Source organism: Pseudomonas sp. DE0010 (assembly GCF_007680745.1).
GTDB classification, from domain to species: domain Bacteria; phylum Pseudomonadota; class Gammaproteobacteria; order Pseudomonadales; family Pseudomonadaceae; genus Aquipseudomonas; species Aquipseudomonas parafulva_B.
Genome location: NZ_VEJQ01000021.1, coordinates 1 through 57127 on the forward strand (window position 1 = coordinate 1; position 57127 = coordinate 57127).

The following is a 57127-nucleotide window of genomic DNA, read 5'->3' on the forward strand; positions in this document are numbered from 1 at the left end:
CTGTCACCTCCCTCCGCAAGACCTGCGTTCGGCCTTCTGAAGTCGCGAAGATCAAAAGCAAGATCAAAAGCCAAAGCCAAAGCCAAAGCCAAAGCAAGATCAAGATCAAGATCAAGATCAAGATCAAGATCAAGATCAAGATCAAGATCAAGATCAAGAGCAATTGGCGTTAGTTATAGCGGGGGTTTATTGGCTAGAGTGCCCTGGGTAGTAATTGCTGATGATCAATCTATCTATCCACAATGGCAGCTGCATCACGAGTCAACCCGCATGCACGGTCATCGCAACCAGCTTTCCCACAATTGGTCTTACAATCAACACGCAAACAAAGGCTACCGGCATCGCCAATCGATAGGCTTTCAGCACGTTGCTTATATAATCCTGATCAATTCCGGCGTTGGCTGCCGTAATCACGAAACACATCAGCAACGCCATGATGGCCGACATGTAAAAGGCAAACACATACGGCGTGGCATTCACATGCAACCTGCGGCGACGGCTTTGAGTGGCATCAGTCATGCGACCTCCTGGAGTACGATTGAGGCGTTACCCTATCAACCCACGGCGCTCCCCCAGTAGACCGCTGCGCCTTAGTCCTTTATAAAGCAACACTTACGAATCCCAAGGGCATAGCATGGACCTGCTCAACGCCATCCGCAGCTTCATCAAGGTTGTCGAAGCGGGAAGTATTGCTGCGGGCGCCCGCAGCCTGGGCATCAGCCCAGCCGCCGTGAGTCAGAACCTGGCGCGTCTTGAAGGACACCTGCAGGTCCGCCTGCTGACCCGCACAACGCGGCGCATGACGCTGACTCCCGCCGGCACCCAGTACTACAAGCATGTCAGGCTGATAGAGCGTGACCTGGCGCGCGCTGAGCAAGCGGTGATGACGCCTGAAACCGAGCCCCAAGGTCGTCTGTGCATCGCTTCGACCTCCGCGTTCGGTCGTCACGTCCTGGCGCCACTGATACCTGGGTTCAGCGAGCTGTACCCGCGTATCTCGATCGAGCTGGTCATGAGTGACAGAAAGGTTGACCACGCCCGTGAAGGTATCGATGTCAGCCTACGCATCACGCCCCAGTTGGACGAGCACCTGGTCGCCAAGCACATCGCCCGCATTCCTTTCGTCTGCTGTGCAGCGCCAGGGTATCTGGCCAGTGCCGGTATACCGCAAACGCCAGAGGCCCTGTGCAACCACCGTTGTCTGGTGTTTCGCTACCCGGTCGATGGCCGTCTGTTGCGTTGGGGGTTCATGCGTGATGGGCAGCGCCTGGAGCCCGAATTCGGCGACGTGCTCATCTGCGACGACATCGATGCGCTCACGCAGATGGCGGTGCATGACGGCGGTATCACTCGCCTGGCAGCGTTCATTGCACGTCCGCACCTGGCTTGCGGTGCCCTGGTGCCGCTGTTCGAATACAGCCCTGACGGACAGGCGTACGCGCAGACAGAACCCATGGACGTTTATCTCTGCGTGGCCGATCGCTTCGCACTCACGAGCAAGGTACACGCCTTCATGCATTACCTGCGCGACCGTCTTGGCGAAGATTGGCAAGTGCCAACATGAAAAAACCGCCACGAGGGCGGTTTTCCAGTAGCGGGAACGATCAGAAGCGGTAAGTGAGGGATGCCCCTACACCGTGCGCGCTGTTCTCGTACTTGGCACGGTAGGCGCCCTTGGTGGCGCTGACCTGATTGACCTTGGTGTCTTCTTCCCACAGGTAGGAATACGCCACGTCGATGGTCATGTCCTCGCTCGGGCTCCAGCCGGCGCCCAGGCTGAAGATCTTGCGATCGCCTGTGGGGATGCGCGGCGAGCGGTCCTGGTTGTTGGTCGGCGACTGGTCGACGGTGAAGCCAGTGCGCAGCACCCACTCCTTGTTGACCTTGTACGACGCACCCACGGCGTGGGCCCAGGTGTCATGCCAGTTCTGTTCTTCCGAAATGGTCTGGAAGGCTGAGCCGATCAATGGGCGCGGCACATCGTTCTGTACAGTGATGTCCTTCAGACGGCTCCAGCGCGTCCAGGTGCTGCCGGCGTACAGCGTCCACTGATCGTCGAGCTCATGAGTGACCGAAAGGTCCACCGACTCCGGCGTCTTGATCTTGAGCGAGGCATCGAACTTGCTGCCGCTGAAAGGTCCGATCAGCGGGGTGTTGACCTTGGTCTTGCCCTCGAGCTTGTAATCGACCATGGAGTGATAGGTCAGGCCGATGCGCGTGCGGTCGGTGGCTTGCACCATCAGGCCGATGTTGTAGCCGACCGCCGTGTCGTCGCCCTTGATCTTGACTTCACCGTCGTTGCGCCCGGGAGTGGCCGGGTTGATCAGGTTGGAACCCAGTTCGCCCTTGATCCGGTTGAAGGTCGGGCCGAAGCCGATCGACACCTTGTCATTGAAGGCGTAGCTGATGGTAGGCTGGAACGTCACCACTTCCACGTGGCTTTTCTTGCCCCAATAACGCGCCGCGTCGTCACTGCCGTAGTCGGTGACCAGACCGAATGGCACGTAGACACCGAAGCCGACGGTCCAGTGATCGTCGATGGGCTTGACGTAGTAACCCATGGGTACGCCGACGACCGGTACCATGTCACCGTCAGTTTCCCCCCCAAGGTTGCTGCCAGGCCCCGAGATATCGGTTTTGGCGATGACCGCTGCGCCACCGACGGTGACCTGCTGGCGCTTGAGGCGGGACATGCCGGCCGGGTTGCCGTATACGGTGCTGGCATCCTCGGCAGAAGAGGAACGTCCCGCGAAACCTGTCCCCATGCTGCTGACGCTTTGTTCGTTCAACGCGAAGCCGCTGGCGAACAGTTGGCTCGAAGCGAGCGCAACAGCAACGCCAAGGGAGGTTTTGAGCATTACTTTTTTCATTATTAGAACTCCTTGGGATCTCCGAGGCGAAAAGCTACCAACAAATCACGCGCCGCGCTATAGGCGCAATCGCAGGAGATAGAGCGGTTTTGTAGGACAATCCGACTAAAATTCCTTTTCTCAGTTGAGTCTGTAAGAACCGTCTCAAGAAGCCACTGGCAGTTTCTGATCCACGCAGGCTTGCCAGGCTTCTGTGAAGTCTCGCAAGCGACCTTGGGGGTTGAAAATCTGACGCCAGATGCGCGCCTGGCCTATGCGGTCGTCCACTGCAGGCAAGGTCACAACCTGGGCTTCGACAAGTAGCCAGGCAATGGCGGTGGCGTAGCGCAGGTTCACGGTAAGTTCCAGGTCGGGTCCGCCCAGGAAGGCATGCTGGCTGGCCAGGCCGCGTACACGGCTGGCCAAGTCGGGATCGCGTGCCAGGTAATCGTCCCAGAGCGTCCGATGACGCTGGTCATCTATGCGAAACAGACCATGCCCACGTCTACCGTGCAGCGCCGATCCCAATGCCGACTGGCAGGCAGCAATGCCGAGTAACAACATTTCGGCGCTGACGCAGTGGCGATCAAGGTAGATCAGTGTGGGCCTGATGACATGCTGACGTAATTCTTTGGCCGCAATACCCATGGTGCCCCCGAGCAGTAAGAGACCGACGGGCGCAGGCGCTTGGCAGCTGGATGAACGGTCAGGCCCGCCGGAAGCGGCGTGCACCGCTCGAGTTGAAGTGTAGTGTGATAAGGATGATGTAAAGGGCTGTTTTTAAATCGATTGCTGCCTGACAACCCGAGCGATATACCCGAAGGCAATTACGCTGGATTTGTACAGGCAAGCGGGGAGGGGGTGTATCTGACGGGTGAATGCCGCAGCATTCACCGCTCACGCGGTGAGTGACTGGCGGGTACGGGCGATAACGGCCTGCAGCGGTTCGCTGCGGCTGTACTGCTCGTGGTACAGACGTTCGGTGTGGCAGGCGATACCGTGTTCGTCCACCAGCGTGAAGCTGAAGCTGCCCTTGCGCGGTGCAACGAGCAAGCATTTCAGCGGCGAGAACGCTTGGGAAAGGGTACCGATTGCAGCCTGGATTTGATGTTGAGTTTGCATATTATTGGAGGTTCCTGCATTAAACACGGGGAGTAGATCCGTGCATCATAGAAACGTTCCAGTGACGTCTTTATTAAGGGACGAGAGAACCTGCTGGAACAAAGCAGCCAGAAGGAGCGCAATCAAAAGTGGGCGCTTGGGCTGACTGGTAGGTACTTCAGAGGACAGGCAGCACACGGGGCCAAGGTTCTGGGCCTTCGTGCGGGATCCTGATCAATTAGTCTCGTGATGGATGTCGCGGCAGCATATCGGCTGCGGGCGAGTCATCGAAAGGGCCGGTCCTGGTTTCAGCAGCGCGCTTTTGGGAAAGCGGATCTGCAAGGACATTGTTGGCCAGAATTGACTTTCAGCTTGGTACTAACGAGGCGCATCCTACCTGAACCTTTTAATGAAGGCAAGCCCTGGAAGCGCTTGGGTAGCCGAGCAGTATGGCCCTTAATTTTGCCGGTGGGAAGGGGGTAGAGCACGCTTAGAGGGTGCCCAGAACGCCTGCCTGACACACGAACGGATGCCCGGCCGAAGCTTGTTCACACCGAAAGGATGATTTGTATCAAACGTGTCCTACCTTCTGCTCCAGTCGCCAATGACTTGACTGGCCAGTTAAGTCAATGAAAAAAAACACTATTTTTGGTTGGTGAAAAAATCGTCAGTTTGACAGAAGCCCCCGTAATTCGGGGCTTGGCGGGGGGGAATAGGGTGTTGTCCACCGACTTATCCACAGGAACTGTGGATTGTCGTCGCCACTTGCTCTAGTGCGGGCTTGGCGCCAGGCTGCCTCGGGGCTCGCCAAAAATCAGACCAGTTCGGATGACCATCCATCGTCTTGCAAACGTCAAGAAACAATCACATGAAATTTTTATAAAAAAAATCTTCAGCGTTAGGCCAGCACGTTGAAAACCGGTAGAGTGGCGCGCTTTTCGATTTGCCTGACCTGCCGCTCATGAAGTCTCGCAGTAAACAAGTTGCCAGCCCCATGCCCTCGTCTGCACAGCGTCCCGGACGGTTCACGCTAAAGGTTGCCCTGTGGCTACTCGACAGTTCGCGTTTGGGTGACAAACCACAGGTCAAGCACCTGGCTGGGCGGTTGCTCAAGCGCCCAGCGCGCGAGGGTGTGGTGGTGGCTCAAAGCCGCCTGGGACAGATGCTTTGCCGCGATTGCGGCAGCGCCCGTGATCGGCGAATCGGCCATGACCTGCTCCGTCAGGCCGCACGCGCAGGCGATTGTCGCGCCCAGGTGGAGTATGCCCGAGCGTGCCGGGCGTCTGCGCCCGAGCAGGCCCGCAGCTGGCTGGAGTTGGCGGCCGGGAAGGGATCCCAGGAGGCCCGCCGTTTGCTGCGTCAGTGGTTCGGGCACTGATCACCCCTGCATGTGACAGCGCCGCGGGCAACCTGCCGGTCAGGCTGTTAAGCTTCAGCGAATTTGCCAGACAGTGACCGGGGTAGGCATGACAGTGGATCTGGCCAGCATTCTGCTGGGCTTGGTGGCGGGCGCGGTGCCGTGCCTGGTGTGGGTCATGCAGCTTCAGCGTCGGCATGCGGCACGGCATGGCGAGCGTGCCTTGCTTGAAGAGCGTCTGAACGCAGCACAGCTGGCCCAGGCCGGTTTGCAGGCGCAACTCGATGCCAGCCGTGATGAAGTCAGTGACCTGAGCGAAGCCAATACCCTCAAGCAGACGCAGCTGGCAGCCCAGGGCCGAGAGCTGGAGCTGCTGCAGATCGAGCGGGACAATGCCCGCGACGCCGCCCATGCCTGGAACCTGGAGCGCGCTACCCGCGAGGCAGAGCAGCGCCGCCTGGAGTCTCAGGCCGCACGCCTGGAAGCCGAGCTGCGAGAGCAGCAGGAAAGCCACCAGCAGCGTCTCGAGGACCTGCAGGAGGCCCGCGATACCCTGCGTGCCCAGTTTGCCGACATGGCCACCAAGATCTTCGATGAGCGCGAGCAGCGCTTTGCCCAGACCAGCCAGCAGCACCTTGGCCAACTGCTCGATCCGTTGAAGGAGCGCATCCAGGCGTTCGAAAAACGTGTCGAGGAAAGCTACCAGCAGGAAGCCCGCGAGCGCTTTTCGCTGGGCAAGGAGCTCGAGCGCCTGCAGCAACTGAACCTGCGCCTGTCCGATGAAGCGACCAACCTCACCCAGGCGCTCAAGGGGCAGAAAACCCAGGGTAACTGGGGCGAGCTGATCCTGGAGCGCGTGCTCGAACACGCAGGGCTCGAAAAGGGCAGGGAGTACCAGACGCAGGTAAGCCTCAAGAGCGCTGACGGTGAGCGCTTCCAGCCCGATGTGCTGATCATGTTGCCGGGCAACAAACAGGTGGTGGTCGATGCCAAGGTGAGCCTGACGGCCTATCAGCAGTTCGTGTCAGGCAACGACGAGGCGGCGCTCAAACAGCACGTCCAGTCCTTGCGCAGTCACGTCAAGGGGCTGTCAAGCAAGGACTACAGCCGTCTCGAAGGCCTGCACAGCCTGGACTTCGTGCTGCTGTTCGTGCCCATCGAGGCCGCGTTCTCGGCGGCGTTGCAGGCCGAGCCCAACCTGTTCCAAGAGGCCTTCGACCGGCAAATCGTCATCGTCAGCCCCACCACCTTGCTGGCCACGCTGCGGGTGATAGACAGTTTGTGGAAGCAGGAACGCCAAGGCCAGAACGCCCGGGAAATCGCCGAACGTGCCGGGTGGCTGTACGACAAGTTCGTGCTGTTTATCCAGGACCTGGATGAACTGGGCAGCCGCCTGCAACAGGTGGACAAGGCCTACGCGGCAGCGCGTAACAAACTGTGCGAAGGGCGCGGCAACCTGGTCAGTCGCAGCGAGCAGCTCAAGCTGCTCGGCGCCCGGGCCAGCAAAAGCCTGGCGCCCGACTTGCTCGAACGCGCCTTCGCCGATGAAGTGCCCGACCAGGCGCTTACTGCACCAGGCTCAGATGACGGTTGAGCAGGGCCCGCAAGGCAGCGGGCTTCACCGGCTTGGGCAGATAGTCCAGGCCTGCGGCATGCACCAGTGCGACGGTTTCCTTGCTGCCGTCGGCGCTGATGACCACCCCAGGCACCGGTTCGCCCAACCGAGTGCGTAGCCAGCCCATCAAGCGCGTGCCGGTGTCGCCTTCATCCAGGTGGTAGTCCACCAGGGCCAGGTGCGGGCGCATGCCCTCGGCCAGCAGCGCCTCGCACTCGCTGCGGCTGCGTGCGGTCCACACCTGGCAGCCCCAGCGGCTGAGCAGGCTGTTCATGCCAATCAGGATGCTGTCTTCGTTGTCAACGCACAGCACCTGCAGGCCGGCCAGCGGCTCGCTGCGCTGCTCTACCGCCGAAGTGACGGGGGCTGGTTGTTGAGAGATCGGCACGCTTACACGGAACACAGTCCCCTTGCCTGGCCAGGAACGTACCTCCAGTGTGTGGCCCAGGACCCGGCACAGTCCGTCAGCGATCGCCAGGCCCAGGCCCAGGCCTTTTTCGGCGCGGGTCTGATGGCTGTCCAGGCGTTTGAACTCCTGGAAGATCACGTGCAGCTTGTCGTCGGCAATGCCGGGCCCCCTGTCCCAGACTTCCAGCCACAGGCGCTCGCCCTGGCGGCGAGCCCCCAGCAGGATCGGGCTCTTGCCATAGCGCAGGGCGTTGGTGAGGAAGTTCTGCAGCACACGGCGCAGCAGTTTGATGTCACTGTTGACCCGCAGGCGGCTACTGCGCAGGCGAAACGCCAGGCCTTTCTCGGCAGCCAATACCTTGAATTCCGCCCCAAGGGTGTCGAACAGCTCGTTCAGGGCAAACGGCTTGGCGTCGGGGGTGATCTTGCCGTTTTCCAGGCGCGAGATGTCCAGCAGGTCGCTGATCAGCTCCTCGGCCGAGCGCAGTGAACTGTCCATGTGCTGGACCAGTTGCCGGGCTTCCTCGGTCATGCCTTCGGCTTGCTGCGACAAGGCCGCAGAAAACAGCCTGGCGGCGTTGAGCGGCTGCATCAGGTCGTGGCTGACCGCAGCCAGGAAACGGGTCTTGGACTGGCTGACCGCTTCGGCATGGCTCTTGGCTTCGGTCAGCGCCTGGTTCAGTTGCGACAGCTCGTAGGTGCGCTCTGCCACGCGTTGCTCAAGGCTCTCGTTGGCGTGGCGCAGCGCTTGCTCGGCTTCGCGAAACGGCGTGATGTCGGTAAAGCTCATGACGAAACCGCCACCTGGCATCGGGTTGCCGATCAACTCGATCACGCGCCCATTGGGGAACAGCCGCTCGGACGAGTGAGCCCGGCCCTGGCGCATCCAGTGCAGGCGCCGGGCCACGTGCACCTGGGCTTCCCCTGGGCCGCACAGGCCGCGCTCAGCGTTATAGCGAATGATGTCGGCAATGGGCCGTCCCACGCTGATCAGCCCGTCCGGGTAATTGAACAGCTCAAGGTAACGCCGGTTCCAGGCCACCAGGTGCAGGTTCTGGTCGACCACACTGATGCCCTGGTTGATGTTCTCGATGGCGCCCTGCAGCAATGCCCGGTTGAACTGCAGCACCTCGCTCGCTTCATCGGCAATGCGCACCACGTCTTCGAGCTGCATGTCGCGGCCCTCGATGGCTGCCTTGACCACTGCACGGGTAGACGAACTGCCCAGGACACCGGCCAACAACCGCTCGGTGTGCTCGATCCAGTCACCGTCGGCGTTCTGGTTGGGGTTGAAACCCTTGCCCTGGCGATAGGCGAACCGAATGAAGCTCTGCCGCGCGCGCTCCTCACCCACGAAACGCGACGCCAGGGTCAGCAGGTCGTCGATCTGCACCGCCAGCAACGGCTTGCTGCTGGGGCGGGCGCTGGTCTGCTGGCCAATGAAGCGGCCCGCTTGCCAATGCTCCGAGACGCGGGTACGCGACAGCAGCGAGACCCAGGCAAACAGGGTGAAGTTGCCGGCAAGCGACAGTACTACGCCTTGGGTCAGCGGGCTGATCGGCAGATTCAACGGGTTGCCATGCAACCACGCCAACCCTGGGAACACCTGCAGCGACCAGCCCAGGCTGTGGGCGGCGATGGGCAGCACCAGGGTGTAGAACCACAGGAAGATGCCCGCCGCCAGGCCTGCAAACACGCCCCGGCGGTTAGCCTGTTTCCAGTACAGCGCCCCGAGCATGGCAGGCGTCAATTGGGTCACGGCGGCGAACGCGATCTGACCGATGGTCGCCAGGCTGGCCGTGGAGCCCAGCAGGCGGTAACTGACGTACGCCAGCAGCAGGATGACCACGATGGTGACCCGCCGAACCGAAAGCATCCAGTGCCGGAACACCTCGAAGGGTCGCTCGGCGTTGTTGCGACGCAGCAACCAGGGCAGCAGCATGTCGTTGGAAACCATGGTCGACAGCGCTACCGCTTCGACGATGACCATGCCGGTAGCAGCTGACGCGCCACCGATGAATGCCAGCAGCGCCAGGCTGGGGTGTGCCTCGGCCAGGGGCAGGCTGATCACGAATGAGTCCGATATCACCGTACCCGGCAGCAGCATCTGCCCCGCCAGGGCGATGGGCACCACGAACAGGGCGGCCAGGGCCAGGTAAATCGGGAACACCCAGCGTGCCAGGCGCATGTCCTGCGGCTCGATGTTTTCCACAACGGTCACATGAAACTGCCGTGGCAGGCAGATGATGGCCATCATGGCAACGGCCGTCTGGACCACCATCGACGGCCAGTTGATGGTCTCCGTCCAGTAATCGTGCAGTTCGATGGACTGGCGCGCCTGGGTGAACAGATCATCGAACCCATCGTAGAGGTTGAAGACGACGAAGATCCCCACGGCCAGAAACGCCAGCAGCTTGATCAACGACTCGAACGCGATCGCCAGCACCATGCCCCGGTGGTGCTCGGTGACGTCCAGGCTGCGCGTGCCGAATACGATGGCGAACAGCGCCAGCACCAGCGACACCACCAGCGCTGTGTCCTGTACGCGTGTGCCGGTGGCGTCTGCACTGGCGCCGATCAACAGGTTGACGCCCAGTACGATGCCCTTGAGCTGCAAGGCGATGTAGGGCAGCACGCCCACCAGGCAGATCAGGGCCACCACCACGGCCAGCGTCTGGGACTTGCCGTAGCGGGCGGCGATGAAGTCGGCGATGGAAGTGATGTTCTGCTGTTTGCTGATCAGCACCATCTTCTGCACCACCCAGGGTGCGAAGACCAGGAGCAATACCGGCCCCAGGTAGATCGGCAGGAATGCCCACAGCTGCTCGGCCGCTTGTCCGACCGCGCCGAAGAACGTCCAGCTGGTGCAATACACCGCCAGCGACAGGCTGTACACCCAGGCACGCAATTTGGGCGGCAATGGGGTGCTGCGCCGGTCGCCATAGAAGGCGATGGCGAACATGACGGCCATATAGGCCAGGGCGACCGCGGCGATCAGCCCGCTGGACAACGACATGGTGACTCCGACGCTTAATGGATAACGAGGCCCGGTCAGCCAGTCTGGCACGACAGGTGGCGCGCCGTCAGCGCAGACGATGGTCGCAGTGGCAGGTGGTCGCAGCATGACGCCTCCAATTGCAGGCTCGGGCGAGGCCAGTTGACCGATGGAGGATTGACAGGTGATGCCGCGAAGCAAATACTTCCGAAAAATTCATATAGATGTCTATATAACAAGACGAGAACACGCCCATGCTTCCACTCGCCAGCGACACACGACTGCCACGCTACCAACAGCTACGCGACCATCTGGTAGCCCAGATTGCCAACAATCGCTGGCACCCTGGTGAAGCGATTCCCACCGAGGCTGCGCTGGCGACCGAATTCGACCTGTCGGTAGGCACCGTGCGCAAGGCCATCGATGCGCTGGTGGCCGAAGGCGTGCTTGAGCGCCAGCAGGGGCGAGGCACCTTCATCCGCCGTCCACAGTTCCAATCCTCGCTGTTTCGCTTCTTCCGCTTCGAGGCGGTCAACGGCGAGCGTGTCGTGCCGATGAGTCGCATCCTGAGCATGAACGTCGTGGCGGCGCCGTCTGCCGTGGCCCAGGCCTTGGGCCTGGCCCCCGCAGCCGATGTGATCCACTTGCAGCGCCTTCGTCTGCTCGACGCCCAGCCCGTGCTGGCCGAGGACATCTGGCTGCCCCGCCAGCCGTTTAAGTTGCTGCTGGAGACCGATCTGGATAGCAAGGGCCCGTTGCTTTACCCGATCTACGAACAGGTGTGTGGGCAAGTGGTCGCAGCTGCCGAAGAGACCCTGACTGCCGAGGCCGTGGATCAAGTGCATGGGCGCCTTCTGCAGGTACCGGCTGGCAGCCCGATCGTGGTGATCGAGCGGCTGGCCCGTGACTACGCCGGCAAACCCCTGGAGTGGCGCCGGTCGCGAGGGCACGCGCAGCACTTCCGTTACCGCATCGATATTCGCTGACCGCGCCGTTTCAACTTTTTTACCTGCCTGCGCCCCATCACCCGGGCGCAGTGGCTTCGCCTGCTCGGTTGCCTGCGCTGCATGCAACCCAGCGTACCCCTCACCATTAAAAGGATAAAAATCATGTTCAGCTGGTACCGCCAAATAACATCGCGCGAACGCAAGACCTTCTGGGCCTGTTTTGGGGGCTGGTCGCTCGATGCGCTGGAAGTGCAGATGTTCGGGCTGGCCATTCCCGCGCTGATCGCGGCTTTCTCGCTGTCCAAAGGCGATGCGGGCCTGATCAGCGGCCTGACCCTGGTGACCTCCGCGATCGGCGGTTGGCTTGGCGGAACCCTGTCGGATCGGTACGGCCGTGTGCGCACGTTGCAATGGATGATCCTGTGGTTCTCCTGCTTCACGTTCCTCTCGGCTTTCGTGACAGGGTTCTATCCACTGCTGTTCGTCAAGGCCATGCAAGGCTTTGGTATTGGTGGGGAGTGGGCGGCCGGGGCCGTGCTGATGGCCGAGACCATCAACCCCAAGTACCGTGGCAAGGTCATGGGCACGGTGCAGAGCGCCTGGGCGGTAGGCTGGGGCCTGGCGGTGGCGTTGTTCACCCTGATCTATTCGCTGGTGCCGCAGGAATTCGCCTGGCGTGTGATGTTCTTCGTTGGCCTGTTGCCGTCGTTGCTGATCATCTGGGTGCGTCGCAACGTGCCAGAACCGGACAGCTTTCAACGCCTGCAGAAACAGAACGCCATTCCCCAGGGCTTCTTCGCCTCGATGGCCGGGATCTTTCGCCCTGAACTGCTGCGTGTCACGCTGCTGGGCGGCTTGCTGGGCCTCGGTGCGCATGGCGGCTACCACGCGGTGATGACCTGGCTGCCGACCTTCCTCAAGACCGAACGCAACCTGTCGGTGCTCAATTCCGGTGGCTACCTGGCGGTGATCATCTTCGCGTTCTGGTGTGGCTGTGTCGTCAGTGGGCTGCTGATCGATCGCATCGGCAGGCGTCGCAACATCCTGCTGTTTGCGCTGTGCTGCGTGCTGACGGTTCAGGCCTATGTCTTCTTCCCGTTGAGCAACACCCAGATGCTGTTCCTGGGTTTCCCGCTGGGCTTCTTCGCAGCCGGTATTCCGGCAAGCCTCGGCGCCTTCTTCAACGAGCTGTACCCTGCCGACGTGCGCGGAGCAGGGGTGGGCTTCTGCTACAACTTCGGCCGTGTGCTCTCGGCTGTCTTCCCATTCCTGGTCGGACACATGAGCGAATCCATGTCGCTGGGTACCGCCATCGGCATTGATGCCGGCATCGCCTACGGCGTAGCGGTGATCGCCGCCCTGTGCCTGCCAGAAACGCGCGGCCGCAACCTCGAACCTGCTCCGCAAGCGCCCGGTGTGGCCGCCCAGTAACCTGACCTATAGATCAAAGACATGCCTCACGACCCTGCTTGCTCCGTTATTGCCATCGACAGCCATGCCCACGTGTTCAGCCAAGGGCTGACACTGGCGCGCGAGCGCCGTTATGCCCCCGCTTACGATGCACCGTTGGCTGACTATCTCAGCCAGTTGCAGGCGCATGGTTTCAGTCATGGCGTTCTGGTACAGCCCAGTTTCCTGGGTACCGACAATGGCTATCTGCTGGGCGCCCTGCAGGCCGCTCAGGGGCGCCTGCGGGGGGTGGTGATGCTTGAGCCGGACGCTGCCCGCCAAACCCTTATCCGGATGGACCAGCTAGGGGTCAGAGGCGTGCGCCTGAACCTCATGGGGCAACCGCTGCCGGACCTTGCGGCCCCGCAGTGGCGCCATCGCTTCGAATGCATGGCCGAGCTGGGCTGGCACGTCGAGCTGCATCGACACCTGGCGGACATTCCCACCCTGGTGCGGGCGCTGCAACCGTATGGGCTGGATATCGTCATCGACCACCTGGGAAGGCCCGATGCGCGCAACGGGCTGGGGCAAGCGGGTTTCGCCGAGCTGCTGACCCTGGGCGGGCAGGGTAATGTCTGGGTGAAGGTCTCCGGTATCTACCGTCTGGAAGGCTCGCCCGAGCAGAACGTGCTGTTCGCCCGCCAGGCGCTGGGCGCGCTGGAAGCGCATTATGGGGCCGAGCGCCTGATGTGGGGCAGCGACTGGCCGCACACGCAGCATGAAAGAGCGATGAGTTTTGGCCAGGCCCTCGAGCAATTCGAGGCACTGGGGTGCTCGGCTCAGCTGCGTCAGGCGCTGCTGGTCGATACGGCCATAAAGCTGTTTGGCTTCGCTTGAGCCAAGCAAGGCATCATCGACCAGCGCCCTTGGCAAACAGCCCGGCGACGGGGCATTGAGGCGCTGACGCTCCAAGGGCGGCTGGCCTGCTCGTCACAGTCCTTGCTTGCCTGCGTGTACCGAGGCAGGCTACCGCTGTCGGCGCGGGCCTAACCCTGGTCATCCGCTGACTGCCATCACGGCTGAACCTCAATCCAGGACCAAGGACGATGAGTCATTCCTCGCAATTCACCTTGCTCGGCAAACGGCGCTTCCTGCCTTTTTTCATTACCCAGTCGCTCGGTGCGTTCAACGACAACCTGTTCAAGCAGTCGCTGATCCTGGCCATCCTGTTCAAGCTGAGCCTCGGGGACGGTGACCGGTCCATCTGGGTCAATCTGTGCGCCTTGCTGTTCATCCTGCCGTTCTTTCTTTTCTCGGCGCTGGGTGGGCAGTTCGGGGAGAAGTTTCCCAAGGACGCGCTCATTCGGGTGATCAAGCTGGCGGAGATCGGCATCATGTCGGTCGGCGCGCTGGGGTTTGCGACCAATCACCTGGCCCTCATGCTGGTGGCCTTGTTCGGCATGGGTACTCATTCGGCGCTGTTCGGGCCGGTGAAGTACTCGATCCTGCCCCAGGCGCTGCGCGAGCAAGAGCTGGTCGGCGGCAATGGGCTGGTGGAGACGGGCACCTTCCTGGCCATCCTCGCCGGCACCATCGGCGCCGGGGTAATGATGTCAGCCGAAAACTATGCCACGGTGGTAGCCGGGGGCGTAGTGGGCACTGCCGTACTGGGCTACCTGGCCAGCCGCTGGATTCCCCGCGCCGCTGCTGCCTCACCGCACATGAAGCTGGACTGGAACATCTTCAGGCAGTCGTGGACCATCCTGCGCATGGGCCTTGCCCAGCCGCCTGCGGTGTCGCGCTCGATCGTCGGCAACTCCTGGTTCTGGTTCGTCGGTGCTATTTACCTGACCCAGATCCCGGCCTACGCCAAAGACTGGCTGCACGGCGATGGCACCGTGGTCACCCTAGTGCTGACGCTGTTCTCGGTGGGCATCGCCCTGGGTTCCTTGTTGTGTGAGCGCCTGAGCGGGCGCAAGGTGGAAATCGGCCTGGTGCCGTTCGGCTCCTTCGGCCTGACCGTGTTCGGCCTGCTGTGGTGGTGGCATTCCGGGGATGTGCCGAGCGCCGCCAGCGCCCATGACTGGCTCGACCTGCTGGGCCTGCACCAAGCGTGGTGGATTCTGCTGTCCATCGTCGGGCTCGGGGTGTTCGGCGGGTTCTATATCGTGCCGCTGTATGCGTTGATTCAGTCACGCACGGCCGTGGACGAGCGCGCGCGGGTGATCGCTGCCAACAACATCCTCAATGCATTGTTCATGGTGGTGTCGGCCCTGTTGACCATGGTTTTGCTGGGCGTGGCTGGGCTGGACATTCCCCAGCTGTTTTTGGTCGTCTCGCTGCTGAACATCGCCGTCAACGCCTACATATTCAGCATCGTGCCTGAATTCACCATGCGGTTTCTCATCTGGCTGCTCAGTCACTCGATGTACCGCGTCAAGCACCAGGGGTTGCAGCACATTCCCGATGAAGGCGCGGCATTGCTGGTGTGCAACCACGTGTCGTTCGTCGATGCCCTGTTGCTCGCTGGCGCGATACGCCGTCCTATTCGTTTCGTCATGTACTACAAGATCTACAACCTGCCCGTGCTGAACTTCGTGTTTCGCACCGCGGGCGCCATACCCATTGCCGGGCGTAGCGAGGACCTGGCGACGTACGAGCGCGCCTTCACCCGCATTGCCCGTTACCTGGCTGACGGCGAGCTTGTGTGCATCTTTCCCGAGGGCAAATTGACAGGGGACGGTGAGATCGACGTGTTCAAGGGCGGCCTGAGCCATATTCTTGAACAGACGCCCGTGCCAGTGATTCCCCTGGCGCTGCAAGGGCTATGGGGCAGTTTCTTCAGTCGCGACCCGGCCAAAGGTTTTTTCAGAAGAATGTGGTCCCGGGTGACTGTCGTGGCAGACAGCGCCATCCCTGCACAGGAGGCGCTGCCGGAGCGGCTGCGCGAGCAGGTCATTGGCCTGCGCGCAGGCAACCGCTGAGCGCGCCTGGCCAATGACCGGTATCAGCTGGCGCTGACCTTGAGGCCAACCAGGCCGCACACGATCAGTGCCACGCTGACCAGTCGAACCAGCGCCATGGACTCACCGAACAGGATGATGCCGGCGATCACGGTGCCCACGGCGCCGACGCCGGTCCAGATGGCATAGGCCGTGCCCAGCGGCAGCTCTTTCATCGCCAGGCCCAATAGGCCGAGACTGACGGCCATGGCAGCAACCGTGAGCGCGGTGGGCAGTGGCTTGCTGAAGCCGTCGGTATATTTGAGGCCAACGGCCCAGCCGACCTCGAACAGGCCGGCGAAGAACAGGATGATCCAGGACATGATGCGTCTCCATCGTTGCAAGTGATGGGGCCGTCCCCTGGGTGATCACGCTGGGCGTCGTGAGGTCGTCCTCACCGTAGGCCCATGGTGCACATCTAGGGTCTTCCGGGCAAGCCTGCAGGCCAATCGCCTGTCAGTGTCTGACGCGTTTTGCGTCCTCGCCGTCGGAAGGGGTGTCCTCCAAACGCCGGAACCAGGTGGAAAGCAGCGCCCCGGAAATATTGTGCCAAACGCTGAACAATGCGCTGGGCACGGCGGCCAGGGGCGAAAAATGCGCAGCGGCAAGGGCTGCCCCCAGCCCGGAGTTCTGCATGCCTACCTCCAGCGCCAGCGACTTGCGCTGGGCCAAAGGCAGTTTGCACAGCTTCCCGGTGATGTACCCCAGCAAATAACCGAAGCTGTTGTGCAAGATGACAACCGCCATGATCAGGAGCCCCGACTCGGCGATTTTCGCCTGGCTGGCGGCCACCACGGCGCACACGATCAGCACGATGCTCACCACCGACACCAGTGGCAGGATCTGAACCGCAGCCTGCACACGCTCACCCAGCAGGCGTTGGGCCAGCACGCCGAGCACGATCGGGAGCATGACCAGTTGCAGGATCGACCAGAACATGTCCATGAAGGACACAGGAAGCCAGGCCGAGGCCAGGAACCAGATCAGCGCAGGCGTCAGCAGTGGCGCCAGCAGCGTGGTGACGCCCGCGATGGCCACGGCCAGCGCCAGGTCGCCGCGCGACAGCCACACCATCACGTTCGAAGCCGTGCCGCTCGGGCAGCAGCCGACCAGGATCACGCCCACGGCAATTTGCGGCGGTAGCTGGAACAACTGGCACAGCAGCCAGGCCATGCCCGGCATGATCACGAAATGCGCGACCACCCCCAGCATGACCCGCCAGGGTTGGCGGGCGAGGGCGGCGAAGTCGTCGAGCTTGAGGGTAAGGCCCATCCCGAACATCACCAGCCCCAGCAAGGGCACGATGGCCACCTTCAACCCAATGAACCATTGCGGTTGCAGGAAGGCCAGCACGGCGAACACCAGTACCCACAATGCAAAGGTGTTGCCGACGAAGCGACTCAAGGTGGCGAGGGCGCGCATGGGGTGATCTCCAGTTCGACTGCATGCCCGGGCATTTGCGCTGCAGGCAGGGGATGAGGTGCGGCAACGGTGCCGCCCTCACGCATCATGGGTACTGCCAACCCTCAGCGGGCTCACACCCCTTGCGGGATCTCTTCGCCGCCCAGGGCTTCGAAGAGCACAGGCAGGAACTCTGCAAATGTCATCATCATCAGCTGGAAGCTGGCGTCGAACTGCTGCGCGGCCTCGTCACCGCCATCCTGCTCGGCCTGCTCCTGCAGCAGTTCCTCGAATTTCAGGCGCTTGATGACCATCTTGTCGTCCAGTACGAACGACAGTTTGTCCTGCCAGGCCAGGGCGAGCTGGGTCACCACCTTGCCGGTGCTCAGGTGCAGCTGGATTTCCTCGCCGGTCAGGTCCTGGCGCTTGCAGCGCACGATGCCGCCATCTTCGGCCGTGTCGCGCAGCTCGCATTCGTCCAGCACGTAGAAGCCTTCGGCGGCCTTCTGGGACTTGACCCAGTCGGTCATGGTGGCCACCGGGGCGATCTTGACGGTGGCCGGCCGCACGGGCAGCGAGCCCATCACTTCACGCAGGGTGGACAGCAGGTCTTCGGCGCGCTTGGCGCTGGCCGAGTTGACCAGAATCACCCCAAGGCGCGGGGCAATGGCAGCAAAGATCATGGAGCGGCGAATGAAGGCGCGGGGCAGGAAGGCCTGAATGATCTCGTCCTTGATCTGGTCACGCTCCTTCTTGTAGACCTTGCGCATCTGTTCGGTCTCGATCTCCTCGACCTTTTCCTTGACCGCGTCATTGACCACACTGCTGGGCAGAATACGTTCTTCCTTGCGGGCGGCGATCAGCAGGTAATCACCGCTGACATGGACCAGCGGCGCATCTTCGCCCTTGCCGAACGGGGCGACGAAACCGTAGGTGGTCAGCTCCTGGCTGGCGCACGGACGGGCTGGCTTGCTGGCCAGGGCAGCCTCCAGGGCTTCAGGCTCGAAGGGGACGTCCTGGGTCAGGCGGTAGGTCAGCAGGTTCTTGAACCACATCGGGGGAGTCTCTCATTAATGCATAAGGCGGGCATTATTCTCCTACCAGCCCCGGAAGGCCAACCCTGTCAGAGGGCCAGCAGTGCACAAACCGAACGAAATCGGGCCGCTGCGCTAGGTTGTTGAAAGATCTGTACTTTTTTCGAAATAAAGTGAAAGAAAGTGCTTGCCAGGGTGCAGGACCGTCCGTAGAATGCGCCCCACACCGAGACGAAGGGTGATTAGCTCAGCCGGGAGAGCATCTGCCTTACAAGCAGAGGGTCGGCGGTTCGATCCCGTCATCACCCACCACTCGATGTATAGCGCAGCGGTAGTTCAGTCGGTTAGAATACCGGCCTGTCACGCCGGGGGTCGCGGGTTCGAGTCCCGTCCGCTGCGCCATATTCAGCTTCAAGGGCCCACTGAACACCCTGAAGCAACGAGAAAGCGACCTTAGGGTCGCTTTTTTTATGCCTTGAATTCGGCGCGAACTGCAGGGCATAAAAAAAGCGATAAGTGCTTGCCAGCATTGAAAGTTGTCCGTAGAATGCGCGCCACACCGAGAGACATGGGTGATTAGCTCAGCCGGGAGAGCATCTGCCTTACAAGCAGAGGGTCGGCGGTTCGATCCCGTCATCACCCACCACTCGATGTATAGCGCAGCGGTAGTTCAGTCGGTTAGAATACCGGCCTGTCACGCCGGGGGTCGCGGGTTCGAGTCCCGTCCGCTGCGCCATATTCAGCTTCAAGGGCCCACTGAACACCCTGAAGCAACAAGAAAAGCGACCTCAGGGTCGCTTTTTTTTATGCCTGCAGTTCAGTCTCTGTAGACGCTGTTCAGGCTCGCGCAGCCTGGCCATTCAGGCCTTGTCGCTCTTCGGCCCGCAGGGTCAGTACCTCGAAACCTTCGTCCGTCACGGCCACCGTGTGCTCCCATTGTGCCGACAGGCTGCCGTCACGGGTCACCACGCTCCAGCCATCCTTGAGCGTGCGGGTGCCACGCCCGCCCTGGTTGATCATGGGCTCGATGGTGAACACCATGCCTGGCTTGAGCTTCATGCCCATGCCGCGCTGACCCACATGCAGCACCTCCGGCGCTTCATGCATCTGCTGGCCAATGCCATGGCCACAATACTCACGGACCACGCTGTAGCCTGCGGCCTCGGCATGAGCCTGTACGGCGTGGCCAATGTCACCCAAGGTCGCCCCGGGTCGCACTTGCTCGATGCCTTTCCACAGCGCCGCATAGGTGGTGTCGACCAGGCGCCGGGCTTCATCATCGATCTGCCCAATGGCATACATCTTCGAAGAGTCAGCGATGTAACCGCCTTGCTCCAGCGTGATGTCGACGTTGACGATCGAACCTTCTTTAAGCACTTCATGGGCATCAGGCATGCCATGGCACACGACATGATCGACCGAGGTGTTGAGCGCATAGGGGAAGCCGTACTGACCTTTGCTTGCCGGCCTGGCCCTCAGGGCCTGGACGATGAAGTCTTCGGCGTGGTCATTGATCTGCAGGGTGGTGACGCCTGGACGTATGAAGCTGTCGAGTTCGGCGAACACCCGTGCAAGCAGTTGACCCGCGCGGCGCATCAGGTCGAGCTCGGCGGGGGATTTGATGATGACCTTGGACATAAACGCGAACAATCACTCCAGCTAGAATGCCTCAGAGCATAGACCCACGGCATACCCACATGCCACCTTCGAGCACGGGTGCGACACTTGATCGTGGATGATTTCCCTGTCGCTGCCTGCTGTTTTCGACACGATACGAGGCGCACGAAAGGGGGATCTTCCAGGTCATGGCACATGGCCGTTACCTGGTTGATGAATAACGATTCACTTGCTGAACTTACTTACCCAAACCCGCTCCTATGCCGGTAGCCATTGGTGAGGGCCGCCTGCTAAGCTCGCGGCCTCTACCCTGATTGCCCTTATGGCGCATGAACAAGGAATTAGCATGAAACAGCATCGTTTGGCGGCTGCGGTTGCCCTGGTAGGCCTGGTACTGGCTGGTTGTGATCAGCAGGCCAGCAGCCCCGAACTGAAGACGCCTGCGCAGAAAGCTTCCTACGGCATTGGCCTGAACATGGGCAAGAGCCTGGCACAGGAAGGCATGGATGACCTTGATTCCAAGGCGGTAGCGCTGGGTATCGAGGATGCCGTTGGCAAGAAAGAGCAGCGCCTGAAGGACGAAGAGCTGGTAGAAGCCTTCACTGCCTTGCAAAAGCGTGCCGAAGAGCGCCTGGCCAAGGCCAGCGAAGAGGCGGCCACTGCGGGCAAGAAATTCCTTGAGGAAAACGGCAAGAAGCAAGGCGTGGTGACCACCGCCTCGGGCCTGCAATACGAGGTTATCAAGAAGGCCGATGGCCCGCAGCCCAAGCCAACCGACGTAGTGACCGTTCACTATGAAGGCAAGTTGATCGACGGCAAGGTCTTCGACAGCTCCGTCGAGCGTGGCAGCCCGATCGACCTGCCGGTCAGTGGCGTGATCCCAGGTTGGGTCGAAGCCTTGCAATTGATGCACGTTGGCGAGAAATACAAGTTGTTCATCCCTGCTGACCTGGCATACGGCGCCCAGAGCCCGAGCCCATTGATCCCTGCCAATTCGGTTCTGGTGTTCGACCTGGAACTGATCGCGATCAAGGACCCCGCGCAGCTGCAAGGCGGTGAGCCTGAGGCCGAGGCACCTGCCGAAGCACCGGCTGAAGCACCTGCTAAGTAAGCGGTATTTCGGTTGAAACGAGCGCGCCGTCCTCACGGAGAGTTCGGCTCACTCAATCCCATTGGGGCCGCTTTGCGGCCCCAATGGTTTGTGTGGCGAAGCCAGATCCTAGAGATCCTACGCCACCGATTCGGCGTCCCGGCAGGGCCGTTCCTACACGGGTACAGCGTAATCCTCCTGCACGGGTACCTGATGACACTCAGAGCCGTACTGAACCGGTGGCGAGGCTGCCTTGCAGTACCTACGTGTTCAGGCACACCCCATTCGAACCTGCCCCGGCACACACTGTCCGAACAGGGACAGGTACCCATTGTAAGCTGCGTCTGAAATTACGGTCCTGGGGCGGACCTGTGCAGTGATTTGTAACCGCTGTGTAAAAAATGCCCGATCTTGTCCGGCGCCTTGTTTATGGGCCAACGGGCTCGTAAACGTCCCCCTGTTCACAAGGTTATCCACAATAAATGTGGATAACCTTTTCCGTCTGGAGGCACCATGAATGCACCTTGGAATTTCGCGCGCTTCCTGCCCCTGGCCGAGCGCCTGCTCAGCCGTGGGCGCTTGCCAGCGCTGCTGTTTGCCGTGGCCCGCAAAGGGCCACGCTTGGGCAAGCTGCGCGAAGACGTGAAGTTGATGCAGGCCCTGTGCCTGGCCTGGTGGCGTGGCGAATACCGGGCGATCAACCGCAAGGCATTGATTACGATCGTTGTCGGACTGCTGTATTTCGTAAGCCCCATCGATGCCATCCCGGACTGGTTGCTGGGCGTAGGCTTTCTGGATGACATCGCCGTGCTGGGGTGGGTGCTCAAGACCGTTTCCGATGAACTGGAGCGCTTCAAGGCCTGGCGAGACAGCCAGTCCCCGGAGCGGCTGCAGGTGGTAGAGCGTCTTCCAGCTACCCCCGAAGAGCTGCGTCTGGAGCGTGAAATCCCTTGAGGCGTGAGTGACACAGTGGTCCCCTGGAAGGGCTCGACTGCAAAGATCCTGAACTTGGTCATATAATTGGCACATGAAACACGCCAATGGATTACCTCCAGTAATCCTCTCGAAGGGGTTTTGCAATGGATATTCAGGTCATCAGCCGGGACGGTCAACCCGAGTATGCCGTCCCAGCGTGGGAAGACTACCAGGCGCTGCTCAAGGCGGCAGGGCAGGCCCCAGCGAATACTCCGGCACCTGCACCTGTGCAAGAAAACGACTCGCACGCCGTCCTGCCTGCCTTTGCCGAGGTTGGGGCCATACGCCGGGACAAGGGTATCGCCGCCGAGCACCTGGCCCGCAATGTGGGCGTCAGCCCGGCCTACCTGGCGATGATCGAATCGGGTGAGCGGCAGCCCGACGCCGCCATACGCCGTGCGCTGGCTTGGCACCTGGGTGTGCCTGGCTGGAGCGAGGCTTCATGAGTCAGGTCAGGATCAGCCGCCAGCATTGGGACAACCTGCTGGGCGAGCTGGATCTGGCCCGACGCCAACGTCATTTGCTGACTTACCGAGCGCTCATCGAACGCCTGCAACTGCCAAGCCCTGCCATGCAGACCCTGACCGCGGCGCTTGAGTACCTGGCGGTGCTGGATGCGCGTGCCGAACAACCCCTGCGCAGTTCACTGGTGATCAGCCAGGGTGCCAGCCGTTTGCCGCGCACGGGCTTTTTTGAGTGCGTGGAGCGGCTGGGGCGCTTCACAGGGCCTGTCGATGGCATGGAGGCCGCGTCCTGGCATGCCTCTGAGGTCGCACGCGTATTCGAATACACGTACCCCGACCCCGCCTGACCAGGCACAGCGCGCATTCAGCGGCGCTGAGCCATCCAATCATTCGCTAGCCGCACCTATCAATGACCCAATAAAGAAAGCCGGGCATCAATGAGCCCGGCTTTCGATTACACATCAGGGAGGGTGGCGAATGATTCGTCCCTCCCCAGGGTCTGCCGCTTACTTTTTAGCCACCTTGGTGCTGGCGCTGAGGTAATCGATCAGGATGCGCCCGGTTTCCGATAGATAGGCGTCGTCTTCCGGCTTGGTGTTTTCATCCTCGGCCGGCAGTGCATCCTCGTCTTCTTTTTTCAGCTCCTTGAGCGGTTCTTCACCCTTGGCCTTGCGACGGATGTTTTCCAGGGCCAGCTGCTTGGCCTCGACTTCATCGTGACGCGCCCGGCGTGCCTGCTCGTTGAGGCTGACGGTTTTTTCGGTCATCAGTTTCTGGGTCAATGCCAGACGGTCGCGGATGTAGATGAACTCGGCATCCTTGTCGCTGCGCGCCTGGTGCTGAGCCTTGAGCTGGGCCAGGTAAGGCTTGAAGGGGTCTACCGCAGGCTTGACGACCGGGCGGATCGTGTCCCACGGCATCGCTTCGGGCAGGGCGCTTTCGCCGATTTCCTTGGTGTCGATGATCGACGGGTAGTCGATGTCCGGCAATACACCCTGGTGCTGGGTGCTCTGCCCGGAAACGCGGTAGAACTTGGCCAGGGTCAGCTTGAGCTCGCCATGGTTGAGTGGCTGGATGGTCTGCACGGTGCCCTTGCCGAAGGTCTGGCCGCCAATGATCAACGCGCGGTGATAATCCTGCATGGCGCCGGCGAAAATCTCCGATGCCGAGGCGGACAAGCGGTTGACCAACAACGCCAGCGGCCCCTTGTAGAAGGCACCTGGGTTTTCATCTTCAAGCACATCGACACGGCCATCGCTGTTGCGTACCAGTACAGTGGGGCCTTTTTCGATGAACAGGCTCGTCAGTTCGGTCGCTTCCTGCAGCGAGCCGCCGCCGTTGTTGCGCAAATCGATGACCACGCCATCGACTTTCTCTTTTTGCAGCTCGGTCAGCAGCTTCTTCACGTCACGCGTGGTGCTCTTGTACTCCGGGTCACCTGCGCGGTAGGCCTTGAAGTCCAGGTAGAACGCCGGGATCTCGATGATGCCAAGTTTGTAGTCACGCCCGTCCTGCTTGAGCTTGAGCACGGACTTCTTGGCCGCCTGCTCTTCAAGCTTGACCGCTTCACGCGTGATCGACACGATCTTGCTGGTCTGGTCGCTGGGGGCGTTGCTCGCCGGGATGATTTCCAGGCGTACCACCGAGCCCTTGGGGCCACGAATCAGCTTGACCACTTCGTCCAGGCGCCAGCCGACGACGTCGACCATTTCCTTGTTGCCCTGGGCTACGCCGATGATCTTGTCAGCCGGCGCGACCTGCTTGGTCTTGGCCGCAGGACCGGCGGGCACCAGGCGCACGATTTTGACCTGATCGTTGTCGCTTTGCAGTACCGCGCCGATCCCTTCAAGCGACAGGCTCATGTTGATGTCGAAGTTTTCGGCGTTGTCAGGCGACAGGTAGTTGGTGTGCGGATCGTAGGACTGGGCGAAGGTATTGATGTACGCCTGGAAGATGTCTTCAGCCCGGGTCTGATCCAGGCGTGCCAGCTGGTTCTTGTAGCGCTTGATCAGGGTTTCCTGGATCTGCTTGGGCTCTTTGCCAGCGATCTTCTGGCGCAGCACCTCGTCCTTGACGCGTTTACGCCACAACTCGTCCAGGGCAGCCTGGTCCTTGAGCCAAGGCGCGTCCTTGCGGTCGATCAGCAAGGTCTCGTTGACGGTGAAGTCGATCTTGTCCACGCCCTTGTTGAGCTCGGCCAAGGCGAAGTCCAGGCGCTGCTTGACCCGGTCCAAGTAGCGCTTGTAGATGGTGAAGCCAGGGTCGAGGTTGCCGCTTTTGAGGAAGTCGTCGAACTGCGTCTTCCACTTGTCGAACTCGGCGATGTCGGCGGCGGTGAAATAGCTGCGTGCCGGGTCCAACAGCTTGATGTAGCTGTCGTAGATGATGACCGAACGGGCGTCATCCAACGGCGGCTTGCTGTAGTGATGGCGCTTGAGCAGCTCCACCACGTTGAGGCTGGCGACGATTTCGTCGCGGTCCGGTTGCAGGCTGTCCCACTTGTTGGCGGCCGCCGCATTGCCGCCGAGCGTAAGGCTGCCAAGGCCGATCATCAGTGCCAGGGCGGTGCTGGGTAGGAAATGCTTCATGCTGATTCGACGTGGGGGCAATTGATCACGCATAGTAGGCCGTCTTTTCCGTTCGCCGGTTCCATAAAAACCGGGCGCATACTGCAAAAAGCCTGGGCACGGGTGCCCAGGCTCGGTCATATGATTCAACTATGGAGGCACTGTGAAGGCATTGCAAGGCGTTGACGGACATGTCACCTGGGTCGAAGCCGAACGTCCTGCGTGTGATGCAGGACAAGTACGCATCCGGGTCGCGGCTGCGGGGTTGAACCGTGCCGATTTGCTGCAGATGAAAGGGCTCTATCCGCCGCCGCCCGGCGCCAGCCCCTACATGGGCCTGGAATGTGCCGGCGTGATCGCAGAAGTGGGGGCCGGGACAGCCTGGCGGGTGGGCGACAGGGTGTGCGCACTGCTGGCCAGCGGTGCCATGGCCGAGGAAGTGATCGTTGATGCGCGGCACGTGCTGCCTGTGCCCGAAGGGCTCAGCCTGCATGAAGCGGCGGCCCTGCCGGAAGTCTACGCGACGGCGTGGCTGAACATCTTCCAGCTGGGTGGCGTCAAGGCCGGCGAGAAGGTGCTGGTGCACGCCGGTGCCAGCGGCGTAGGGTCGGCTGCCATTCAGCTGTGCAAAGCGTTCGGCAACAGCGTGTGGGTCAGCGTCGGTTCGGCCGAGCGACTGGCGTATTGCCAGGCCTTGGGCGCGGCAGGGGGTGTTGTGCGCAACCAGAACCTCGATGACCTGGAAGCCATCGGCCCATTCGATGTGATTCTCGACCCGGTCGGCGCCAGCTATGGCGAGCTCAACCTCAAGCTGCTGGCCCGCGACGGGCGCTGGGTGATCATTGGCGTGATGGGTGGACGCAAGTTCGAACTGGATCTTGCCCAGGTCATGGCCAAGCGGGCGCAGATTACAGGTTCGACCTTGCGCAACCGTGACGATGCGTTCAAGGCCGAACTGTTGAGTGACTTGCGCCAGCAAGTCTGGCCGCTGTTCGCCGAAGGCCGGTTGTCACCGCAGTTGGTCGATACCTATCCGGTGGAGTTCGCCCAGGCAGCCTACGCCGAACTCGAGACCAACCAGGTGTCCGGCAAGCTGGTCATGATCATCGACCCAAGCCTGGCCTAGTGCCGGACCCGTTTGCCTACTCGCGCACTGGCGTCATCGCGCCCTGATGGGCCCTTGGGCCTGCCTGAGCGCAGGCTTGAGGGGAGGCAGGGTAAGCGTTTGGCACTGAACACCGAGCGCGGGTTCAGTGCCAGCTCAAGATAGGCCAACCGTGAGCTTGCGCATGCTCGCGCAACACCGGGTCCGGGTTCACGGCACAAGGGTTATCCACCTTCAGCAACAGGGGCAGGTCATTGCGCGAGTCCGAATAGAAGCTCGCACCCTCCAGGTTTTCCTGCTCCTGGTCCAGCCAGGCCAGCAAGCGGGTGATCTTGCCTTCCCGGTAAGTGAGTACGCCGTGGGTCCGGCCGGTATAGACGCCGTTGTGGGCGTCCAGATCGATGGCCAGGTATTCGTCCACGCCCAGGCGTGCAGCAATCGGCCCGACCAGGTGTACGCCTGACGCCGAGATGATCAGCACCCGGTCCCCGCGCTTGCGATGCTCGGCAATGCAGCGGCAGGCATCGCCGAAAATGATCGGTTCGATGACATCTTCCACCCACGGCTCGACCAGGTGTGCGACTTCTTCCAGCGTCCGCCCGGCAATCGGCTCCAGGCTGAACGCCATGTAGTCTTCCATCGCCAGTTCGCCTTTGCCGTAGGCCTCCATGAGCGCGTGGTCACGGCGCAGGAACGTCTCGCCATCCACCCATCCCAGCCGTGCCATGTGTTCGCTCCACAGTGACGCGCAGTCGCCGTGGATCAGGGTTTCGTCCAGATCGAAAATGGCTAGCGCCATACATGCATCTCCTTAAGCCACTTCCCGTAGCGCACTGGGGTCTATCGACACGCTGACTCGCTGACCGTCGGCATGCAGGTCGGCCGGCGAGCGGTTGAGCACATCCACCACCAGCTCTACCTCACGCACCTGCACCCGATAACGTATCACGTTGCCCAGCAGGCTGTGACTGCGCACCTGGGCGTCGAGTTCGCCGTGCAGGCCCAGCGTGATGGATTCGGGGCGTATGGCTAGGCGCCCGGAGACAGGGCGCTGCAACAGGCGGCTGGCACTGTCGGCATCGAGCAGGTTGTAGTTGCCGATGAAGCCGGCGGCAAACAGGTCCACCGGGGCCGTGTAGAGGGTCTCTGCATCGCCGCTTTGCACGATACGGCCCTGATTCATCAGGAAGATGCGGTCCGACAGCGTCAAGGCTTCTTCCTGGTCATGGGTAACGAAGATCGTGGTCAAGCCCAGTTCCCTCTGGATGGCGCGAATCTGCTCACGCAGGTGTTTGCGAATGCGCGCATCGAGTGCCGAAAGCGGCTCGTCGAGCAACAGCAGTCGGGGCCGGGTGACCAGGGAGCGGGCCAGGGCGACGCGCTGGCATTGCCCGCCAGACAACTGATGAGGGTAACGTGCGGCGAAGTCATTCAATTCCACCAGCTGCAATGCCTCGCGCACCCTTGCCTGGCTCTCATCACCCCTGACCTTCTGCATGCGCAGCCCGAAGGCAACGTTCTGCTCCACCGTCATGTTGGGAAACAGCGCATAACTCTGGAACACCATACCGATGCCGCGCTTTTGCGGGCTCTGCGGCACGATGTCAATGCCGTCGAGCAGGATCTGCCCGCTGTCGACCGGCGTGAGCCCGGCGATGCAGCGCAGCAGCGTGGACTTGCCGCACCCCGAAGGGCCGAGCAGGGTGATGAACTCGCCCCGTTCGATCTGGCAATCGATCTGGCTGAATACCGGGCTACCGGCGTAGCTTTTCTGCAGGTTGCGTACGCTGACGTAGCTCATCTCAGGTCTTGTCCTTGTTCAGGCGGTTGGCGACCCACGTCAAAATCAGCACGAAGGCGAAATAGGAAATCACCAGCGCACTGTTGAAGTGGCCGCTGCTGTTGCGCATGTTGTTGAGGTAGACCTGCAGGGTTTCGTAGCGCGTGCCCACCAGCAGGTTGGCGAACACGAACTCCCCGAACAGGAACGAGAACGACAACAACAGGGCCACCATCAGGCCTTTGCGCAGGTTGGGGAGTACCACCAGCAGAGCCGCCTGCCAGGTGCTGGCGCCCAGCAATTGCGCCGCGTCCATCAGGTCGCGCAAGTTGATGGCCTGCAGGTTATTGGTGATGGCCCGGTACATGAAGGGCAGGGCAATGGTGAAGTAGCAGCCGATCAGGATCCACGGTGTCCCCACCATGGCCATCGGCCCGCTGCCATACAGTTGCAGCAACCCCACCGACGACACCACAGGTGGCACGGCAAACGGCAGCAGGATCAGGACATTCATCAATGCGTCGAGCCGGGGGAAGTGATAATGCACCACGAACAGCAGCGGCAGGATCAGCACCACCGATAGCAGCAACGCACCAACGCACACCAGCAACGACTGGCCGAACGCTGCCAGAAAGCGCGGCTCGCTCCACAACGCCACGTACCACTTCAGGGTCAGGCCGCTGGGTAGTAGAGTGGCCGACCAACTGGTGGCCAGGGAGTAGAGCAGGGTGCCGGCCAGTGGCATCAGCAGAATGAGAAACAGCAGGTAGACCACGGCGCGGTGGTACCAGCCGCCGCTACGGGAATCAGCGCGCATGGTAGCTCCTTTTCAACAACCATTGATGCACCACGGTGACCACTGTCATCAGCCCTACCAGCACCATCGCCAGGGCACTGGCAAGGTTCGGATCGAGGCTGATGTCGCCGGCCACCAGGCCCGCGATGCGAATGGGCAGTACGTTGAAGTTGCCGGTGGTCAGGGCATAGACCGTGGCATAGGCGCCCAGGGCGTTGGCCAGCAGGATGACGAAGGTGCCCAGCAGCGCCGGGGCTAGCACCGGCAGCCCGATGTGCCGCCAGAACTGCCAGTGGTTAGCACCCAGCAGCGCAGCCGACTCGCGCCAGTCTTCGCGCAGCGCGTCGAAGGCCGGGTACAGCAGCAGGACACCCAGTGGGATCTGGAAATAGGTGTAAACCAGGATCAGCCCGCTCTTGGAGTAGATGCTGAAGTCTTCCAGCAGGCCCATCTGCTTGAGCAACAGGGTCAATGCGCCGTTGAAGCCGAGCAGGATGATGAACGCGAACGCCAGCGGCACACCGGCAAAATTGCTGGTCATGTTGGCAAAGGCACTGACGAAGTCGCGCAGCCGCGAGTCCACCTGGCGCAGCGAATAGGCACCCAAAGTCGCGATGATGATGCCCAACAGACTGGACCAGAAGCTGATCTCCAGGCTGCGTTGCAGGGCTTGCAGGTAGAACTTGGAGGCGAACACCTTGCTGAAATTGTCCATGCCCCAACCTGCCTCCGACTGCAGGCTGCTCAGCGCCACCCAGGCCAGCGGGGCAATCTGGAAGACCACGAAAACGACAGCGAAAGGCACCAGGCACAACAACGCCAGGTACCGGCCACGGGGCGACTGGCTCATTTGAGCAACTCCCGGCAGACCGATTTGTCGTGAGCGGCGCCGAGCAACTCGCAGATGGTCCCGCACAGGTCGGTCTGCAGTGGCTTGGCCGAGGGGTCGAGGCTGAAGGCTGCGCCGAACACGAACAAGGGCACTTCGCGCTCTTCGGCCAGCAGCCCGTTGTGCGAGCGGTCGTTGTTCATGCCATGGTCGGCGGTCACCAGCACCTGGTAGCCCTCGTCGAGCCACTTGGGCAGGTAGTCGGCCAGCAGGATGTCTGCGCTGCGGGCAGCGTTGCGGTATTGGCTGCTGTCCAGCCCATGGTGGTGGCCTACATCGTCGATGCTCATCGGGTGCACCAGCAGAAAATTGGGCGCATGACGCCGGCGCAGGTATTCGCCGTCGGCCAGCAGGTGTGAATCGGGGTAGCGATCGTCCCAGTAGAACAGCCCATGCTGGATGGGCAACTTGGGGGCGTGGGTATGCCGGTCACGCTGGGGGTCGAAAGGCGAGCGGTTGTACAGCTCGCTCATCCAGTGATAGGCCGCGGCTGCCGTGCCCAGGTTGGCCTCGCGGGCGTAGTGGAACACGCTGCGCTGGTTGGAAAGCCGGTTGACGTTGTTATGCACGATACCGCTGTCGATAGGGGGAACACCTGTAAGAATGCACTCGTACAGCGGGCGGGACAGCGACGGCAGTTCGCACTCCATGCGGTAAAGCGCGGCGCGGTCGGCCTCGACATAGGCGTGCAAATGGCCCATGGCGTGGTGGGCAACCTGATAGTTCAGCCCGTCCAACAGCACCAGGATGACGTTGTGGCTCATTGATGACTCCGCAAAAACATCGGGGAGAGGGCGCTTGCAGTGCGCCGCGCCGCGCCAGGGGGATACTGCTGGCGCGACGCCGGCTCGCTAGGGCTGCCACGCAGGCAGGACGACCCGCGTGGCAGTTGGCAGGCCAGTTTGCCTGCCTCATTCCATTTCGATGATTACCTGCTCTTGCCACATCTGCGGCAGCTTCTTGGAGGTCGCTTCCCACGCTTCGGCGTTCTTGATCGGCTGCGCAGGCGCGTATTGCTCGTTGGGCAGCAATTTGGCCTGCACATCCTCTGGCAGCTTCAGGTGCTCGGCGCGAATCGGGCGCGCGTGCCCCTTGGCCAGGTTGATCTGCCCGGCATCGCTGAATATGTATTCACGCGTCAGTTTTGCGGCATTGGGGTGCTTGGCGTACTTGTTGATGATGGTGGTGTAGCCCGAGGTGATCGAGCCGTCCGATGGGATCAGCACTTCAAAGCGCTTGGGGTCGATCTGATCGCGGTAGCTCAAGCCATTGAAGTCCCAGACCACGCCCACTTCCACCTCGCCCTTTTCCAGGGTCTGGATGGTCGGGTTGGCCATGGACAGGCGTTTTTGCTGGGCCAGCTTGGTGAACAGTTGCAGGCCTGGGGCCACGTTGCTCTCATCGCCCTTGTAGGCGATGGCGGCGGCCAGCACGCCGTTAGCGGCCTGGGCAGCGGTGCCGACATCACCGATGGCCACCTTGTACTTGCCGCGTTCCAGGTCGTGCCAGGTCTTGGGCCGCTCTGATTCCTTGACCAGGTCCTTATTGATGATGAACGCGATGGTGCCGGTGTAGGCCAGCGCCCAATGGCCATCCTGGTCCTTGGCCCACTCTGGCACCTGGTCCCAGGTGCTTGGCTTGTACGGCTGGCTTACGCCCTTGGCAATGGCAATGGGCCCGAACGCTGCGCCCACGTCGCCGATGTCGGCACTGGCATTGTCTTTTTCCGCCTCGAACTTGGCGATTTCCTGGGCCGAACTCATGTCGGTGTCGCTGTGCTTGAGCCCATATTTGCTGGCCAGGTCCTGCCAGGTGTCCTTCCAGTTGGCCCAGGCATCGGGCATGCCCACGCTATTGACCGTACCTTCCTTGCGGGCTGCATCCTCCAGTGCCTTGAGGTCATCGGCGGCCATGGCCGACGTGCAGAATGCGATTGCCGAACCGAGCAGTGACGCCATGAACAACTTTTTCATCCGTAGCTCCTTGGGTGGGTGCATCGACCGAACGCTGATATGTATGAAGCCGTTGTCTGCAGCCTTGGTCTAGGTCAGCAAACCTTGAGCCAAGGTAGGCCGGTAGCGTGACAATTTGATGTAGCCCCAGGTTTTGCTGCCTGATCGCGGCTTCTGGCAGTACAGCGTAGACCACCTGCGGGCCGGGCTTCGCAAGGCCTGGCCCGTTTCTGGCAGCGCTAGCCGGGCAGGCTTGTCACGGGATGTTCATCAGCCCTGCCTAGGCTTGCACCCAGTGCCCGGTGCCCTGTCGTGGGGCTGGCCTAGTCCAGATAGGTAACCTTTGATGCAGCCAATGCCACCGCGCGCGGTAACAGCCATCTGTAACGCCCTTGAGGAGCAGATCGAGCACGGCCTGTTGGCGCCGGGCGGCAAGCTGCCCGCCGAACGCCGGCTCAGCGAACTCTTCGCCACCACGCGCATCACCCTGCGCGAGGCGTTGGTGCAGTTGGAGGCAAGGGGCTTGATCTATCGCGAAGAGCGGCGGGGCTGGTTCGTCGCCCCCGAGCGCTTGAGCTATGACCTCATCGCGCGCAGCCACTTCCATGCAATGGTGCGTGAGCAGGGGCGAGCCGCCAGTACCGAGCTGCTGTCGGCTCGGCTGCAGCCGGCTTCGGCGGCCATCTGCGCGCGGCTGCAACTGCCGGCGTTGTCCAGTGTGGTGCGCATCTGCAGGCTCAGGCGTATCGACGGCAGGGCGGTGCTGTACGCCGAGCACTACCTCAACCCGCGTTACTTCCCGGCCATCCTCGAACACGACCTGGCGCAGTCATTGACCGAAATCTATGAGCGCCAATACGGTCTGCACTACGGGCAGGTGTGCTTCGAGATCTTGCCCACCGCATTGCCCGTGCAGGCGGCCGGAGCGTTGAGGGTGTCAGCGGGCAGCCCGGGGCTGCAGATCACCCGGGTCAACAGCGACCAGCACGGGCAGCTGATCGACTGCGACCTGGAATACTGGCGCCATGACGCCATTTGTATCAGGGCACAGGCAGGCTAGCCGGGCGACCTCTCGGGGCACCGGCGCGGCCACAGTCCGTGGCCAATCGGCTTCAACTGGACGCCTCGGCTTGTGTAACGGCGCCTGCGCCGGCCGTTACCACTTGCACCGACAGCCTGGGCGTTGCCAGGTCCAGGCCGGCTTCGTCGAGCTGGCGCTTGAGTGCCAGGTTGAAGGCCCGCGACACTTCCCACTGCTTGATCGGCGCCGTCTTGAAGCGGGCGCGCAACACTGCTGAACCCGACTCGAAGCTCTCCACCCCTTGCAGCTCCAGTGGCGACCAGATGTTGCGCCGCATCAGCGGATCGCTGCGCAGCTTCTGACCAACCTCGCGCACCAGCGTGATCGCCTGGTCGATGTTCATGTTGTAGGGGATCGCCACGCGGAAGATCGCGTAGCCGAATTCGCGGGAGTAGTTCTTGATGCTCTTGATTTCGCTGAATGGAATGGTATGCACGATGCCATCGATGTCCCGCAGGCGCACGGTACGGATGGTCAGGCCTTCTACAGTGCCCAGGTGGCCGCCGACATCCACGTAGTCGTCGATGGCCAGGGAGTCCTCGATGATGATGAACAGCCCGGTGATCAGGTCGGCCACCAGCGACTGGGCACCGAAGCCGATCGCCAGGCCGATGACACCGGCACCGGCCAACAGCGGCGTCACGTTCATGCCCATGTTGGCCAGAGCCACGATCACCGCGATGATGAAGATGAAGACGAACATCACGTTACGGATCAACGGCATCATGGTCTGCGCCCGGGCGTTGGCCATGCCGCGGCGCGAGCGGACCAGCGCATGGTGTACCGCCGTGTCGGCCAGGATCCACACCAGCCAGGCGACGATCAGCGTGCCTGCCAGGCCCATCAGGCGCAGGCTGATGTCATGCCCGTCGCCTTCGGCGAAGCTGATCATCGACAGCCCCCATACCCGAAGACCCAGCTCGATGAACACCAGCCAGATGAACAGGTGCACCAGCAAGTAGCCAAAATTGCGCAGCCGCTCGGCATACACCGCATGGCGTTTGCCGGCGCGCTTGGGGTTGGCGGCGTGGCGGCGCACTAGGCCATTGAGCACCATGCACACCACGACCAGCACCGTGCACATCAGTGACTGGCGAAGCGCCGTGCTGGTGTCACCGGCCGAGACGAAAGTGGCGAACAGGGAGATGGCCACCAGAATCAGCGCCGGAATGAACCAGAAACTGCCCAGGATCTCGATGGTGTCGCTCAGGGTTCGTCGCGTCAGGCGGCGCGACAAGGGTTGGTTGCGGATCAGGTGGGCGATGGGCCGGCGAAAACGCAGGATGAACAGGCCAGTGCACACCGCGGCGACGACGTTGGCCAAGGTGGCCACCCCATGGGCCAGGTGTATGCCCAGCGCAGCGGTGAGGCGCGGGTCGCTCATGGCCTCGCCGAAGGCGGCAAAGCTGCCGATCAGCCACAAGGGCCGGAATGCACGGTGGCGCAGGATGTGTAATGCCCGGTGGCGGTGTGGGCCGTCCAGCAGGGAAAACGCGATCACGCAGATGGCCGAGAAGCAGGTGCCCACCACCAGGGCATACGCCAGCACCATGGCCAGCGATTTACCCAGCGACGGGGGCAGTACGAAGCTCAAGTACACCGTGAACACCAGCGCAACCAACCACGGGCCCAGCTTGCGCAGGGCGAAGCGGACCAGGTCCCAGGTGCGGGGATGTTGGGGCAGTTCTTCGCTCAGGCCGAACCGCAGGCGAACCCGATGGCCCACCCAGTTGAAGGCGAATGCCAGCACGCTCCACACCGCAATCACTGCTGCAAAGCCGAACAGGATCGCGGGCCATTGGTGAACCGGCACCATCAAGGCCGCCAGTTCCTCCTGGGCCTGGTCGATTTCCATGCCCCAGCGCTGGAACGGGTTGGCCTCGCCGGTGAACTGCTTTTCGAAATCGTGCAGGGCGCCACCGATCAAGCCGAGCACGCCTTGCTCAACGCTCGGTTGTGACTTCTGCGTGGCGTCGCGCAGCTTTTTCAAGTCGGCCAGGAGCTTGGCACGCTGCTGGTCGTTCTCAAGGCTCTTGATCACCTCGTCCAGGGATTTGCCCAGCGGCTCGGAAGCCTCGGGCTGGGCGGGGGCACTGGACCCTAGAAGGCCGGGCAGGCCTGCTGCGTGTACAGGGCCGATGGACAGCAACAGCAGGACAAGCAGGTAACGCAGAAGGGCAGGCACGGGCAGATCTACCTCAGGTCAAACGATTGCCCGAGTGTAGAGGTTTATGACGGCAGTTTCTCCAGGATCTTCCAGCAGGTCAGGCCGAAGATGCCCAGGGTGCCTGCCCACATCATCAGCACGCCAACATCGCGCTCGCGCAGGCCGAACCCGAGGGTGAGCAGCAGCAGGGATGCGCAGACGGGGATCAGCAGGGCCAGGAAGGGTGACATGGCGACAGTCCTTTGCAGTGAGACATGCCATTAGCATAGTCGCTAACCCCCGGCCCGGCCTGCCTGAGGCGAACGTGTCGGCCATGTGCAGCAGTGCGGTCTGTTGGCGCCGGGTGTGTAGCACCCCGGCGCTCTGCGTGGCTCACGGCAGGTCGTGACTGCGGTAGAACGCTGTCAGGACCTTCACCAGGTGCGCCAGGTCATGGCTGCCGCACAGCTCGCGAATGGAGTGCATGGCAAAGGTCGGCAGCCCGATGTCGACCGTCCGCACGCCAAGGTGGCTGGCCGCAATGGGCCCGATGGTCGAGCCGCAACCCATGTCGCTGCGTACCACGAAGCTCTGCACCGGTACTTCCTCGGCCATGCACAAGTGGCGGAAGAAGCCGGCGGTTTCGCTGTTGGTGGCGTAGCGCTGGTTGTTGTTCACCTTGATCACCGGCCCTGCGTTGAGTTTCGGGCCATGGTTGCCGTCGTGCTTGTCGGCGTAGTTCGGGTGCACGCCATGGGCATTGTCGGCCGAAACCATCAACGAACGCTGGATGGTGCGCACGTAGGCGTCGCCGTCGGGCAACAGGCGCTGCAAAGTCTGCTCGAGCATCGGCCCGTCTGCGCCGCAGGCCGAGCTGCTGCCGACTTCCTCGTGGTCATTGCAAACCAGGATGCAGGTTTCATCGCTGTCGGCGGCCAGCAGGGCTTGCAGCCCGGCGTAGCACGACAGCAGGTTGTCCAGGCGGGCACCGGCAATGAAGTCGCCATTGAGCCCGATCTGCGCGGCGTCCTGGGTATCGTAGAAGCTCAGCTCGTAGTCCAGCACCACGTCGGCGTTGAGTTGGTGCTCGCGCGCCAGTTGTTCGGTCAGCAGGGCGCGAAAGTCGATGCGCTCGTCACCGGCCACTTGCGCCAGGATCGGTGGCAGTTCGGTCTGCGGGTTGATATGCCAGCCATCGTTGGCGGTACGGTTGAGGTGGATGGCCAGGTTGGGGATGACCGCGATCGGCAGCTTGAAGTCGACAAGCTGGCTTTCCACCTTGCCGTCACGGCGGTAGGTGACCCGGCCCGCCAGCGACAGGTCGCGGTCGAACCACGGCGCCAGCAGGGCCCCGCCATACACCTCCACGCCCAGCTGCAAGAAGCCCTGGCGCTGCAGTTCCGGTTGCGGCTTGACCCGCAGGCAGGGGCTGTCGGTGTGGGCGCCGACCATGCGGATGCCGTTGAGCAGCGGTGGCTGCCTGCCCATCTTGATCGCGATGATCGAGGAATCGTTACGGGTGACGTAATAGCGCCCGCCTGACACGACGGACCAGCTCTCGCGCTCGTCCAGGCGCTGGTAGCCAGCGGCCTCCAGGCGCAGGGCCAGGCTGGCGGTGGCGTGGAAGGGAGTAGGGGAGGCCTTGAGAAAATCGATCAGGCCTGCATTGAGTACATCGCGCATAGTTCACTCCAGACAGCAGTGGCGCGAGTTTAGCGTATTGAGTCGCCGAGCGGTGTCGGGCTGTGGGTTGCGCACTTGGCTGGATGGCTACAGGCCGCACACCGACCCCAGCGCCTCAGCCCGCAACACAGCTGGTCAGGGCAGCGCCGGCAGCTCTGATGGACTGCGAAGACACAGCCATGCCCGATCAAAACGGCGCCGGGCACTCGAATTTGAGGCGCTCACCGGACACCGGGTGGGTGAAGCTGAGCATCGATGCATGCAGGCACAGCCGCTCGTGGGCGGCCAAGGCCTGAGGGTTGGCATACAGCCGATCACCCAGCAGTGGGTGGCCGATCGATAACATGTGCACACGCAGTTGATGCGAGCGCCCTGTGATGGGCGTCAGCTCCACACGGCAGTACTCGCCGCAACGTTCCACCACCCGCCAGAACGTCAGCGCATGCTTGCCTTGTTCATGGTCCACGACGTGGCGTGGCTTGGTGGGTGGGTCATACCGCAGTGGCAGGTCGATGCTGCCGCTGTCCAGTGCCGGCTGCCCCCAACACAGGGCGGTGTAGGCCTTCTCGGTTTCCCGATCATGGAACTGGCGCGACAGCTCGCGGTGGCTGTCGGCATCACGGGCCAGCAGGATGATGCCCGACGTCTCCCAGTCCAGACGATGCACGATCAGCGCATCGGGATAGCCGTTTTCCTGGAGACGGGTAATCAGGCAATCCTTGTTGTCTTCAGCCCGGCCCGGGACCGACAGCAGCAGCGTCGGCTTGTTGATCACCAGGATGGCGGCGTCTTCGTGAAGGATCTGAATAGTCGACAGCGGCATTGCGTGGTCTCTGTTGAATCAGGAGAAAAAGCGGGGCGGTGCTGCTCCCCATATGCGGCAAGGCCGCTCCGACAGGGGAGTGCGATCCCTTGTCGGAGCGGCCTCGTGCCGCGAATGGGCTGCAGCGCAGCCCCGGCGCTCTGCCAGATCAGCGATCCGGCAGGGTGATGTTCAGCTCAAGAATGGAGCAGCTGCCCTGGTTTTCCAGCTCGATGTGTACATCGTCATTGCCGATGTTCACATACTTGCGAATCACTTCCAGCAGTTCCTTCTGCAACTCGGGCAGATAGTCCGGTTCGCTGCGTTGTCCGCGCTCGTGCGCCACGATGATCTGTAGACGCTCTTTCGCCACCGACGCGCTGGTCTGTTTCTGTCTGCCACGAAAGAAGTCAAAAAGGTTCATGGTTTATTTGCTCCCGAAAATGCGCTCGAAGAATCCCTTCTTCTGTACATCGATGAAGCGCATCGGCTTCTCTTTGCCCAGCAGGCGGTCGACTGCGTCACTGTACGCCTGGCCGGCATCGCTCTGGTCATCGAGAATGACCGGGATACCCTGGTTGGATGCCTTGAGCACCGCCTGCGATTCGGGAATCACGCCCTTGAGCTTGATCGAGAGAATCTCTTCCACGTCGGCCACGCTGAGCATTTCGCCCTTGACGACGCGCTCGGGGTGGTAGCGGGTGATCAGCAGGTGCTCCTTGATCGGCTCTTCGCCGTTTTCCGAGCGGCGCGACTTGCTCGACAGGATGCCGAGCATGCGGTCGGAGTCACGAACCGAAGACACTTCGGGGTTGGTGACCACGATGGCCTCGTCGGCGAAGTACATGGCCAGGTGGGCACCTTTCTCGATACCGGCCGGCGAGTCGCAGATCACGTATTCGAACTGCTCCTTCAGGTCCATCAGGACCTTCTCGACGCCTTCCTGGGTAAGGGCGTCCTTGTCACGGGTCTGGCTGGCCGCCAGCACGTACAGGTTTTCCAGGCGCTTGTCCTTGATCAGGGCTTGTTGCAGGTTGGCTTCGCCATTGACCACGTTGACGAAGTCATAAACCACACGGCGTTCGCAGCCCATGATCAGGTCGAGGTTACGCAGGCCCACGTCGAAGTCGACGATGACCGTCTTGTGGCCACGCAGTGCGAGGCCGGTACCGATGGCGGCGCTGGTGGTGGTCTTGCCCACACCCCCTTTGCCGGAAGTAACCACGAGAATCTTGGCCAAGGTGTTTCACCCCTAAAATGATCGGGACGCAAGTCCCTGCAAATAACTGAAATAACGGCAACGATAAAAAAGTTGCTCTAAAAATGCTGGCAAGTATCCGTTAAAGACGGGTGATGTTCAACACGTCGCCAGACAGGCTGACTTGTACGCCAGCGCCCCATAACGGATCGCGGCGCAAGTCTTCGCACACTTTGTACTGGCCGGCAATGGAGACCATTTCAGCGGTCATCTGCTGGCAGAAGATACGCGCCTTGGTATTGCCCTTGATACCTGCCAGGGCACGGCCGCGCATGGCGCCGTACACATGGATGTTGCCATCGGCAAGAAGTTCCGCACCCGGGCTGACCGAAGCGGTGACCACAAGGTCCCCACCTTGGGCGTAGATCTGCTGGCCGCCACGTACCGGGGCGGTGATGATGCGCGTGGCGCGTACCTCGGGTTCGAGCACCGGTGGCGGGGCAGGGGCCGGCTCGGGTTTCTTGGCCTCGGGCTCCGGTTCCAGTGGCCGCTCGCGGGCGCCGGACGGGGGCAGCACCGGCAGATCGATGGCGATGGCCGCGGCAATGTCTTCGATGCGGTTGGCACGGATGGCCAGGGTCCGCAGGCCATGGTGGCGGCAAATGCGCATCAAGCCAGGCAGGTCGATCGCACCTTCGCCGGCCGGCAGCTTGTCCAGCGCCAGCACCAACGGCGTATTGCTGAAGAAGTTCGGCGCCTGGGCCACTTTGGCCGCCAACTGGCGATCAAGGGCTTCAAGGTCATTGCGCGCCAGTTCCAGAACGGTAATGGCAAGCATGCTGCCCTTGAGCTGGAACACGGAGGGGGTGTCGGAGGTGTGGTTTGGGCTCATGGTCTGCATAGACGGCTTGTTGCGGAAAAAGTGCCCTGACTTATAACGATAAGACCGGTTGCCCGCAACATGAGCCGATCCGTTGTAGAATGCGCGGCCCATGTCTTGATGGAAGCTTCAATGGATCGCCCGCGTTTTCGTCCCTATTTCCTTCATCCCAAGTTCTGGGGCCTGTGGCTGGGCCTGGGGCTGCTGTGGCTGGTGGTGCAGTTGCCCTACCGCGTACTGCTCAAACTGGGTGCGGCGTTAGGCGCGATCATGTACCGCTTTGCCGGTGAGCGCAGGCGTATCGCCGCGCGCAACCTGGAACTGTGCTTCCCCGAACGGTCGGCGGACGAACGGCAGCGCCTGCTCAAGGCCAACTTCGCCTCGACTGGCATCGCCTTCTTCGAAATGGCCATGAGCTGGTGGTGGCCCAAGGCGCGGTTGGCGCGCCTGGCGCATGTCGAGGGGCTCGAGCACTTGCAGGCCGCCCAGCAGGCGGGGCAGGGGGCGATCCTGATGGCGGTGCACTTCACTACCCTGGAAATCGGCGCGGCCTTGCTCGGCCAGCGTCACACCATCGACGGCATGTACCGCGAGCATGGCAATGCCCTGTTCGATTTCATCCAGCGCAGCGGACGCGAACGGCACAACCTGGACTCCCTGGCCGTCGAGCGCGAGGATGTCAGGGGCATGCTCAAGCTGCTGCGCGCCGGCCGCGCGATCTGGTACGCGCCCGACCAGGACTACGGCGCCAAGCAAAGCCTGTTCGTGCCCTTGTTCGGGATCCCGGCAGCCACGGTCACGGCCACCACCAAGTTTGCGCGCTTGGGCCGCGCCCAGGTCATTCCGTTCACGCAGAAGCGACTCGAAGACGGCAGCGGCTATCGGCTGGTGATTCATCCCCCGTTGAGCGATTTCCCCGGTGAGAGCGAAGAGGCTGACTGCCTTCGGATCAACCAGTGGGTCGAGCAGGTGCTGCGCGAATGCCCCGAGCAGTACCTGTGGGCCCACCGCCGGTTCAAGTCCCGACCGGACGGGGCCCCAAGGCTGTACGAAAAGAAAAGGCGTTGAAAGCGACCGCGCCGCTGCCGTGACGGCAGTGGCGCTGCCGGGTTACTCGGCGATCTGCAGCTTGCGCGACTGGGTATAGACGTAGCGCACCTTTTCATACTCGAACGGTGAGTTCATCTGCCCGTAGCGGAAGTTGGTGGTGTAGCGCTTGTCGATGACCCGCAGGCCGAAGAATTCCGGATGCTCGCGGCTGACCTTGGCCATGTCCAGGTAATTGATCGCCTGCTCGCCGGAATAATCCACCACCAGCCCGGCGGTGTCGCGCAGGTTCGAAGGGCCCAACAGCGGCAGCATCAGGTAAGGGCCTGCCGGCACGCCATAGAAGCCCAGGGTTTGGCCGAAATCCTCGCTCTGGCGCGGCAGGCCCATCTTGGTCGCCGGGTCCCACAAACCGCCTACCCCGATAATCGTGTTGAACATCAGCCGTGCCGTTATCTCGGCCGAGCGTTTGGCCTTGAGCTGCAGCACGCTGTTGAACAGGTTGGGCACGTCCCCCAGGTTGTTGAAGAAATTGGTCACCCCACTGCGCAGAAAACGCGGGGTGACGTACTGGTAGCCATTGACCAGCGGCAGCAGCACCCATTGGTCCAGGCGGTAGTTGAAATGATAGATGCGGCGGTTCATCGACTCGAGCGGGTCGTAGACGTTCAGCGCTTCGAGGGTAGAGCGCTCGAATTCACGCTGGTCCAGGCCCGGGTTGAATTTCAACTCGCGCAGCGGGTCGAGGAAGCCGTCGGCTTCCGGGGCCAGCGGGGCGGTGCCGATCACCTGCGGATCAGCCTCGACGACGCTGGCTCTAGGTGCGGTCTCGGCGGCCAGGGTATGGCCTGCGGCAAGCAGGGCCGTGGCAAAGAGCAGTTTGTTAACCACGGAAGAACTCCAGCATGGCGTCACTGTTGACGCGGTAGTTGATGTTGCCGCAATGGCCACCATGGGGATAAAGGGTCAGGCGATCACCGAACACCTTGCGCAGGAACCCGATATCGCCTGGGCCGAGAATAACGTCGTCGGCATTGTGCATCACGGCGATCTTGGGGCTGTTTTGCAAGTAGTCGGCCAGCGCGTACAGGCTCACCTGATTGGTCAGCTCCAGGATGGTGCCCCCACCGGTGCGGGCACGCCACATCGGGATCACCTGTTCGGTCATGTAGCAGTCGAAATCGCACTGCAAGGCACGCTTGAAGTAGGGCGTCAGGCTCGTGCCTTCGGTGATCTTCACCTTCGGTGGGATGATCAGGCCGCGACGGTTGATCAGGTCGGAAGTGAAGGCGATATCGGCGGCCGAGAAACGGAACGAGGTGCCGATGAGCATGGCCATCTGTTCGTTGGACAAGTGCTGGCGCGACTGCTGGAAATCGTACAAGAGCGCTTCGTTGAGGTCGATGAAGCCCTTTTCCTGGAAGTAGCGCGTGAGTTTTTCCAGCATCAGCTCATAGAACGTGGTGCTCCGGTCGATCCCCTTGACCTGGGTCTGCACCAGCTTGTCCAGGTTGTTGATCGAGGTGTAGAGGTTCACGGGTGGGTTGAGCAGCAGCACACGCTTGAAGTTGAAGCTGCGCCGGGTTTCATCCAGGTGGCTGACGAAGGCCGCATCGAGGGCGCCCAGGCTATAGCCGGTCAGGTAGAACTCGGTCACGGGCAGGCGAGGGTGCTGGGCGCGGACCGATTGCATCACCCGGTACATGTCTTCGGCGTCATCCTGGCTGATGCCGGGCGTGGCGAAGCGCGACGCTGCGCTGATGAAATCGTAGCTGGTGGGCGAGGACAGCTGCACCACGTGGAAGCCGGCCTTGTAGTACAGCTTTTTCAGGTATTCATTGATGCTGCTGCTGTAGGACGCACCGGTGCCGGCAATGATGAAGATCAACGGGGCGGCGTGGTCCTGCTGGGCCATGCGGTACTTGAGTTTCTTGACCGCCCAGAAGTTGTCCGGCAGCGTGAATTCACGCTCGGGGCGCAAGGTGAGGCTGTAGTCGGACTGGTCGATCTCGTCATCGCTGGGCAGCATCGGGCGCTGGTCCGGCGGCGTCGTGGCGATGGTCGCCTCGAACGGGTTGGTCAGGGGGTAGCCATAGCTCGCGGCGTCGATATCCCGCGCAGAAGCGGCCACAGCCATGAGCAGGCTGCCGAGAACGGCAGCGAGGCGCAAAGAACGAAGCATGTAATCCCCCAAAAGAACGCAAGGTGGCGCGTGTGCAAGCTAAGACCACAATGGCCGTGGCAAAGTTGCCGGGCGTGATGGCCTTTGGTGTGCCTGTTATCTGAACCGAGTTGCAGGCAGGTATTTTGCCTTAGACCGGGATGTAAGCGATCATGGATTTTTTGATCAGTCGAGTGGGAAAAGTCAATGAGTCGCAGGCTGCCTGGCGCATTACTACTGATGTTCGTCGGGTTCTGGCTCGCTGCCAGCTATGGCGTGCGCTACGGACTGATGGAGGACGGGCAGTGGGTGGGGTTGTGCACTGAGCCAGCCGCGTATTGGCAGTGCGAGGTTCGGGCGTTGCTGGGGTTGGGTATTCACCACCAGGTCCTGGCCTGGGCCGGGCTGGCCCTGTCAGCGCTTGGCTGGCTGCTGCAGGGGCGGACCGGTACAGTGTTGGCCGGCATTGCCCTGTTGTTCGCCGTACCGGCATTGGTGCTGTACACCGCCAGCATCGCCGTATTCGCATTGGTGCTGGCGGGGCTGCGCCTGGTCAGGTAAATGAGCCCCCGCCAGGGTTGCGCCCCGTGCCGCGAACAGCTAGAGGTGTCAGGCGCGGCCGAGCCTCAGGCTGCGCCAAAGGGCGGCGGTCATCAGCGCGCTCACGGCTGCCCAGCGCCAGGCCTGTCCGCTGTTCATCCCTTCGATCAGTAGCTGCGGCAGTATGCCAAGGCCGATGATACCTGCCAGCAAGATAGCTTCTCGTCGCCGCGTCAGCACGGGCCACAGCACGAATACCAAAGCTGGCAAGGCCAGCGCTGCACTGGGAAAACTGCGGTAGCGGGGATCGAAAACCATTGCCAATGTGCTCACGGCGCCTGCAAAGCCGGCCAGCAACAGCAACCCGCCGGCTCGCTTTTGCAGCCAGTCAGACCAGCGCCCGCGCACGCCTGACGGCTGGGCCAGATGCAGCAGTGCCCGGGCCAGTACCAGCACGTTCAATCCCGCCAACAGCCCTGCCCACACCCACTCCGGGGCGAAACGGGCGTGGCTGCGCATCAACTCCCCCCACAGGCCCAGGCACGCTGCACCGAACATGGCCAGCAGCGGCATGGCCCACGCGCCTGTGCGTGTGCGTGGTCGCCCTGCCATGCACAGCATCAGCGCTGCCAGCGCCGCGCACCCCAGCCACCAAGTGGGCCAGTCGGGCAAGTTGCTGACGGGCCCTTCGAGGATGCCCTTGTCCTGCCGATCGGCATCGTATAAGCCCCAATACCCACCCACGGCACCTTCGTTGGCGCGTTTCCAGGGCTGGTCGAAAGCTTCGATCAGGTTATAGCGCCAGCCATTGTGCTCGGCCATGGCGACGAATCCGCGAATGAAGCGCGCCTCGTTGACCCGGCTAGGCAGGGCGGTTTCACGCTGTCGGCCTTCGCTGGGCCAGCCGGTTTCACCGATCAGGATGTCCTTGGGCGCGAAGCGCTCGCCGAACTGCCGCCGTATGTCGGCGACATGGGCCAGCGCATCGTCGATGCCCCGTGGCTCGTCTTCCCAATACGGCAGCAAGTGAATGGTGAGAAAGTCCACTTCAGGCGCGATCTCGGGGTGCTGCAACCAGAACTCCCACACATCGGCATAGGTGACCGGCACGCTTACCTGACGCTTGACCCGCGCAATCAACTCGGCCAGTCGTTTGCCGGTGACTTCCTTGCGCAGCAAGGTCTCGTTACCCACGATGACGGCGCTGACCACATCGGGGTTGGCGTTGGCGGCGGCGATCAGCAGCGCGACTTCCCGGTCGGTATCGGCCGGGTGGGCATTGACCCAGGCCCCGAGCATCACCTTCAGGCCATGCTTGCGCGCCAGCGCCGGGATAGCCTCAAGACCGCTCATGGAATAGGTGCGGATGCACTGGAATCGCTCAGCGAGCAGGGCCAGGTCGGCGTCCATGCGCGCCGGGCGCAGTTGCATGGGTTGGTCGTAGGGCGACTGGTCCTTGTCGAACGGGGTATAGGATGCGCACTGCAGCTTGTGCGTGGCATTGGCGGCGTCGGGCAGGTCCACCGGTCTGCCCAGCCCGTACCAGAGCCCACCGAGCCCGAGCAGACCGATCAGGCAGGCAAGGGTATATAGACATGTCAGCAGGCGGGGGGAACTGGGCATCGGGCGGTCCATCGTCGGGGGCAAAAGGGCCAATAGTAGCCCGGCGCCAAACCTTTGGCATGCAAGGATCGCGCAGGCAGGTCCATGCCGCTGCCGCTAATGGCACAGTGCTGTCGCGTATGAGCGCCTGGGCGTCGTACTTGGATCAGGTCTGGCTTGGTTGCAGGCAGATGATGGAATCTCCGAGACCTGACGAGGGAATGCTTTGATGGCTACTTCAACAAAAATGCGTCGTTTCCTGGGCGTGGGTACCGCCCTGGCACTGGCCTTGAGCGGCGCACAGGCCATGGCCAAAGAAGTCAGCATTGGTTACGTGGATGGGTGGGCAGACAGTGTGGCTACCACCAACGTGGCCGCCGAGGTGATCAAGCAGAAGCTTGGCTACGATGTGAAGCTGCAAGCCGTGGCCACGGGCATCATGTGGCAGGGCGTGGCCACCGGTAAGCTCGATGCCATGCTGTCGGCATGGCTGCCGGTGACCCATGGTGAGTACTGGGCCAAGAACAAGGACAACGTGGTCGACTACGGCGCGAACTTCAAGGATGCCAAGATTGGCCTGATCGTGCCTGAGTACGTCAAGGCGGTGAGCATCGCTGACCTGAAGACCGATTCCTCGTTCAAGCAGAAAATCGTCGGCATCGATGCGGGTTCCGGTGTCATGATCAAGACCGATCAGGCGATCAAGGACTACGACCTGACCGGCTACAAGCTGCAGGCAAGTTCCGGTGCTGCGATGACCGCCGAGCTGGGCCGTGCCTACGCCAAGCAGCAGTCCATCGCCGTGACTGGCTGGGTCCCGCACTGGATGTTCGCCAAATGGAAACTCAAGTTCCTCGAAGACCCCAAAGGCGTTTATGGCGCTGCTGAGACCGTCAACAGCATCGGCAGCAAGGAGCTTGCCACCAAGGCCCCGGAAGTGGCCGAGTTCCTGAAGAAGTTCAGCTGGCAGTCCAAGGATGAGATCGGCGAGGTGATGCTGGCTATCCAGGAAGGCGCCAAGCCCGAGGCGGCTGCCAAGGACTGGGTGGCCAAGCACCCAGAGCGAGTGAAGGAGTGGACGGGCAAGTAAATTGCCTGTGCGGTGATCCCTGCAATGAAGCCGTTCGAGCCTTAAGCGTTCGAGCGGTTTTGTTCGGGGGTCGGCTCACCCGGCCAACATGGTGAAAATGAGGGCCTGCCTGACGACAGGCCGCTACCGGCCCGCACACAAAAACGCTGACACGCTCGCCGCGACGGGCGCAAAGCGGTTCAGGCGACCTCAGCCAGTTCGCAAATCCCTGCCCCCACCCAAGCCGCCGCCCATTACCTGCGCACCCGCCAGCTCCAGCCCCGCCGAGAGATACTGAACCCTCAAACCGACCCGCCAGCCCAAACCTTTCAAGCACCCCCAGCAAGCAATAACCAAATCTGCGACAATCACACCTCTTTCGAATGCCGATTACACCGCAGGCCCACCTGCATCACCGAAAAGCCCAATGACTGACCACGCCATCGACAAACTGCTGCAAAACCTCGACCACGCCATGATCGCCGACCGCCACCGTCTGCGGCGCCAGTTGCATGAACTGCGCAAGCGCCCCGACGAGACAAAGCTGGCGCAGTGGGCAGAGCGGGTGCAGGCGTCCTGCGCCCAGGTCACCGCCCGCCAGCAGAGCGTGCCATTGGTGCGCTACGACGACAGCCTGCCCATCGCCGCCAAGCGCGACGAGATCAAAAAAGCCCTGGCCGAACACCAAGTGCTGGTCATCGCCGGCGAAACCGGCTCGGGCAAGACCACCCAGCTGCCCAAGATCTGCCTGGAACTGGGCCGCGGCAGCCATGGCCTGATTGCCCACACCCAGCCACGCCGGATCGCCGCGCGCAGTGTTGCCGCCCGGGTGGCCGAGGAACTTGGCACCCCGCTGGGCGGCCTGGTGGGTTATCAGGTACGCTTCGAAGACCAGAGCGATGCCAACACACTGGTCAAACTCATGACCGACGGCATCCTGCTGGCCGAAACCCAGCACGACCGCTTCCTGGAACGCTACGACACCATCATCGTCGACGAAGCCCACGAACGCAGCCTGAACATCGACTTCCTGCTCGGCTACCTCAAGACCCTGTTGCACCGGCGGCCCGACCTCAAGCTCATCATCACCTCGGCCACCATCGACCTGGAGCGGTTTTCCAAACATTTCGACAATGCGCCCATCATCGAGGTGTCCGGCCGTACCTTCCCCGTGGAAACCTGGTACCGCCCGCTGACCAGCGAACAGGACGAGGAAGGTAACCCGATCGAGGACGACCTCACCGTCGACCAGGCTATCCTTGCCACCCTCGACGAATTGGCCCAGCACGAGCGCGGCCAGGGCAAGGGCCCGGGCGATGTGCTGATCTTCCTGCCCGGTGAGCGCGAAATTCGCGACGCCGCCGAGATTCTGCGCAAGGCGCAGTTGCGCCATACCGAAATCCTGCCCCTGTACGCGCGCCTGTCGCCGGCCGAGCAGCAGCGGATCTTCCAGCCCCATGCCGGGCGGCGCGTGGTGCTGGCCACCAACGTGGCCGAAACATCGCTGACGGTCCCCGGCATTCGCTATGTGATCGATACCGGCACGGCGCGCATCAGCCGCTACAGCTACCGCGCCAAGGTGCAGCGCCTGCCCATCGAAGCCGTGTCCCAGGCCAGCGCCAACCAGCGCAAGGGCCGCTGTGGACGGGTGGAGCCGGGCATCTGCGTGCGTCTGTACAGCGAAGAAGACTTCAACAGCCGACCGGCTTTCACCGACCCCGAGATCCTGCGCACCAACCTGGCGGCCGTCATCCTGCAAATGCTGCACCTGCGCTTGGGCGCCATCGACGCGTTCCCCTTCATCGAGCCGCCAGACGGCAAGGCGATCAGCGACGGCTTCAACCTGCTGCAAGAGCTCTCGGCGGTCAACCGTGAAAATCAGCTGACCCCGGTCGGGCGTCAGCTGGCTCGGCTGCCCATCGACCCGCGCCTGGGCCGCATGCTGCTCGAAGGCGCGCGCCTGGGCAGCCTGCAGGAAGTGCTGATCGTCACCAGCGCCCTGTCGGTGCAGGACCCACGCGAACGCCCCCCTGAGCGCCAGCAGGCCGCCGACCAGGCCCACGCCCAGTGGAAGGACGTGGATTCGGACTTCGCCGCACTGGTCAACCTGTGGCGAGGTTTCGAAGAACAGCGCCAGGCGTTGACGGCCAACCCCTTACGCAACTGGTGCCGCAAGCAGTTCCTCAATTACCTGCGCCTGCGTGAGTGGCGCGACGCCCATCGCCAGTTGGCGCTGATCTGCCGCGAGCTGCAACTGACGGTCAACAAGGAACCGTGCGACTACCCCAAGCTGCACAAAGCCGTGCTCAGCGGCCTGCTCAGCCAGATCGGCCACAAGACCGAAGATGGCGATTACCAGGGCGCACGGCAGCGCAGGTTCTGGGTGCACCCGTCATCGGGTATCGGGCGCAAGCGCCCGCAGTGGGTCATGGCAGCCGAGCTGGTGGAAACCACCAAGCTCTATGCCCGCATGGTCGCGCGTATCGAGCCGGACTGGATCGAGCCGCTGGCCGGCCACCTGATCAAGAAGAACCACTTCGAGCCCCATTGGGAGAAGAAGCGCGGGCAGGTCGTGGCCTATGAGCAGATCACCCTGTATGGGTTGATCCTGGTCGGCCGCAGGCCGGTGCACTTTGGCCCCATCGACCCGGCCACCTCCCGCGAGCTGTTTATTCGTGAGGCCCTGGTGGGTGGTGAGATCCAGTCGCGGGCCAAGTGCCTGACGGCCAACAAGCGTCTGCTCGAAGCGCTCGACGCCCTCGAGGCCAAGGCCCGCCGTCGCGACATCCTGGCCGACGAAGAAACGCTCTATGCGTTCTACGAAGCGCGCCTGCCGGCCGAGATCCACCAGACGGCCACTTTCGACAGCTGGTACCGCATGGGCAGCCAGAAAGACCCCAACCTGCTGATCATGCGCGAGGAAGACGTGCTGGCACGCGAGGCCAGCGAGGTGACTGCCGCGCAGTACCCCGACAGCTTGCAGGTGGGCGAACTGCGCCTGCCCTTGACCTACCACTTCGAGCCCAATCACCCCCGCGACGGCGTAACCGTTCGGGTGCCGGCACCCCTGTTGCCGAGCCTGCCAGGCGAGCGCCTGGAGTGGCTGGTGCCCGGCCTGCTCGAAGCCAAGTGCGTGGCGCTGGTTCGCAACTTGCCCAAAGCCCTGCGCAAGAACTTCGTGCCGGTGCCGGACTTCGTCAAGGCCGCCTTGGCCCGCATGACCTTCGGCCAAGGCGCGTTGCCCCAGGCCCTGGGCCATGAACTGCTGCGCATGACCGGTGCGCGGGTGCCCGACGAGGCCTGGGACGAGTCGGTCAGCCTTGTCGAAGGCCACCTGCGCATGAACATCGAGGTCGTCGACGGGCAGGGCAAATTCCTGGGCGAAGGGCGTGACCTGGCTGAGCTGACCGCGCGGTTCGCCGCCGCCAGCCAGGCAGCGCTGGCAGTGCCACGCGATGCCAAAAGCGAGCAGCCGGTGCAGGCCAAGGCCTTCAGCGAAGTGAAACCCACGGCACAGCAAAAGATCGCGGGGCTGTCGATGACGGTTTATCCGGCCTTGGTGGAGGACAATGGCACGGTGCGTGAAGGCCGCTTCTCGACCCAGGCCGAAGCCGACTTCCAGCACCGCCGCGCCTTGCAGCGCCTGCTGCTGCAACAGCTGGCCGAGCCGGCCAAGTTCCTGCGTGGCAAGCTGCCTGGGCTGACCGAACTGGGGCTGCTGTACCGCGACATGGGCCGGGTCGACGCGCTGGTCGAAGACATTCTGCTGGCAAGCCTGGACAGTTGCATTCTCGACGGTGAGCCGGTTCTGCCCCGGGAAGGCGCGGCCCTGGCGGCGCTGGCCGAACGCAAGCGGGGCAGCTGGGCCGAGCATGCCGAGCGCCTGGCGCGGCAGACCCTCGAGGTGCTGAAGCTGTGGCACGGGTTGCAGAAACGCTTCAAGGGCAAGATCGACCTGAGCCAGGCCGTGGCCCTGAACGATATCAAGCAGCAGTTGGGCAACCTGGTGTACCCGGGCTTTGTGCGTGAAACGCCGGCGCTGTGGTTCAAGGAGCTGCCACGCTACCTCAAGGCCATCGAGCTGCGCCTGGAGAAGCTGGGTTCGCAGGTGCAGAAGGACCGGGTATGGAGTGGCGAACTGGCCAACTTGTGGGCGCAGTACAAGGCCCGTGCCGACAAGCATGCCCAGGAAGGCAAGCGCGACGAGCAGCTGGCCCTGTACCGCTGGTGGCTGGAGGAATACCGCGTGTCGCTGTTCGCCCAGCAGCTGGGCACCAAGGTGCCGATTTCCGATAAGCGATTGAGCAAGCAGTGGAGCCAGGTGGAAGGCTAAACTCACACAGTTGTGGCACTATTGAGACAATTTCGGGCCGCTTGGCGGCCCACTGCGCATAGCCCTGCTTTGCCTGCATACTCACCGCCTACAGGGTGATGGCATCCATGAGGTGGGCTACCGTCAAGCGTGGGCTCTGCCCGCGTCGCAAAGTTAGTACTAAAGTGCCACTAAATCAGTGTATTTCCAGCCAGCGCCGGGTGGCGATGGCCCAAGAACAGAGGAACGACCGTGCATAATGTCGTGATCAGCGGCACCGGCCTGTACACCCCGGCCCAGAGCATCTCCAACGAAGAACTGGTAGCCTCCTTCAACACCTGGTCGCAGCAGTTCAACCAGGATAACGCCCAGGCCATCGAGCGTGGCGAGGTCGAAGCCGCACCGCTGTCCGATGCGGCGTTCATCGAAAAGGCCTCGGGTATCAAGAGCCGCTTCGTCATGGACAAGGCCGGCATCCTCGACCCGCAGCGCATGAAACCGCGCCTGCCAGAGCGCTCCAACGACGAGCCGTCGGTGCTGTGCGAAATGGCCGTGGCGGCGGCGCGCCAGGCGCTGGAGCGCGCTGGCCGCAGCGCTGCCGACGTGGACGGGGTCATCGTCGCCTGTTCCAACTTGCAGCGCCCTTACCCGGCCATTGCCATCGAAGTGCAGCAGGCGCTGGGCATCCAGGGGTTTGCCTTCGACATGAACGTGGCGTGTTCGTCCGCCACCTTCGGCATCCAGACCGCCGCCAACAGCGTGGCGCTGGGGCAGGCGCGGGCCGTGCTCATGGTCAACCCTGAAGTGTGCACCGGCCACCTGAACTTCCGCGACCGTGACAGCCACTTCATCTTTGGCGATGCGGCGACCGCGGTACTGCTCGAACGCGCCGATCACGCCACATCGGCGCACCAGTTCGACGTGGTCAGCAGCAAGCTGTGGACCGAGTTCTCCAATAACATCCGCAACAACTTCGGCTTCCTCAACCGCGCGGCGGAGGAGGGCGAAGGCGCCGCAGACAAGCTGTTCATCCAGGAAGGCCGCAAGGTGTTCCGCGAGGTGTGCCCGAAAGTGGCGGAGCTGGTGGGCGAGCATTTGCAGGAAAACGGCCTTCAGCCCAGCGATGTAGCGCGCTTCTGGCTGCACCAGGCCAACCTCAGCATGAACCACCTGATCGTCAAGAAGCTGCTGGGGCGTGAAGTGAGTGAACAGGAAGCGCCGGTGATCCTGGACCGCTACGCCAACACCAGCTCGGCAGGCTCGGTCATTGCCTTGCACCTGTATCAGGATGACCTGCCACAAGGGGCGCTGGGTGTGCTCAGCTCGTTTGGCGCGGGGTATTCGATCGGCAGCGTGATTTTGCGCAAACGCTAAGCCGGCAAGGCTGGCGATGCCCGCCTAAAAGCGCAAACGGCCGGATGGGGACGGCCGTTTGCGCGGTGGCGGTGCTTAGAACTTGGCTTCCAGGTCCACCTGCAGCGTATCCACATCGGCGTTGCTGTTGGGCAGGTTGGAGTAGTCGGTCTTGGCCATCATATAGGCCGCACCGAGTGCGAAGTTCTTGTCGATCTCGTAGCCAACCTTGAACTTGTGACCGCGCGAGCCGGTGAAGCCGTTGCCGAAGTCCGAGTCGGTGAACAGGCTCACGACGCCATTGCGCTGCACGTCGCGGTAGTTGTAGTCCAGGCTCCAGGCCCCGATCTTGCTCTTCAGACCCGCCAGCCAGGCCTTGTCCTGCCCATCGGTGCTCTCGGTGTTCTTCACGAATTGGCCATAGGCCGACAGCGGGATGGCGAAGCCGGTGAAGTCCACCTGGCCAAAGCCTTCCACCAGGTTGAATTCGTCAGTGGTGTTGCCCAGCGAGCGCAGCGCGGCCGACGACTTGTCGTTGTCGTAGCCGTAAACGCTGCCGCCCACCGTGACCTTGACGGTGTCGGCTGCGTTGAACTTGGTCCCCAGCTGCGCAGCGTAGAGCTGTGCATCGTGCTTGAACTGCACGCCGTCGCCGTCGACGTTGTCCTTGAGGTTGTAGTGGCCGATGCTGCCGAACACCTCGGCAGGGCCCAGGTTGGTCTTGTAGGTAGCGGCTACGCCTTCGGGGTTGATGTCGCTGTCCCAGATGATGTCGCCCATGCTCACCCAGGGCTGCATCATCTTGCCGCCGATCAGGTGCAGGTTCGGCACGGCGGTGGGGTGCCAGTCGAGGTAGGCCAGGTCCACCCACAACGATTTCTTCTCGAAGTAGTTGTCCAGGCTCTGGTTGGTCGAGCGCGCATCGGCGCTGCTGCCGGTGGCGACCCGCACCCCGGCGTCCACTTGCGGGTTGATCTCGCTGTAGAAACCGACACGGGCACGCACACGCTCCCGGTCCTGGTTGCCGCTGCGGGAAATCGGGTTGTCCACGTTGACGTCTTCATAACGCAGGCGCACGTCGCCTTTGATCTGAGTCTTGGCCGCCCAGGCCACTTTTTGCTCGAACGAACTCATGCGCTCGGACTGGGCTTTCTGAGCGGCCTTTTCCTTGGTTTCCTGGGCCAGGTCAGCCTGCAGCTCGCTGTATTGCGCCTGGTTGATCGAGCCATTGGCGCGGAGCATTTCGAGCAGCTTGGCGTCAACGGCCGCACTGGCCGGAGTGGTGCTCATGGCCAGCACCATGCCGGTCAGGCTTGCTCCGGTAAGTGTAGAAACAAGACGCATACGGTTCTCCCTACTGAATAAGATGGGGGACGCCGAGCGCCCGCCCCTGTGTTGGCATGTCTCCGGAAGGGCCTGAATAGACAGGTTCTGTGGTTCCGGAAAACAGGCGCAAGTATTGCGGGGGCGAGTGACAGATTAATGTCGCAATGATGTCACTGCTGTGAAGTGAAGGCTGCGGGGCGATCGTCATTTGAGTCCAGCGCCCAGCTTGGTGATACTGGGGGCCTTGATGCCGCGAGCCGACCCTGTGACCAGTCTGTATAGCCTTGCTCATTTGCGTGATATGCCAGCCGCCACCTGGGACGCCCTGGTGCCCGAAGGCCAGCCGTTTCTCAGCCATGCCTTTCTCAGTGCGATGGAAGACAGCGGCAGTGTCGCGCGCAACAACGGGTGGGCGGCCGAACATCTGGTGCTCGAGCACGAGGGCAAGGTGCAAGCGCTGCTGCCGGGTTACCGCAAGTGGCATTCGTACGGTGAGTACGTGTTCGACCATGGTTGGGCGGATGCCTGTGAGCGGGCTGGCATCGCCTACTATCCCAAGCTGCTGGGGGCCGTGCCGTTCAGCCCGGTCAGTGGCCCGCGCTTGCTGACGGCCGATGCGGCAGCCGGGCACTTGTTACTGCAGGCCTTGCCCGAGTACCTGAGCAAAGCCGGCCTGTCCGGCGCCCACATCAACTTCACCGACCCTGCGCTGGACGAACAGTTGGCGCGCCTGCCGGGCTGGATGGAGCGCCTGGGTTGCCAGTTTCACTGGCAGAACCGCGGCTACCGCGATTTCCAGGATTTTCTCGACACCCTCAGCTCCCGCAAGCGCAAGCAGATGCGCAAGGAGCGTGAGCAGGTAGCGGGGCAGGGGATTGATTTTCGCTGGTACCGGGGTGACGAACTGGACCAAGCCCAGTGGGATTTCGTCTACCTGTGTTACGCCAACACCTACGCCGTGCGCGGCCGGGCGCCTTACCTGACGCGGGAGTTCTTCAGCTTGCTGGCCGAGCGCATGCCCCACGCCCTGCGCGTGGTAATGGCGCGCCAGGCCGGGCGGGACGTGGCAATGGCGCTGAGCCTGGTAGGTGGGGACAGCCTGTTTGGCCGTTACTGGGGCTGCCTGGCCGAGTTCGATCGCCTGCATTTCGAGACGTGTTTCTATCAAGGCATGGACTTCGCCATAGCCCAAGGGCTGCAACGTTTCGATGCTGGCGCCCAGGGTGAGCACAAGTTGATTCGCGGGTTCGAGCCGGTGATCACGCGCTCGTGGCATTACCTGCTGCATCCCGGGTTACGCACGGCTGTGGCCGATTTTCTGCTTCAGGAGCGTGAAGGAGTGATGGCGTATGCCGCCCAGGCACGAGAGATGTTGCCTTATCGCCGGGAAGAGGGCCATTGAGCCAGACACAGTCCCAATGTGGGTAATCGCTCGCTCGCGTTACCAGGCCGGCGCGGATTGGATTGGCGATGATGTAGCGAGCGACGCTGCGCACCTGTTCGTCACGGCGAAGGGCGCGGTCATGGAAGCCAGGTTGCCAGATTCGCTGGTGCTCGGCGCCTCGTGTGTAAAGCGCGCAACTGCTGCGTGATTTGAATTCACGCATCAGCTCGTCGAGGCTGCAGGGGCCTAGCGTGATTAGCCAGTGCAGGTGATCGGGCATCAGTACCCAGGCGAGGCTCTGGCACTGTCGTTGCGTAGCGGTGAGTTGCAGCTGCTGGATCACGGCCCTGGCGTAGTGCAGGTGTGTGAAAAGTGGGGTACGGTTTCGGGTGGCGGTGGTCAGTAGGTATAACCGCCCGGGCTCGGAGAACCTGCCCAGACGTAAGCGGTGAGAACCTCGGCCTATCATGGCGACCTCCTTGCGTAGTCATTGCAAGGGTAGCTGGCCATTGAAGTGAGCAGAGTGAGACAGTTTACAGCCTATGACTTGGGGCCGTTTTGCGGCCCATCGCGGCGCAAGGCCGCTTCCCACCCAGAAGTTCGCTAGCTTCTAAGTCGGCGCAGGGCAGTTGCTCTTTGAATCGTTACTCACCTACGTGACACCTGAAGGCCAGCGCTATCGCAGTGGGAGCGGCCTTGTGCCGCGATGGGCCGCGCAGCGGCCCCGGCTTTTGAGCAGGCTCGAGGTTTCATCCCTCTCCTCAAACATCAAAACCCGGACCTCACCTAATCAACCCCCACAAACCCACCTGTCTGATGCTGCCAAAGCCGCGCATACAACCCCCGCTGCTCCAGCAACTCAGTATGGCTACCCACCTCCACGACCCGGCCCTTGTCCAGCACCACCAGCCGGTCCATGCGGGCAATGGTGGACAGCCGGTGGGCGATGGCGATCACGGTCTTGCCCTGCATCAGCGTTTCCAGGCTCTCCTGGATCGCCGCCTCCACCTCCGAATCCAGCGCGGACGTGGCCTCGTCCATGATCAGAATCGGCGCATTCTTCAGCAGCACCCGGGCAATCGCGATGCGTTGGCGCTGGCCGCCGGACAGCTTCACCCCACGCTCACCTACATGCGCATCCAGGCCGGTACGGCCCTGGGCGTCCGACAGGTGCGGGATGAATTCATCAGCCCGGGCGCGGCGCACCGCTTCCTGCAACTGGGCGTCAGTCGCATCCGGGCGGCCGTACAGCAGGTTCTCGCGGATCGAGCGGTGCAGCAACGAGGTGTCCTGGGTGATCATGCCGATCTGCGCACGCAGGCTTGCCTGGCTCACCTGCGCAATGTCCTGGTCATCGATCAGAATCTGCCCACCTTGCACGTCGTACAGACGCAACAGCAAATTCACCAAGGTCGACTTCCCGGCACCAGACGGTCCGATCAGGCCGATCTTTTCCCCGGGCCGAATCGCCAGGTTCAGCCCCTCGATCACATTCCTCGCTTCACCATAGTGAAAGCGCACGTTCTCGAACCGCACGGCGCCCTGGGTAACCTTCAAGGCCGGGGCAGCAGGGCGGTCGGTGACGGTGACGGGCTGGGCGATGGTCTGCAGGCCATCCTGCACCATGCCAATGTTCTCGAAAATGCCGTTGACCACCCACATGATCCACCCCGACATGTTCACGATGCGGATGACCAAACCAGTCGCCAAGGCAATGGCCCCCACCGTGATCAGCGACTGGCTCCACAGCCACAGGGCAAGCCCGGTGGTGCCGACCACCAGCAAGCCGTTCAACGTGGTGATGACCACGTCCATGCTGGTGATCACCCGCGAAGCCAGCTGGGTTTTCTCGGTCTGCTCGCTGATGGCCTCGCGGGCGTACTGTTGTTCGTGATCGGTGTGGGCAAACAGCTTGAGCGTGGCAATGTTGGTATAGCCATCGACGATGCGGCCCATCAGCTTGGAGCGGGCATCGGACGACACCACCGAGCGCGCTTTTACACGTGGCACGAAATACGCCAAGGCGGCAATGAAGCACACGATCCAGATCACCAGGGGCAGCATCAACCGCCAATCAGCCTCGGCAAACAACACCAGCGACGTGACGGCGTAGATCAGCACGTGCCATAACGCATCCACCGCCTGCACCGCCGAGTCGCGCAGCGAGTTGCCGGTCTGCATGATGCGCTGGGCGATGCGCCCGGCGAAGTCGCTTTGGAAGAAGTTCAGGCTCTGCTTGAGCACATAGCTGTGGTTCTGCCAGCGGATCATGCTGGTCATGCCTGGGTTGATGGCCTGATGCACCAGCAGGTCATGCAGCCCGAAGAACAACGGACGCAGCAACAGCACCACCACCAGCATCCAGATCAACTCGCCGCTGTGCTCGCTGAAAATACTGGCGCTGGGCGTGCCCTGGGCCAGGTCGATGATGCGGCTCAGGAAGCTGAACATGGCCACTTCGATCAACGAAGCGATCAGGCCAACCACCAGTAAAGCCAGAAAGCTTGGCCAGACCTGGCGCAGATAATACAAATAGAACGCCCACACGCCGCTGGGCGGCGCTTCGCTGGGGGCGTCACGGAAGATGTCGATCAGTTGCTCGAAACGACGGTACAGCATCAGCGTTGAAACTCCTGTTCAACCGACCGGTAATCGGGTCACGTCCCTGTGAGACCCGCGATCAATCGATGCGTTTAGCCGATTTGATGAACACAGGGTCGGCGGGCACGTCACGCATGCCTTTCTTGACGGTGGTGGGCGAATTGACGATCTGGTCGACCACTTCCATGCCTTTGGTCACCTTGCCGAACACGGCATAACCCGCGTCACGGCCTGGGTTGAGGAAATCGTTGTCGGCCACGTTGATGAAGAACTGGCTGGTGGCCGAGTTCGGGTTCGAGGTGCGGGCCATGGCCAGGGTGCCGCGGGTGTTTTGCAGGCCATTGCTGGCTTCGTTGGGGATCGGATCCTTGGTCTCCTTCTGTACCATCTGCTCGGTGAAGCCGCCGCCTTGCACCATGAAGCCCGGGATTACTCGATGAAAGATGGTGTTGTTGTAGAAGCCGCTGTCCACGTACTGCAGGAAGTTCTGGGTGCTGACGGGTGCCTTCTCGGCATTGAGCTCGATTTCCACCTGGCCGAAGCTGGTGTCCAGCACAACGTGCGGCGTCTTGTCGGAAGCCATGACGCTGGTGGCGAACGCGACGGAAC

At 62.2% G+C, this 57127-nt stretch carries 48 protein-coding genes, 4 tRNA genes and 1 pseudogene (1 of these 53 cut by a window edge); 23 read left to right on the forward strand and 30 right to left on the reverse strand.

Annotated elements, in window-relative coordinates; translation table 11 throughout:
- Nucleotides 1-261: 261 nt before the first annotated feature.
- Entirely contained in the window at nucleotides 262-519 is a 258-nt protein-coding gene (locus tag FS767_RS15935; protein ID WP_144966797.1) for a DUF2798 domain-containing protein, read from the reverse strand.
- 115 nt (nucleotides 520-634) lie between these two features.
- On the opposite strand from FS767_RS15935, the gene FS767_RS15940 reads away from it, so the two are divergent.
- Nucleotides 635-1564 carry a LysR family transcriptional regulator gene (locus tag FS767_RS15940; RefSeq protein ID WP_144966799.1) on the forward strand — a complete coding sequence of 310 codons (930 nt, stop codon included), beginning with the start codon at nucleotides 635-637 and terminating at the stop codon, nucleotides 1562-1564.
- A gap of 40 nt (nucleotides 1565-1604) precedes the next feature.
- Here the strand turns inward: FS767_RS15940 and FS767_RS15945 are convergent, their stop codons facing one another.
- The 3 genes from FS767_RS15945 to FS767_RS15955 form a co-directional block, all read right to left on the reverse strand.
- Nucleotides 1605-2870: an OmpP1/FadL family transporter gene (locus tag FS767_RS15945; protein ID WP_144966801.1), complete on the reverse strand. Its 1266-nt coding sequence runs from the start codon at nucleotides 2868-2870 to the stop codon at nucleotides 1605-1607.
- 144 nt (nucleotides 2871-3014) lie between these two features.
- On the reverse strand, nucleotides 3015-3497 hold the full coding sequence (locus FS767_RS15950) for a hypothetical protein (protein WP_058604161.1): 483 nt from the start codon (nucleotides 3495-3497) through the stop codon (nucleotides 3015-3017).
- Nucleotides 3498-3746: 249 nt separating this feature from the next.
- The gene (locus tag FS767_RS15955) at nucleotides 3747-3971 is read right to left on the reverse strand and encodes a hypothetical protein (protein WP_027915766.1); all 225 of its coding nucleotides are present in this window, start codon (nucleotides 3969-3971) and stop codon (nucleotides 3747-3749) included.
- A 940-nt stretch (nucleotides 3972-4911) separates the two neighbouring features.
- Here FS767_RS15955 and FS767_RS15960 point away from each other — a divergent pair.
- Nucleotides 4912-5328 carry a sel1 repeat family protein gene (locus FS767_RS15960; protein WP_144966803.1) on the forward strand — a complete coding sequence of 139 codons (417 nt, stop codon included), beginning with the start codon at nucleotides 4912-4914 and terminating at the stop codon, nucleotides 5326-5328.
- 202 nt (nucleotides 5329-5530) lie between these two features.
- Nucleotides 5531-6901, forward strand: coding sequence for a DNA recombination protein RmuC (rmuC, locus tag FS767_RS15965; protein WP_167339090.1), 1371 nt, complete (start codon nucleotides 5531-5533; stop codon nucleotides 6899-6901).
- Here rmuC and FS767_RS15970 read toward each other — a convergent pair.
- Nucleotides 6873-10346: a PAS domain-containing hybrid sensor histidine kinase/response regulator gene (locus FS767_RS15970; protein WP_144966904.1), complete on the reverse strand. Its 3474-nt coding sequence runs from the start codon at nucleotides 10344-10346 to the stop codon at nucleotides 6873-6875. The genes rmuC and FS767_RS15970 overlap by 29 nt on opposite strands.
- Nucleotides 10347-10579: 233 nt before the next feature.
- On the opposite strand from FS767_RS15970, the gene FS767_RS15975 reads away from it, so the two are divergent.
- The 4 genes from FS767_RS15975 (at nucleotide 10580) to FS767_RS15990 (ending at nucleotide 15645) form a co-directional block, all read left to right on the forward strand.
- Nucleotides 10580-11311, forward strand: a complete 732-nt coding sequence (locus FS767_RS15975) for a GntR family transcriptional regulator (RefSeq protein WP_144966807.1) — start codon at nucleotides 10580-10582, stop codon at nucleotides 11309-11311.
- A gap of 123 nt (nucleotides 11312-11434) precedes the next feature.
- A complete protein-coding gene (locus tag FS767_RS15980) occupies nucleotides 11435-12703 on the forward strand; it encodes an MFS transporter (RefSeq protein WP_027915771.1) in 1269 nt (422 codons plus the stop codon).
- A gap of 21 nt (nucleotides 12704-12724) precedes the next feature.
- Nucleotides 12725-13558, forward strand: a complete 834-nt coding sequence (locus tag FS767_RS15985; protein WP_144966809.1) for an amidohydrolase — start codon at nucleotides 12725-12727, stop codon at nucleotides 13556-13558.
- 209 nt (nucleotides 13559-13767) lie between these two features.
- Nucleotides 13768-15645, forward strand: a complete 1878-nt coding sequence (locus tag FS767_RS15990) for an MFS transporter (RefSeq protein WP_144966812.1) — start codon at nucleotides 13768-13770, stop codon at nucleotides 15643-15645.
- Between the two features lie 23 nt (nucleotides 15646-15668).
- On the opposite strand, the gene sugE is transcribed toward FS767_RS15990, so the two are convergent.
- From sugE to rdgC, 3 genes are all read right to left on the reverse strand, one after another.
- The gene (gene sugE / locus FS767_RS15995) at nucleotides 15669-15986 is read right to left on the reverse strand and encodes a quaternary ammonium compound efflux SMR transporter SugE (RefSeq protein ID WP_058604169.1); all 318 of its coding nucleotides are present in this window, start codon (nucleotides 15984-15986) and stop codon (nucleotides 15669-15671) included.
- A gap of 133 nt (nucleotides 15987-16119) precedes the next feature.
- Complete coding sequence (locus tag FS767_RS16000; RefSeq protein WP_058604170.1) at nucleotides 16120-17085, reverse strand: bile acid:sodium symporter family protein; 966 nt, start codon at nucleotides 17083-17085, stop codon at nucleotides 16120-16122.
- 113 nt (nucleotides 17086-17198) lie between these two features.
- Nucleotides 17199-18119, reverse strand: coding sequence for a recombination-associated protein RdgC (gene rdgC / locus FS767_RS16005; RefSeq protein WP_023533890.1), 921 nt, complete (start codon nucleotides 18117-18119; stop codon nucleotides 17199-17201).
- Between the two features lie 215 nt (nucleotides 18120-18334).
- Between rdgC and FS767_RS16010 the strand changes: the two genes are divergently transcribed.
- The 4 genes from FS767_RS16010 to FS767_RS16025 all read left to right on the forward strand — a co-directional run bounded on the left by FS767_RS16010 (nucleotide 18335) and on the right by FS767_RS16025 (nucleotide 18834).
- Nucleotides 18335-18410 (forward strand) — tRNA-Val (locus FS767_RS16010).
- A gap of 13 nt (nucleotides 18411-18423) precedes the next feature.
- Nucleotides 18424-18500, forward strand: a tRNA-Asp gene (locus tag FS767_RS16015).
- 168 nt (nucleotides 18501-18668) lie between these two features.
- Nucleotides 18669-18744, forward strand: a tRNA-Val gene (locus FS767_RS16020).
- Nucleotides 18745-18757: 13 nt separating this feature from the next.
- A tRNA-Asp gene (locus FS767_RS16025) sits at nucleotides 18758-18834 on the forward strand.
- A 101-nt stretch (nucleotides 18835-18935) separates the two neighbouring features.
- Here FS767_RS16025 and map read toward each other — a convergent pair.
- Nucleotides 18936-19736, reverse strand: coding sequence for a type I methionyl aminopeptidase (gene map / locus FS767_RS16030; protein WP_144966815.1), 801 nt, complete (start codon nucleotides 19734-19736; stop codon nucleotides 18936-18938).
- A 325-nt stretch (nucleotides 19737-20061) separates the two neighbouring features.
- On the opposite strand from map, the gene FS767_RS16035 reads away from it, so the two are divergent.
- From FS767_RS16035 to FS767_RS16050, 4 genes are all read left to right on the forward strand, one after another.
- Nucleotides 20062-20826 (forward strand): FKBP-type peptidyl-prolyl cis-trans isomerase, encoded by a 765-nt coding sequence (locus FS767_RS16035; RefSeq protein ID WP_058604172.1) that lies wholly within the window; start codon nucleotides 20062-20064, stop codon nucleotides 20824-20826.
- 492 nt (nucleotides 20827-21318) lie between these two features.
- Nucleotides 21319-21759 (forward strand): YkvA family protein, encoded by a 441-nt coding sequence (locus FS767_RS16040; RefSeq protein WP_144966817.1) that lies wholly within the window; start codon nucleotides 21319-21321, stop codon nucleotides 21757-21759.
- 125 nt (nucleotides 21760-21884) lie between these two features.
- Nucleotides 21885-22226 (forward strand): helix-turn-helix domain-containing protein, encoded by a 342-nt coding sequence (locus tag FS767_RS16045; RefSeq protein ID WP_144966818.1) that lies wholly within the window; start codon nucleotides 21885-21887, stop codon nucleotides 22224-22226.
- A complete protein-coding gene (locus tag FS767_RS16050) occupies nucleotides 22223-22591 on the forward strand; it encodes a hypothetical protein (protein ID WP_027915781.1) in 369 nt (122 codons plus the stop codon). Before FS767_RS16045 ends, FS767_RS16050 begins: the two co-directional genes overlap by 4 nt.
- A gap of 159 nt (nucleotides 22592-22750) precedes the next feature.
- On the opposite strand, the gene FS767_RS16055 is transcribed toward FS767_RS16050, so the two are convergent.
- Entirely contained in the window at nucleotides 22751-24832 is a 2082-nt protein-coding gene (locus tag FS767_RS16055; RefSeq protein ID WP_178102743.1) for a carboxy terminal-processing peptidase, read from the reverse strand.
- 142 nt (nucleotides 24833-24974) lie between these two features.
- Between FS767_RS16055 and FS767_RS16060 the strand changes: the two genes are divergently transcribed.
- The gene (locus FS767_RS16060) at nucleotides 24975-25937 is read left to right on the forward strand and encodes an NAD(P)H-quinone oxidoreductase (RefSeq protein WP_144966820.1); all 963 of its coding nucleotides are present in this window, start codon (nucleotides 24975-24977) and stop codon (nucleotides 25935-25937) included.
- Between the two features lie 124 nt (nucleotides 25938-26061).
- On the opposite strand, the gene FS767_RS16065 is transcribed toward FS767_RS16060, so the two are convergent.
- From FS767_RS16065 to FS767_RS16090, 6 genes are all read right to left on the reverse strand, one after another.
- On the reverse strand, nucleotides 26062-26715 hold the full coding sequence (locus FS767_RS16065; protein WP_144966822.1) for an HAD family phosphatase: 654 nt from the start codon (nucleotides 26713-26715) through the stop codon (nucleotides 26062-26064).
- 12 nt (nucleotides 26716-26727) lie between these two features.
- On the reverse strand, nucleotides 26728-27717 hold the full coding sequence (locus FS767_RS16070; protein ID WP_058604178.1) for an ABC transporter ATP-binding protein: 990 nt from the start codon (nucleotides 27715-27717) through the stop codon (nucleotides 26728-26730).
- A gap of 1 nt (nucleotide 27718) precedes the next feature.
- A complete protein-coding gene (locus tag FS767_RS16075) occupies nucleotides 27719-28513 on the reverse strand; it encodes an ABC transporter permease (RefSeq protein WP_058604179.1) in 795 nt (264 codons plus the stop codon).
- Nucleotides 28503-29342 carry an ABC transporter permease subunit gene (locus tag FS767_RS16080; protein WP_144966824.1) on the reverse strand — a complete coding sequence of 280 codons (840 nt, stop codon included), beginning with the start codon at nucleotides 29340-29342 and terminating at the stop codon, nucleotides 28503-28505. Before FS767_RS16080 ends, FS767_RS16075 begins: the two co-directional genes overlap by 11 nt.
- Nucleotides 29339-30145 carry an alkaline phosphatase family protein gene (locus FS767_RS16085; protein ID WP_058604181.1) on the reverse strand — a complete coding sequence of 269 codons (807 nt, stop codon included), beginning with the start codon at nucleotides 30143-30145 and terminating at the stop codon, nucleotides 29339-29341. The genes FS767_RS16080 and FS767_RS16085 overlap by 4 nt, the downstream gene beginning before the upstream one ends.
- A gap of 147 nt (nucleotides 30146-30292) precedes the next feature.
- Entirely contained in the window at nucleotides 30293-31354 is a 1062-nt protein-coding gene (locus FS767_RS16090) for an ABC transporter substrate-binding protein (RefSeq protein ID WP_144966826.1), read from the reverse strand.
- A 325-nt stretch (nucleotides 31355-31679) separates the two neighbouring features.
- Between FS767_RS16090 and FS767_RS16095 the strand changes: the two genes are divergently transcribed.
- The gene (locus FS767_RS16095) at nucleotides 31680-32393 is read left to right on the forward strand and encodes a UTRA domain-containing protein (protein WP_058604183.1); all 714 of its coding nucleotides are present in this window, start codon (nucleotides 31680-31682) and stop codon (nucleotides 32391-32393) included.
- Nucleotides 32394-32445: 52 nt separating this feature from the next.
- Here the strand turns inward: FS767_RS16095 and FS767_RS16100 are convergent, their stop codons facing one another.
- The 7 genes from FS767_RS16100 to minC form a co-directional block, all read right to left on the reverse strand.
- A complete protein-coding gene (locus FS767_RS16100; protein WP_144966828.1) occupies nucleotides 32446-34599 on the reverse strand; it encodes a mechanosensitive ion channel family protein in 2154 nt (717 codons plus the stop codon).
- A gap of 44 nt (nucleotides 34600-34643) precedes the next feature.
- The gene (locus FS767_RS22890) at nucleotides 34644-34811 is read right to left on the reverse strand and encodes a hypothetical protein (RefSeq protein WP_167339350.1); all 168 of its coding nucleotides are present in this window, start codon (nucleotides 34809-34811) and stop codon (nucleotides 34644-34646) included.
- Between the two features lie 142 nt (nucleotides 34812-34953).
- Nucleotides 34954-36243 (reverse strand): M18 family aminopeptidase, encoded by a 1290-nt coding sequence (locus tag FS767_RS16105; RefSeq protein WP_144966830.1) that lies wholly within the window; start codon nucleotides 36241-36243, stop codon nucleotides 34954-34956.
- A gap of 187 nt (nucleotides 36244-36430) precedes the next feature.
- Nucleotides 36431-37066, reverse strand: coding sequence for an RluA family pseudouridine synthase (locus FS767_RS16110; RefSeq protein WP_100852067.1), 636 nt, complete (start codon nucleotides 37064-37066; stop codon nucleotides 36431-36433).
- 148 nt (nucleotides 37067-37214) lie between these two features.
- On the reverse strand, nucleotides 37215-37469 hold the full coding sequence (minE, locus tag FS767_RS16115; protein ID WP_009682849.1) for a cell division topological specificity factor MinE: 255 nt from the start codon (nucleotides 37467-37469) through the stop codon (nucleotides 37215-37217).
- Nucleotides 37470-37472: 3 nt separating this feature from the next.
- Nucleotides 37473-38285: a septum site-determining protein MinD gene (gene minD, locus FS767_RS16120; RefSeq protein WP_012313198.1), complete on the reverse strand. Its 813-nt coding sequence runs from the start codon at nucleotides 38283-38285 to the stop codon at nucleotides 37473-37475.
- A 100-nt stretch (nucleotides 38286-38385) separates the two neighbouring features.
- The gene (minC, locus tag FS767_RS16125) at nucleotides 38386-39144 is read right to left on the reverse strand and encodes a septum site-determining protein MinC (RefSeq protein WP_058604187.1); all 759 of its coding nucleotides are present in this window, start codon (nucleotides 39142-39144) and stop codon (nucleotides 38386-38388) included.
- Between the two features lie 111 nt (nucleotides 39145-39255).
- Here minC and FS767_RS16130 point away from each other — a divergent pair, with 111 nt between their 5' ends.
- A complete protein-coding gene (locus FS767_RS16130; RefSeq protein ID WP_058604188.1) occupies nucleotides 39256-40191 on the forward strand; it encodes a lipid A biosynthesis lauroyl acyltransferase in 936 nt (311 codons plus the stop codon).
- Nucleotides 40192-40233: 42 nt separating this feature from the next.
- Here FS767_RS16130 and FS767_RS16135 read toward each other — a convergent pair whose 3' ends face one another.
- A complete protein-coding gene (locus FS767_RS16135) occupies nucleotides 40234-41061 on the reverse strand; it encodes a VacJ family lipoprotein (protein ID WP_058604189.1) in 828 nt (275 codons plus the stop codon).
- Entirely contained in the window at nucleotides 41054-42352 is a 1299-nt protein-coding gene (locus FS767_RS16140) for a serine/threonine protein kinase (protein WP_058604190.1), read from the reverse strand. Before FS767_RS16140 ends, FS767_RS16135 begins: the two co-directional genes overlap by 8 nt.
- Nucleotides 42353-42538: 186 nt before the next feature.
- Here FS767_RS16140 and FS767_RS16145 point away from each other — a divergent pair, with 186 nt between their 5' ends.
- Nucleotides 42539-42892: a hypothetical protein gene (locus FS767_RS16145; protein WP_144966832.1), complete on the forward strand. Its 354-nt coding sequence runs from the start codon at nucleotides 42539-42541 to the stop codon at nucleotides 42890-42892.
- Nucleotides 42893-42940: 48 nt separating this feature from the next.
- Here the strand turns inward: FS767_RS16145 and FS767_RS16150 are convergent, their stop codons facing one another.
- On the reverse strand, nucleotides 42941-44506 hold the full coding sequence (locus FS767_RS16150; protein ID WP_144966834.1) for a beta (1-6) glucans synthase: 1566 nt from the start codon (nucleotides 44504-44506) through the stop codon (nucleotides 42941-42943).
- Between the two features lie 196 nt (nucleotides 44507-44702).
- Between FS767_RS16150 and FS767_RS16155 the strand changes: the two genes are divergently transcribed.
- The 3 genes from FS767_RS16155 to FS767_RS16165 all read left to right on the forward strand — a co-directional run bounded on the left by FS767_RS16155 (nucleotide 44703) and on the right by FS767_RS16165 (nucleotide 51228).
- On the forward strand, nucleotides 44703-45563 hold the full coding sequence (locus FS767_RS16155; RefSeq protein WP_058604193.1) for a glycine betaine ABC transporter substrate-binding protein: 861 nt from the start codon (nucleotides 44703-44705) through the stop codon (nucleotides 45561-45563).
- A 406-nt stretch (nucleotides 45564-45969) separates the two neighbouring features.
- On the forward strand, nucleotides 45970-49875 hold the full coding sequence (hrpA, locus tag FS767_RS16160) for an ATP-dependent RNA helicase HrpA (protein ID WP_144966836.1): 3906 nt from the start codon (nucleotides 45970-45972) through the stop codon (nucleotides 49873-49875).
- 231 nt (nucleotides 49876-50106) lie between these two features.
- Complete coding sequence (locus tag FS767_RS16165) at nucleotides 50107-51228, forward strand: beta-ketoacyl-ACP synthase III (RefSeq protein WP_058604195.1); 1122 nt, start codon at nucleotides 50107-50109, stop codon at nucleotides 51226-51228.
- Nucleotides 51229-51303: 75 nt separating this feature from the next.
- Here the strand turns inward: FS767_RS16165 and FS767_RS16170 are convergent, their stop codons facing one another.
- Nucleotides 51304-52551 (reverse strand): putative porin, encoded by a 1248-nt coding sequence (locus FS767_RS16170; protein ID WP_027915803.1) that lies wholly within the window; start codon nucleotides 52549-52551, stop codon nucleotides 51304-51306.
- A 229-nt stretch (nucleotides 52552-52780) separates the two neighbouring features.
- Between FS767_RS16170 and FS767_RS16175 the strand changes: the two genes are divergently transcribed.
- A complete protein-coding gene (locus tag FS767_RS16175; protein WP_144966839.1) occupies nucleotides 52781-53935 on the forward strand; it encodes a GNAT family N-acetyltransferase in 1155 nt (384 codons plus the stop codon).
- On the opposite strand, the pseudogene FS767_RS16180 reads toward FS767_RS16175, so the two are convergent.
- From FS767_RS16180 to FS767_RS16190, 3 genes and pseudogenes are all read right to left on the reverse strand, one after another.
- Nucleotides 53934-54386: pseudogene (locus FS767_RS16180) on the reverse strand (transposase); the annotation flags it as partial. The gene FS767_RS16175 and the pseudogene FS767_RS16180 overlap by 2 nt on opposite strands.
- A 317-nt stretch (nucleotides 54387-54703) precedes the next feature.
- A complete protein-coding gene (locus tag FS767_RS16185; protein WP_144966841.1) occupies nucleotides 54704-56536 on the reverse strand; it encodes an ABC transporter ATP-binding protein in 1833 nt (610 codons plus the stop codon).
- Between the two features lie 61 nt (nucleotides 56537-56597).
- Nucleotides 56598-57127: the 3' portion of a peptidylprolyl isomerase gene (locus tag FS767_RS16190; protein WP_144966843.1), read on the reverse strand. The gene runs 28 nt beyond the window's last position; the window shows 530 of its 558 coding nt (coding positions 29-558); its start codon lies off the right edge, out of view; the stop codon is at nucleotides 56598-56600.

Coding starts and splice junctions, on each gene's coding strand:
- FS767_RS22890 (WP_167339350.1), bottom strand. CDS start 34,811: ATGTCACCCTTCCTGGCCCTGCTGATCCCCGTCTGCGCATCCCTGCTG.
- FS767_RS16185 (WP_144966841.1), bottom strand. CDS start 56,536: ATGCTGTACCGTCGTTTCGAGCAACTGATCGACATCTTCCGTGACGCC.
- FS767_RS16080 (WP_144966824.1), bottom strand. CDS start 29,342: ATGAGCCAGTCGCCCCGTGGCCGGTACCTGGCGTTGTTGTGCCTGGTG.
- FS767_RS16145 (WP_144966832.1), top strand. CDS start 42,539: ATGAGTCGCAGGCTGCCTGGCGCATTACTACTGATGTTCGTCGGGTTC.
- FS767_RS15990 (WP_144966812.1), top strand. CDS start 13,768: ATGAGTCATTCCTCGCAATTCACCTTGCTCGGCAAACGGCGCTTCCTG.
- map (WP_144966815.1), bottom strand. CDS start 19,736: ATGTCCAAGGTCATCATCAAATCCCCCGCCGAGCTCGACCTGATGCGC.
- FS767_RS15955 (WP_027915766.1), bottom strand. CDS start 3,971: ATGCAAACTCAACATCAAATCCAGGCTGCAATCGGTACCCTTTCCCAA.
- FS767_RS16140 (WP_058604190.1), bottom strand. CDS start 42,352: ATGCTTCGTTCTTTGCGCCTCGCTGCCGTTCTCGGCAGCCTGCTCATG.
- FS767_RS15985 (WP_144966809.1), top strand. CDS start 12,725: ATGCCTCACGACCCTGCTTGCTCCGTTATTGCCATCGACAGCCATGCC.
- hrpA (WP_144966836.1), top strand. CDS start 45,970: ATGACTGACCACGCCATCGACAAACTGCTGCAAAACCTCGACCACGCC.
- FS767_RS16105 (WP_144966830.1), bottom strand. CDS start 36,243: ATGCGCGATGTACTCAATGCAGGCCTGATCGATTTTCTCAAGGCCTCC.
- FS767_RS16110 (WP_100852067.1), bottom strand. CDS start 37,066: ATGCCGCTGTCGACTATTCAGATCCTTCACGAAGACGCCGCCATCCTG.
- FS767_RS16130 (WP_058604188.1), top strand. CDS start 39,256: ATGGATCGCCCGCGTTTTCGTCCCTATTTCCTTCATCCCAAGTTCTGG.
- FS767_RS16050 (WP_027915781.1), top strand. CDS start 22,223: ATGAGTCAGGTCAGGATCAGCCGCCAGCATTGGGACAACCTGCTGGGC.
- FS767_RS16175 (WP_144966839.1), top strand. CDS start 52,781: ATGCCGCGAGCCGACCCTGTGACCAGTCTGTATAGCCTTGCTCATTTG.
- FS767_RS15940 (WP_144966799.1), top strand. CDS start 635: ATGGACCTGCTCAACGCCATCCGCAGCTTCATCAAGGTTGTCGAAGCG.
- FS767_RS16040 (WP_144966817.1), top strand. CDS start 21,319: ATGAATGCACCTTGGAATTTCGCGCGCTTCCTGCCCCTGGCCGAGCGC.
- FS767_RS16045 (WP_144966818.1), top strand. CDS start 21,885: ATGGATATTCAGGTCATCAGCCGGGACGGTCAACCCGAGTATGCCGTC.
- FS767_RS16085 (WP_058604181.1), bottom strand. CDS start 30,145: ATGAGCCACAACGTCATCCTGGTGCTGTTGGACGGGCTGAACTATCAG.
- minC (WP_058604187.1), bottom strand. CDS start 39,144: ATGCAGACCATGAGCCCAAACCACACCTCCGACACCCCCTCCGTGTTC.
- FS767_RS16090 (WP_144966826.1), bottom strand. CDS start 31,354: ATGAAAAAGTTGTTCATGGCGTCACTGCTCGGTTCGGCAATCGCATTC.
- FS767_RS15945 (WP_144966801.1), bottom strand. CDS start 2,870: ATGAAAAAAGTAATGCTCAAAACCTCCCTTGGCGTTGCTGTTGCGCTC.
- FS767_RS16170 (WP_027915803.1), bottom strand. CDS start 52,551: ATGCGTCTTGTTTCTACACTTACCGGAGCAAGCCTGACCGGCATGGTG.
- FS767_RS16000 (WP_058604170.1), bottom strand. CDS start 17,085: ATGCGCGCCCTCGCCACCTTGAGTCGCTTCGTCGGCAACACCTTTGCA.
- FS767_RS16095 (WP_058604183.1), top strand. CDS start 31,680: ATGCAGCCAATGCCACCGCGCGCGGTAACAGCCATCTGTAACGCCCTT.
- FS767_RS15970 (WP_144966904.1), bottom strand. CDS start 10,346: ATGTCGTTGTCCAGCGGGCTGATCGCCGCGGTCGCCCTGGCCTATATG.
- FS767_RS16155 (WP_058604193.1), top strand. CDS start 44,703: ATGGCTACTTCAACAAAAATGCGTCGTTTCCTGGGCGTGGGTACCGCC.
- FS767_RS16035 (WP_058604172.1), top strand. CDS start 20,062: ATGAAACAGCATCGTTTGGCGGCTGCGGTTGCCCTGGTAGGCCTGGTA.
- minE (WP_009682849.1), bottom strand. CDS start 37,469: ATGAACCTTTTTGACTTCTTTCGTGGCAGACAGAAACAGACCAGCGCG.
- FS767_RS16075 (WP_058604179.1), bottom strand. CDS start 28,513: ATGCGCGCTGATTCCCGTAGCGGCGGCTGGTACCACCGCGCCGTGGTC.
- FS767_RS16070 (WP_058604178.1), bottom strand. CDS start 27,717: ATGAGCTACGTCAGCGTACGCAACCTGCAGAAAAGCTACGCCGGTAGC.
- FS767_RS15960 (WP_144966803.1), top strand. CDS start 4,912: ATGAAGTCTCGCAGTAAACAAGTTGCCAGCCCCATGCCCTCGTCTGCA.
- FS767_RS15980 (WP_027915771.1), top strand. CDS start 11,435: ATGTTCAGCTGGTACCGCCAAATAACATCGCGCGAACGCAAGACCTTC.
- rdgC (WP_023533890.1), bottom strand. CDS start 18,119: ATGTGGTTCAAGAACCTGCTGACCTACCGCCTGACCCAGGACGTCCCC.
- FS767_RS15950 (WP_058604161.1), bottom strand. CDS start 3,497: ATGGGTATTGCGGCCAAAGAATTACGTCAGCATGTCATCAGGCCCACA.
- FS767_RS16150 (WP_144966834.1), bottom strand. CDS start 44,506: ATGGACCGCCCGATGCCCAGTTCCCCCCGCCTGCTGACATGTCTATAT.
- FS767_RS16055 (WP_178102743.1), bottom strand. CDS start 24,832: ATGAAGCATTTCCTACCCAGCACCGCCCTGGCACTGATGATCGGCCTT.
- FS767_RS16065 (WP_144966822.1), bottom strand. CDS start 26,715: ATGGCGCTAGCCATTTTCGATCTGGACGAAACCCTGATCCACGGCGAC.
- FS767_RS15975 (WP_144966807.1), top strand. CDS start 10,580: ATGCTTCCACTCGCCAGCGACACACGACTGCCACGCTACCAACAGCTA.
- FS767_RS15935 (WP_144966797.1), bottom strand. CDS start 519: ATGACTGATGCCACTCAAAGCCGTCGCCGCAGGTTGCATGTGAATGCC.
- sugE (WP_058604169.1), bottom strand. CDS start 15,986: ATGTCCTGGATCATCCTGTTCTTCGCCGGCCTGTTCGAGGTCGGCTGG.